Here is a 57,671-nt window from a genome sequence, read left to right as displayed (position 1 = left end):
CAGCTTGTACACGCCCATCAGGCTAATGAGTTTTAGCACCTGTTGTTTGCTTTGAAAATTACGCGCTACATCCAGCATTACGGCTCGGTACGGGAAACGCGGTTCGTCCTTAACATTCACACAAGGCACAGGAATGCTGGCCTGCGCTTTCATCCATGGCGAGGCAGATATAGCGGTTTTAAGCGACTGAATACCGTAGAATAAACCTGCCGTGGTTGATGCCGAGATAGTTATGTCATTGGGCGTAACGCTAAGCGTGTACGCCTCGGCACCTAAGCTTGCGTCCTTTTTAAAGATGATCTTTTTATCTTTTGATGTCCCTTTTAATTTACTGCCTAAAAGCTTTTCGATATCGGCAATAAAATTGCCCTTCTCTTTGGCAAAGAGCGGGTCGCTAACTATAGCGACGCCATTGGTGATGATAAAGCTGCCTGTATTCTCGGTATAACTCACCGGCGTGGGAATAATTTTTTGCAGTTGCGATGCCGGTACATCCTTTACGATCTTGTTTTGGTTGTACAATATCTCCGGTGTAATTAATCCCGGGTAAGTCGGGTCAAATGGTTTAACGGTAAATTCGCCGGGCAGATAGCCTTTGGTTGGTTCGCCATCCCAAACAAAGTACGGGCCTTCAATGGCATCGGTAAAGTTTACCACCACGGCCTCGCAGATATAATCTATCCGGATACTTTCACCGGGCCTTACTTCCTTAAATTTTTCGTTTGGGGTGATGCTGTATAAGTCGCCATTGGCCTGTACTATTTTGGCGTTACCGCTCAACGCATCCGCAATAAAATTACGCGACGAGTTAAAATAGATCTTCCAGCCACCCGCAGGCAGGGTTTGTTTCCCCTTGTTGGTGATAACTAACGACGTAAGCGCCTCGGGTTTGTTCTTATAATTGTTATCTACAACTTCCCAGCTTAGGTGCAGGGCTTTTATATCAAATATTGGCGCACTGGCCATTACGTTCACAGTGCTTACTGCAACAAACAACAATAGGGTCAGGAAACGGCGCATCAGTTTATATTTAGGTTTGTAACCGTAAATATAATGATTTTAAGATGTATAAATACTTTTTAAAATATTTTTTAAAGTGCGAATTTGATCCAACCTTCACCTTCGTATCCAAACGCGAATTGTTTGGGATGGATGATCTCGGCCAGGATCTCTACTGAGTCTACCACCCGTGGGCCGGGCCGGTTAAAGTACTGGTTGCCATCAGCAATATAAACTCGGTTATTTTTCACCGCTTTCAAGTCGGCGAAGCCGGGTTGCTCTAACAGGATATTGATCTCGCGCATGGTGCGCTCGATAGAAAAGCCGCAAGGCATCAGCACGATAATTTCGGGGTCGCTTTCACGTATGTCACCCCAACTTACATAGGGCGAATGCTTGCCGGCTTGCGCCAATATGGGTGTGCCCCCCGCAATTTGCACTAATTCGGGGATCCAGTTACCGGATACCATCATGGGTTCCAGCCATTCCACACAGGCAACGGTTGGCTTGTTTTCCATAAACTTCAGCTTATGGCGGATGATGTCGACACGCTCGGTAAGGTCTTCCAATAACCGTTCGCCGGCTTCTGTTACATTAAGGGCATCGGCTACTGTTTTAATATCTGCAAAAATATCATCCAGGCTGTTGGGTTGCAGGGAAATGATCCGCGCCTGTTTATCTAAATAGTTTTCCAACGCCTGCTCTACTTCGGGCAACGATACCGCGCAAACTTCGCACTGCGCCTGGGTGATTACTACATCAGGCGATAGTTGCTTGATCACCTCGCGCTTAACGGTATAAACCGATAATGCATCAGCTAAGATCTCTTTCACCTTTACATCAATATCGGCACTGCTTAAACCATCGGGAAAGTTTGCTTCAGAGCATACAGGCAGGCTTTTTACACTCTCCGGGTAATCGCACTCATGCGAGCGGCCCACCAGGCTGCTTTCTAATCCTAATGCGCAAATTATCTCGGTAGCGGCGGGTAATAACGAAACTATTTTATGAGCAGACATAATTTTCAGTTTGCAGTGTGTGGTTTGCAGTTTGCATAAACACACAGCTTTATGGTGCAAATATGCAAATTATAGAAACGGATAGAAAATGGATTTCTGGTGTAGCCTGTTACCAACAATCGTTCTGCCCAATTTCGGACAAAGCTATTTTGTCTGACAGGGGAAAGAAAAAAAGAAATCCCACCAATCGAATAGATCGATGTTTAGTCCCGGTTCATCTGAGCCTGACGAACTGAACGTAAGATCTCCTAATGCGGCCTTAGCGCGTTGCGGGTAGCACAGGCTCTGCCTTACTACACCCTTTAATAGCGACGAGGTACAGCCGCGTGTTTTTTCTTTGGTTCCGTTTCTTTTTTGCGACAGAAAAGAAATGAACAATCACAGACCTGGTGATTTGAAACCGCCATTCCTAATGAAGAATTAACCCGCAATTTTATCTAAAAGCGTCGTCGACTGCCTGCTGCAATTATCCTCTTAAATATTATCTTTACCGCAATGATATTCCTAACCTTCTTTATCGGGATAATAGCCAACTTTATTGGCTACATACCCCCCGGTAACATCAACCTTACTTTAATGCAGATCACCATAAACCGCGGCATGAAACAGGCGCTGCAGTTTATTATAGCCTTTAGTTGTATTGAGTTCTTTTTTACCTACGCGGTGATGCAGGGGGCTAAATGGTTATCTGAAGAGGTTAAGCTGGATACCATTATTGACTGGGTAATGGTGGTGCTTTTCGGTACGCTGGGCACCATTACCTGGCTTAACCGTAACAAGCCACCAAAGACTACTTACAGTAACCACGCCAGCATCAAATATGGCATTTTGTTGGGTTTCCTGAACCCCATGCAGATCCCCTTTTGGATGGTGACGGGCACGTACCTGATCACACACCAGTGGATAGAAGATGGCCCCATCGCGTTGGTTATTTTTAGTATCGGATCGGCAGCGGGGGCATTTATCGCGCTGTACCTATATGCCAGGTTTGCTAAATTTTTACAGAAAAAGTTTGAGCTGAGCACTAAAGCCGTGGATATCGCTATCTCGATTTTGTTTTTTTCGTTTGCGGCGTACCATATTTTTAAGCAGATCTACCTGGTTTATTTTAAACACCGTTAAAACTTTTAATGGCCCCGAAGTATGCTTAAATAATCAAACCGAACCTATCGCAGGTCGTTTTCCGGGGTTTTTATTATGAAAAATTTGCAATTATTAGGGTTGTCTCATGGTGTCCCACTCTGTACCGTTTTTTGGTGAATGGGATAGCAGCGCAAAATCGTTTAAGGTATTAATTTACAGAATATTCTTTATTTTATTTAAAGAAATGATTGAGGTAAGATGAAAATGGATAATTTGTTACCTGTTGATTATCAAAGAGTTTCATTTTTAAATTACTGTGTGTAATAAAAAATGGGACACCTTGTTTATTTGGGCGGCTATTCTTCGGCTACCTGCGGTTTGGCGGTGTTGATATTCCAGATCTTTTCTGCCTTGCGGCCGATGAGCCAAAACGACAACGCCAAGATGGAGAAGAACAGCGTTTTGTTCGTACCATCCCAAAAGTATTCGAAGTATTTGGTGTACAGGAATATGATGAGGAAGGTGATGCCAAACTCGCGGGCTATCTCGTCTTTGTATTTTAACCCGTAAAGCAGGAATGCCCCCGCTACTACAGCCGAAATGATGCCCCAGTAGAAAAGGCTGATCTGTTTTATCTGCCACCAAACCTCCATACTGCCGTAATTGCCAAAGATACTCAGCAACCAAAGAGACATAAACAGGTACAGCATGCCCACTACATAGGTGAGTTCCCAGAAGTAAGCAAACCATTTTTTGCCTTTAAGCAGGTGGCATGCGCCTACCGCCAGTAACCCGAATAACACAAAACGCAGCGGGTAGTTCATTCCCAAAAAATACAATGCCCAATTGGTTTGATACCCCGTTTCTGTACCAAACCAGCTGCCCAGAGATACCAACGCGAATAGCCAGATGAGCCTCGAGCGCATCCGGGAGGCCAAAACGCCATATATAAACACTGATACCAGGAATAAAATGGAATAATGCCCAGAGCCGTTATCAAACGTTTTACCGAGGTAGGCTATGCAGCTGGCCGTGAAAAATACGCCTAAAAATATCGTGGCCTCGTTACTGAAAACTTTTTCGGGGTATTGTTTTTCGCGTTTACGGCCTATCAAAAACAAGCCTGCGGCTGCTACTCCGGATAAAACACTGATGACAATATCGGGGGTATCGTATAAGGTTTTGATCCAGACGAGAACGGCATCATCCACAATTAATGACCCGATGGCTATGGCACCACAGAACAGGGCAACCCAAATGCTGTACTTAGCCAAACGCATCCAGTCGAACCCTTTTACCTCGTAAGAGGTGCGGAGTTTTTCGGCCTGGGTGGCGTCTACTAAGTTGTGTTTTTGCCAATGCGTGATGGTATCGTTCAAAAACTCACTTTCCTGCCGGTCGATATTTAGTTTAGCCATAGGTTTACAGATACTAATTTAGGCTAATTACATTAATTAATATGAAGATTTAGTAAAATTGTATATCGCACCAAGAAATACCGGTATGATTTGGCTAAAGCCGGGAAATAATCATTTAAAACCCGCCCCATAAATGGGACGGCAATGAACTAACAATTGGCTATGTATTAAACTGCGGACCGTCGATAATTAAAAGGGCTTGTACATCTTCTTTATCCTTGCCCAACTGCACAACCAATTGATCCAGTGATTCGAACTTTACATCGCCGCGCAAAAAGTGTAAAAACTCCATCCTGATCCGCTGGTTGTAGATCTCTTCTTTAAAATCGAAAATATTTACTTCAATATTCCTCGTCATCCCGTTAACGGTTGGGCGGTGCCCGATATAGGCCATACCCGTATATTCTTTACCTGCCACCTTAACTTTCACGGCAAAAATGCCATCGGCAGGGATCAGTTTATAACTCTCTTCGATAAGCAAGTTGGCTGTAGGGTAACCCAACTCGCGGCCTAACTGGTCGCCACGGATAACCTTGCCTGTGATAAAAAACGGGTAACCAAGGCACTCGTTAGCAATATTTATATCGTTATCCAGCAAGGCCTTACGGATACGGGTAGAACTGATGGCAACATCGTTTATATCCTGCTCGGGAATCTCTACCACCTCAAAATCGTATTGCGGGGCAAGGGTAAGCAGGTCCTGCAAGCCGCCCTGCCTGTCCTTTCCAAATCGGTGGTCGTACCCTATCACGATAGTTTTAGTACCTATTTTGTTCACCAGCACATCACGGATGTAGCCTTCGGCAGTTTGGTTAGAAAAATCTCTGGAGAATGGGGTAATAATTAAATGATCGACGCCTAATTGTTCCAGCAGTTCGGCCTTTTCGTTTATCGTATTGATAAGTTTGATGCTTTCGTCCTCGGGGTGCAGGATCATCCTGGGGTGCGGGAAGAACGTCAGGATAACCGTTTCGCCACCGGTAACGGCAGCCAGTTCTTTTATGCGCGATATAATTTTACGGTGCCCAATGTGCACACCATCAAAAGTACCAATGGTAACCACGGCATTTTTAACAGGCGTAAATTCATCAATATGATTATATATCTTCATCGTGTAGCTGCACAAAGGTAAAAGGACTAAGCAGCTTTTTGCTTGTTGAAGTGTAAAATTTACAAAGCGGGGTTTCCTTGTTCAGACGCTTTCAACTCCCTGATAGTATCTACCAACTCCAATATCTCATGTGCATCTTCAACCTTATAGTTCCCGCTGCGTGTACGCCTTAATGCCGACATGTATGCGCCATTATCAAGCGCCTTACCAAAATCGTTCACCAACGAGCGGATGTAGGTACCTTTGCTGCATACCACACGGAAATCAACCTCGGGTAGTTCGATGCGGGTTATTTCAAATTCGGAGATGGTGACGTTACGAAGTCGCAATTCCACCTCTTCGCCGCGGCGGGCCTTTTCGTACAGACGTTCGCCATCGATCTTTATGGCAGAGTGGGCCGGTGGATATTGCTGGATATCGCCGGTGAATTGAGCGCAAGCGGCTTTTATCTGATTATCGGTAAGGTGACTGGTTTCAAATTTCGCTTCAGGTTCGCTCTCCAGGTCATACGTTGGGGTGGTTGCACCAAGCACCATGGTACCTGTGTATTCTTTCTCCTCGGCCTGGAAGGTGTCTATCTGCTTGGTCATTTTACCGGTGCAGATGATAAGCAACCCGGTAGCCAAAGGGTCAAGTGTGCCGGCGTGGCCTACCTTAAGTTTTAAGGGCTTAAAAGAGTTGCGCAATTTGCCCACCACATCAAAGCTTGTCCATTCTAAGGGTTTATTGATGAGGAGGAGTTGCCCGTCGGCAAAGTCTTGTATGGATTGGAAGGAAGTACTCAATACCTAAAGGTTATATCACCTGTAAATTATGCCCGCTTAGGTATAGGATAATTATTACCCCGCCTACCAAAATACGGTACCATCCAAATAGCTGGAAGCCGCGGCGCTCTAAAAATGTGATGAATGTTTTGATAGCCAACAGGGCTACTATAAATGCGATGACGTTACCTACAGCCAAAAGCTTAATTTCTTCGCCGGTAAATACGTGGCCGTCTTTGTAAAAATCGTACAGCTTTTTCGCCGTTGCGGCAAACATCGTTGGCACTGCTAAAAAGAAAGAGAACTCGGCAGCGGCCTTGCGGCTTAGCTTTTGGCTCATACCACCAACAATGGTAGCAGCAGAGCGCGACGTGCCCGGTATCATCGATAAACACTGGAAGAAACCGATCTTCAACGCGGTTAAATAGCTGATCTCTTTTTCTTCCGTAATAGTTGGCTTGTTAAACCACTTATCTACAAAAAGCAAAATAACGCCACCGATAAATAGGGTTATACCAACTGTTAAAGCGCTTTCCATCAAAGCGTCAATCTTTTTACTGAACAGTAAACCAAAGACAGCAGCAGGTATAAATGCTACAAAAAGCTTATAGTAAAAATTGAGCGATTGAAAGAACCGTTTAAAGTACAACACCACTACCGAAAGGATAGCTCCTAACTGGATAGCAACTGTAAACAACTTAACAAAATCGTCGCTTTGGATTCCCATTACCGATGAGGCAATGATCATATGCCCGGTAGATGAGATAGGTAAAAACTCGGTGATGCCCTCAATAATGGCAAGGACAATTACGTGGATGATATTCATTACTTAATGCTTGGCTTTTTAAGGATAGCGTAAAAACCAAGGCCAAAACCTGCCAGCACTACAATGGGTGCAATTACAATTTTGGTGGTGCTGTAAATATCCGTAGTGCCGCTCATTAACACAAAACCAAAGGCTACCACAGCTACGCTGATGATGAGCCACATGTAGTTGTCTTTGCTAAATATAAATTGAGCAGGCGTAACTTCCGTTACCGGGGCCTGTGTTTTGCTTGCAGCTGTTTTTGTTTGTTGCAGTGCCATATTTTTAATTGATGAATGTTGAATTAGTGTCCTGATAGCTATCAGGATTTGATCGATCTATATTATAAACTACCTGTACAGGTCGTATATTTTTAAGCGTAAAAATTTATTAACCGCCAGGAACGTACTAAAGGCCGATATAAATATGCCGAGTATCACGATACCTAAAAACACCATACCAAACTCGGTAGGGCTTTGCAGGATAACCAGATCGGGGATCTGCTTGTTGGCTACAAATAAAGTCCCTATCAATATCACAATAGATATTAACGCGCCAAGCAAACCATGCCAAACACCGTAAAGCAAAAACGGCTTTCGAATAAACCCTTTTGTAGCCCCTACCAACTGCATAGATTTGATCAGAAAACGTTGCGAATAGATCGCCAGCCTGATGGTGTTGTTTATCAATGCTACCGAAAGGATAATGAAGATGCCCGCGAACGCCAGTATAATTAAGCTGATCGATGTTAAGTTAGCGTTCATCTGGTCTACCAGTGATTGCTGGTATTTCACCTCTTTAACCAGTTTGTTTTTAAGCAGCTCGGCTTTAAATTTTTCTATGCCGGCGTTATTGGCGTAATCGGCCTTCAGGTAAATATCAAGCGATTGCGACAGGGGGTTGTAACCAAGAAATTTTACAAAATCTTCGCCAAGGTCCTTTTGCAGGTTACGCGCGGCAAGTTCTTTACTTACGTACGCGGTTTGCTTTACCATGGGGTTGCCGTCCAGTTGTTTTTGCAGTTGCAGCACATCTGTTTCGTGGGCCGAATCATCCATAAATATATTCAGCACAATGTTCTCCTTAACGTAGCGCGACAGGTTATTGGCGTGTACCAATATTAACCCCAGCAACCCTATCATCAATAAAACCATGGCAATCCCAAAAACGGTAGATATGTATATCGTTTTTGTTTTTTTTGCCGATGCGCTTGCTTCAAATTCTTCCATGCGTTGTTGTAGATAATTTGCGAAATTAACAAACCTGCCCTAAAGGTAAAAGTTTATAGCGGATAATTAACAATAATTAACGGAAGGCAGGTCCTATTGATTATATGATTGCGCTGATTCTTTTTTCATTACTGTCCCATTTATGGGGCGGATCGTAAATAATCAGGGCTTGGCTTTAGCCAAAACTTACGTGATTTTTTTGGCTAAAGCCTGACTTTCATTTGAAGGACCCCTCGGCTAAAGCCGATGGCAATGAATTACAGGTAAAAATCGCCGCAATTATACCAAACAATTAAATCAGCGGTCAACAAATCTAACTTTCACCTGTTATCAACCCATGACAACTCCAGCAAACGACCACGATAAACCGTCACCATCTGACACCCCGACTGAAAGGCCTGCCGATAACGGGCACAAAAGCGTTGTAAAAAACGAGGACAAGCAGTACAATGCCGATGAACCCGCGCAAGAAAATGTGGCTAAAAAATATGAGAAGGAAGAGCAGCCCGTTAACCCGGTAAAAAGTCCTCCCAAAGAAAACCAGCCCGATGCATCTGATGATGATAACCGCCGTTTAGAATCTAAATAAACTATTTCTGTGGTTTGGCTATACCTGCCGAATTAAATTGCAGGTCGTATAGTTTGCGGTAATAACCGTTGTCTATCCGTAGTAATTCCTGGTGGGTACCCATCTCTTTGATCTCGCCATGGTCAAGCACGATGATCTTGTCGGCATTTTGGATGGTTGATAAACGGTGGGCTATAACGATAGCCGTACGGCCCTGCATCAGCTTATTAATGGCACTTTGTATCAGCAATTCCGTTTCGGTATCTACGGATGAGGTGGCCTCATCCAGCACCAAAATAGCCGGGTTATAAACCAGCGCACGGATGAACGAAATCAGTTGTGCCTGCCCTGCGGATAGCGTGGCACCACGTTCCATCACATTATAATCGTAGCCGCCGGGCAGGCGCTCAATAAAATCGTGCGCGCCAACATCTTTTGCCGCCGCGATGATCTCTTCTCTTGTAATGTTGGGATTATTCAGGCTGATATTGTTGCCGATCGTATCTGTAAATAAAAATACATCCTGTATAACCGTGGCGATTTTTGATAGCAGATAATCAACTTTATATTCGCGGATGTCGTGCCCATCTACCTTTACCTCGCCTTTGCCTATATCGTAAAAGCGATTAAGGATGTTAATGGTAGATGATTTACCCGCGCCGGTAGCACCCACTAAAGCCAGCGTTTCGCCGGGCTTTATGTGGAAGTTAATGTCTTTCAACACCCAATTCTCATCGTTATAGGCAAACCAAACGTTATCAAATTCTATCTCGCCATGCAAAATGGCCGGGGCAAGTTTTCCATCATCGGTAGCAACCTCGTCGGTATCTAACACTTTAAAGATCCTGTCGGCACCTACCATTCCCATTTGCAGGGTGTTAAATTTATCGGCCAGCTGGCGTATGGGGCGAAACAGCATGTTTAGCAACACAATAAATCCGGTAATTACACCCGGAGTGATCCCATTTGGCGAAGCTGACAGCGCGTGCATTTGCTGATCGTTCAGGATGCGTTTACAGCCGTACCAAACCAGCAGGGCAATACATATCGCAAACAAGATCTCTACTACAGGAAAAAAGATAGAATAGTACCAGTTAGACCGGATGTTAGCATCGCGGTACTTCTCGTTCACCGAGCGGAATTTGCGCATCTCCTGCTCCTCGCGGGCAAAGTATTGGATGATGCTGATGCCGCTGATGTGCTCTGCCAAAAAGGTATTCAGCTGCGCCACCTGCGTACGCACTTCCTGAAAAGATGATTTGATGGCTTCTTTAAACACATATGTGGATGCAAAAAGTAAAGGCATCGGTATCAGGGTGATCAACGCCAGTTTCCAGTCTTGCCACATCATGTAACCTATAACGGCTATTAACAGCAGCATATCGCCCATAATGGAGATCAACCCCTCAGAAAATATATCTGCGATAGTCTCCAGATCAGATACCGTACGGGTGATAAGCATCCCGATTGGTGTACGGTCGAAATATTTTAGACGCAGGCTGGTGATGTGGTTAAAAACATCCTTCCGCAAGTCGCGAATTACGGATTGGCCGAGCCCGTTAGTTAGATAGGTTTGATAATACTGGGCTACGGTTTGCACAAGCAACTGCGCTATCATCAGCCCGACCATAAAAACCAGCCCGTTGTAATCGTTACCCAATATATTTACATCAAGTGTCCGTTGTATCAATATGGGCTGCACCAAGGCAATAGCGGCCAAAAATATAGTAAGGAAAGTAGCTATTACAAAAGTGCGGTTGTACGGCTTCACATAATGCATAACCCGGCCCAGCAGCTTCCAGTCGAGCGCTTTGCCTGTAACGCTCGCCCCCCCGCCCCCTGAAGGGGGAGCTTTTGAAGTATCTTTTTTATTTTCTTCTTTACTCATAAATTTACATCTCAAATTCGGTTTCCCCTTTAGGGGGTTAGGGGGCTAACGAATAAGGGTATTTTATTTCCGTTAAATATAACCCGCATGCCGGTACACTTGTGCCTGCCTTGCTTCGGTTTTTACTATCGATAACCTTGCGGATCTCTTCGGGCTGCATCTCACCACGGCCAACCTGCAGCAACGTGCCCACAATAGCACGCACCATGTTGCGCAGAAACCTATCGGCAGAGATATGGAAAACGATCCCGTTTTTGGTCTCCGCCCACTCCGCTTTTGCAATTTTACAATTATTGGTTTTAACCTGCGTATTACTTTTACTAAAACAGCTAAAATCTGTGTATTCCATGACTATTGCCGCCGCCCGGTTCATAAGCTCCAGATCAGGTTTATCGCGAATGAGCCACGAGTAACCGTTTAAAAATGGGTTCTTTTCAAAATGGATATGGTACTCGTAAGACCGCAGCTTGGCATCAAACCTGGCATGCGCTTCGGGATGAACGGGGACAATATTTTTTATGGCGATATCGTGCGGAAGCAGGGCGTTTAAACTGCGTTTATCAATCACCAATGATTTATCGTTTATAGACTGAACATCTATATGCGCAAAGTATTCTGTTGCATGCACGCCCGTATCCGTCCTTCCGCAGCCGATGGTTTCTATGGGTTGGCGTAACAAAGTGGTAAGGGCTTTGTCCAACACTTCCTGCACGGTTACGGCATTGGGCTGTACCTGCCAGCCGTGGTAATTTGTACCATCGTAGGCCAGTTCAATAAAGTATCGTTGGGTGTTTGCCACGGCGCAAAGTTAACATCATTTACGATTTTAGATTTACCAAATACCATTCTATATTTGCTTACAACTTATAATCAATATAATGCTACAAAGAATCCAATCAATATACCTACTTTTCGCTTCGTTAGTGATCTTCGCGCTGTTCGTATTCCCGCTTGCCCACAACATTTTTGTGGATGGCAAACTGGTTAATGTAACCGTAACCGGCGTTTATGAAATAGTGAACGGACAAGACAAGCAGACCCACCCCTTTCTTCCGCTTACCATTGCTACAGTACTGGCAGCTATTATCCCACTATTTTTGATCTTTTTATATAAGAACCGCAAGCAGCAGATCACTATAAGCTACGTGGCAATATTGGTATTGATAGGCTATAGTTTTTGGATGGCCCAAACCGTTAAAAACGTAGTTGGCCCTATTACGCTGGAGTATAAAAATATGGGCATCGGCTTGTTCCTAACCTCGCTAAGTATTGTGCTTATCATCTTCGCTATTAAAGCAATCCAAAGGGATGAGAAGCTGGTAAAATCGGCGGATAGGTTGAGGTAAACAACAGACCCGGCTATTTATGAAATCGATTGCGATTATGATATAACAGAATTCACATCTCGGGATAGCATGATGTCGAATTTCCCTTGGGACCAGACACTTACTATCACACTTTTGAACCAATGTTGCCTTAAATTATGAGAATATTAGATCAAATACTGGTTGTTGACATTGAAGCGACCTGCTGGGAAGGAAATCCACCCGATAATATGACAAGTGACATTATAGAGATTGGCATATGTCTGTTAGATAGCCAAGATCATAACGTTACTGCAAAACGGGGAATTATTGTAAAGCCCGAAAGATCGGTGGTAAGCACTTTTTGCACAGAGCTGACAACTATTACCGCCGAGTTTGTTGCCGAACAAGGTATCAATTTTAGTGCAGCGTGTAAGCAATTGGTAAAAGACTACCGTTCAAAGGACAGGCCATGGGCCAGTTACGGCGCTTACGATGAAAAGCAGTTTCGCAAGCAATGCCTGGAAACAGGCGCGAGTTACCCGTTCAGCCCGTTACATATCAACGTAAAAACGCTTTTCGCTCTTAAAAACAAACTTGTAAAAGAAGTCGGCATGGCAGAAGCATTGGATATGCTCGGTTTGCCGCTGGAAGGCACTCACCACCGTGGTATAGATGACGCCGGTAACATTGCAAAGATATTGTCCTGGATTTTAAATAATTAATTATACCAACTTACGCTCCGATAAAACATGGGTGATAACAGCGATTTGGCAAGGCATTTCATGATACTTAGGCATTAATGTGTTTAAAGATAGGTATTATAGCTGATTTTCAGTAGTTTTCATAATAGCATCTAACATTGTTTAACACTTTTAAAAGACGCTAAAAACCGGTAGTATGTACAGCCTACACTAATGTCAAAATCATTAACATAAAAAGCATGTTGATTTTAAGCCTGTTAACCTCAATTTAACCTGTAATTTTACCAGTATCATAAATTTAAAAATCAGTATTTGCAATATCAAATATTAATTGTACTTTTGCACCCGATTTGGCGATGTAGCCAAATACGTTATTTTAATTCATGAACCCATTTATCAATCTGGGAATCCGTCATGATATTGTTAATGCCATCTCTGAGTTAGGGTTTGAAAATCCTACACCAATCCAGGAACAGTCAATTCCGGTATTGTTAACAGGCAGCAACGATTTTGTCGGATTAGCCCAAACAGGGACCGGTAAAACAGCTGCTTTTGGACTGCCGTTATTAGAACTGCTTAATTTCGAAGAAAATCATCCGCAGGCGCTTATTTTATGCCCAACACGTGAACTTTGTTTACAGATCACGAACGACATTAATAACTACGCCAAAAAAATGAACAACGTACATGTGGTTGCAGTTTATGGCGGTGCCAGCATTCAGGATCAGTTACGCCAAATTAAACGTGGTGTACAGATCGTTGTTGCCACACCAGGCCGTATGCTTGACATCATTAACCGTAAGGCGATCAATTTTTCGCAGGTTAAGTTTGTAGTATTGGATGAGGCTGATGAGATGCTCAACATGGGCTTCCAGGAAGACATTGACAGTATTTTATCTACCACTCCGGACGAGAAAAAAACTTGGTTGTTCTCAGCCACTATGCCTTCTGAGGTTAGGAGGATCGCTAAAAAATACATGGATAACCCTTTTGAGTTAACCATGGGCGAAAAAAATACAGGTAATGTAAATATCGAGCATGAGTACTATGTAGTACGTGCCCGTGATAAATACGCTGCCTTTAAACGTATTGTTGACAATAACCCACAGATCTTTGGTATCGTATTTTGCCGTACCAAAATTGAAACTCAGGAAATTGCTGAATCACTAATTAAAGACGGTTACAACGCCGATGCTTTACATGGTGACCTATCACAACAACAACGCGATAAGGTAATGAAACGCTACCGCGAACGCAGCCTGCAATTATTAATTGCTACTGATGTTGCAGCACGTGGTATTGATGTTAATGATGTTACACACGTTATTAACTACAGCTTACCGGATGAGATCGAGAACTATACCCACCGTAGCGGCCGTACAGCCCGTGCAGGTAAAATGGGTGTATCTATTGCTATCATCAACAGTAAAGAGCTTGGTAAAATTCGCCAGATAGAACGTGTAATTGGTAAAAAGTTTGTAAAAGCCGAAATACCTACAGGTTTTGATGTTTGCGAAAAACAGTTATTTGCACTTGTACACAAAGTACATAACGTAACCATAAACGAAGAGCAAATTGAGCAATACATCCCGCGTATTATGGATGAGTTTGCTGAGTTAAGCAAAGAGGATGTTATCAAACGTTTTGCATCGTTAGAGTTTAACCGCTTTTTAGATTATTATCAAAATGCACCAGACCTTAACGCCCCTGCCGATGATCGCAGCAGAGATGGTGAAAGAGGCGAGCGCGGTATGCGCGACGCCGGTGGCAAATCAGAATACACACGTTTGTTTATCAATTTAGGTAGTGTTGATGAGTTTAACCGCGGCGATTTGCTGGGTTACATTTGCAACAACTCTAAAATAAGCGGGCGCACCGTTGGTAAAATTGATGTTAAAGGTGTTTACTCATTCTTTGAAGTAAGCAACGGCGATGTTGACCAGGTAGTAAACAACTTTAAAGGCGTTGAATTTAAGGGCCGCGAAGTTAGGATCGAAATATCTGGCGAAGGTACCAGCAGCCCAAGAAGCGGCGGCGGCGAAAAACGTGAAGGTGGTTACCAAAGACGCGAAGGCGGTGGCGGTTACAATCGTGATAGGAATAGTGCTGGTGGTGGCGGACGCCGCGAAGGTGGTACCAGGGACAGGAACAGTGGCGGCGGCAACGGCGGTGGTGGTTTCCGTGATTTCTCTGGCAAACCCCGCGAAGAGCGCCCTGAACGCCGCAGAAGGTTTTAATATTAGTTAGTTTCATAAGAGCTTTCGGATTAGTTACCCGGAAGCATAGTTTTAGTTTAGTTTTGTTTACAAAGCCTCTCGTTTGTTTATCATCCGGGAGGTTTTTGTTTTAACGGCTAAACGCCACTACCACCGAATCCGGGTATAGCAGATCCATGTGCTGACCGTCAAGCTTTTTGATCACGAATTTAGTGTAGGGTTGGTTACCTTCAAACGAGGTGAATATGGTATCGCCTTTTGTAAAATAATCCTCGGCGTTTTGTACATCACCATCCATAATAAACTTTTTGTCGGTTATTTTAAGTGTAACGTTGGCGTCTTTAGATTTCCAGTCGCCAAGTACTTTTTTGTTGGACTCGTGCTTTTCGCAGGCGGTTAGCAGGGTGGCAGCACCAAATACAGTAACAATTAGTAAAGCTTTTATTTTCATAGCGCGAATAAGGTAATAAAAAAGCACCGGTTGGTAAACCGGTGCTTTAACAAATATTATTTTACAGGTTTATCAACCAGTTTTGCTTTTGGCACGTAAATGTGATGGCCTTTTTTGTTTACGTAGTAATAGTACGAGTTTTTATCGATGTAAATAGTTTGGCCACCAGGTGCTACTTTTTCATCGAATTTTTTATCAGCCACTGCCGATGCACCTTTTGATGCAACCTCTGCGGTTTTATTACCTACAGCGCTACCAGCTTTTTTAGTAGCATGCCAGCCTTTTTTTGCTGTTGTACCAATTTTTTGGCCAAGTGTAGTGTCTTTATGTGTTTGTGCGAAGGCCGATGATGCCGCGAATAACGAAGCAGCGAACAAGGCCGATTTGAATAGATTTTTCATTTGGAATTTTTGTTTAGTAACTGCTGTTACTAGCTCAATTTCTCTGCCAGTTTCCTCATTTCTACCACAGGGGTGCTTTTCTTGTATAAAATAGCGTATACAGCATTACAGATAGGCATATCAACGTTGTATTGCTTATTCACCTGGTGTAGGCAATTTACTGCATAATAGCCCTCGGCAACCATGTTCATCTCCAGCTGGGCCGATTTTACAGTGTAACCTTTTCCTATCATATTACCGAAAGTACGGTTACGGCTAAACTGCGAGTAAGCAGTAACGAGCAGATCGCCTAAGTAGGCCGATTCTTTTATATCGCGGTCTATCGGGTGCACTTTATTCACAAACCTTTCCAGTTCACGAATGGCATTAGATATCAATACCGCCTGAAAGTTATCGCCATACCCTACACCGTGGCAAATACCACTGGCAATGGCGTAAACGTTCTTCAGTACAGCGCCGTACTCGGTGCCATATATATCGTCGGACACGATGGTTTTGATGTATCGGGTGCTTAACATGCCTGCAAATTCGGCAGCCAGTTCCTCATCTTTAGAGGCGATGGTTAAGTACGAAAGCTTTTCCAGCGCAACCTCCTCGGCGTGGCATGGGCCGCTTATCACCAGGATATGGTCAAACTGCACTTCGTAGTTCTCGTTCAAAAACTCGCCAATGATCTTATTTTCATCGGGCACGATACCTTTTATGGCGGATACTATCTTTTTACCCTTCAGATCCGCCGGGGTAATACCCTCAAGTGCCTGTTTAAGAAAAGCAGCCGGTACATTCAGCAGGATATAGTCAACATCCTGTATCAGCGATTTAAGGTCGGTAGAGATGTTTGCGGCAGGTACCTTTATTTCTACCGAACTTAGGTAGTGCAGGTTATGTCCAAATTTACGGATGTGTTCTACAGCTTCACCGTTGCGCATCCACCAAAAAATTTCCTTTTCGGTAGTGTTATCGGTAAGCATTTTAATATTCGCGGTGGCCCAGCTTCCGCCGCCCACAACAGCAATCTTGTTTTTTTGCTTAAGCATTAAGTCAGTAATGTACCAAACGGGCAATTGGTTTTCCCGTTATGCAAATTAATGAAATATTATTGGGACGGGGAATATTTGAGGTAAAAGGTTAAAGTAGATGTTTAGTAACTTCCATTACCAAAACAGGTCGTAAATGTTCACGTTCACAGCCATGAACACACGCGAATGCTTTACAACGCCCTCATTATCAATTACTTAATTTTAGACGCTTCTAAAAATTTAGCAAGTATTTGATAATTAGCTACTTAACAAAAAAGGCGAAAAGTCCTCAAACCTTTCGCCTTTTACCTTTAACCTCAAGAACCTATTTTTTGGGTTCGCCGGTAAATAGTTTAGATTTATCTACTTTTTCTACGATCATACCATCATTTAGTGTTTTTGAGATGGCCGCGAATGGTGCAGATACCACCTCCTCGCCGCCTTTAAGGCCGCTTAATATTTGTATATAGGTATCATCCTGTATGCCTGTTGTTACCGGCACTTGTTTCACCTTGTTGCCTTGTAAAACGTAAACATATTCTTTTGCAGGTGCACCGGTCGTTTTCTTAGTATCATCTTTTTGGCTATCGGCTGGTTTAGCATCGGCTTTCTTCTCGTCGCGGGTGGTTACCGATTGGATAGGCACCGACAATGCTTTTACATGGTTGGTTTGGATATCAACCGTAGCGGTTAACCCCGGGCGGAACGGCGAGTGGTTCTCGGCATTCTTCCTCAACAGATCGATGTATGATTGTGCAGTGATGTGTACTTTAACTGTAAAGTTGGTTACCTGATCAGCATTGGTACCTACCACGTTTGCAGAACTACCTATTTCGATAACCTCACCTGTAAATTTCTTACCTAAAAAAGCGTCTATTTCAATTTGAGATTGGTTGCCAACGGCAATACGGTTAATATCATTCTCGTTCACATCTACATTCACGTCCATTTTGCTCAGGTCAGATATGGTCATGATCTCGGTACCGGCAAACTGCTGGGTACCCAAAACACGCTCGCCCTGCTCAATAGAAAGTTTTGACACCACACCATCAACCGGCGCGTAAATAGTTGTTTTGGCAAGGTTATCCTGTGCTTCTTTAACAGATGCCTGCGATTGTGCCAAACCATAGGTAGAACCTATTACGTTTTGTTTAGATGCCTCTAAAGTTGCACGTGCGCCTTCGTAGTTGGCCTTAGCCTGCTCAAATTCGGCAACGGTTAACACCTTTTTGTCGAAAAGCTCTTTGCTACGTTTGTAGATAGACTCCTGGTTGGCAAAAGTAGCTTGTGATTGTTTCAGCATTTGTGCCGAGTTGCCAACGCTTGCTTTTTGGGTGTTGTATGATGCCACAGCCCTGTCATAACCCGATTTTAAGATATCCGGGCGGATACGGCATAGCAACTGGCCTTTTTTAACCACATCGCCTTCTTTAATGGGCAGCTCAACCACCTCACCGGATACCTCGGGGCTTATTTTTACCTCGATGTGCGGTTTTATTTTACCACTGGCAGATACGGTTTCGTTAATATCGCGGCTATTAGCTTTTTCGACAGCAACCTGCGTTACCTGCGGTTTGCCAATAATACCGGTAGCTTTGCCAACGATCAATAGAACAACCAGTACGCCAAGGCCTATCAGTATATATTTAGTAGTTTTTCCCATGATAATTTTAGGATTGTGTTTGTGTGTTTAATTATAGTGTTATAGGGTTACCCAAGTAGTAATCGATCACTTTGCTCCGGAATACCACTTCATATTGTGCCTGGATCAGGTCAAACTGCGATCTGTTTAAATTTGTTAATGACGTATTGTAATCAAGCGAGTTCACCAAACCTACGTTATAACGTTGTTGTATCACGTTAAAAGCATCCTTATTAGCATTATACGTTTGCTGGGTAGATATGTACTTTTTGTTTGCCGCCTGCACATCCCAAACCGCCTGGTAAATAATTTTGCTTAACGTATTTTTAGCAAGCTGAGCCGTTATAATGGCATTCTCGTTAGTGATCTTTGCCTTACGTACAGATGTACGCGCGCTAAACCTGTTAAATATAGGGATCTGTAAGGTTACACCAACGGCCTGGTTAAAGTTATCACTTAACTGCCTCCCAATGGGGTAGTGCAGTATAGGGAAAGAGTAATTTGGCACTGTAACCGCGTTAGTGGTGTTTTGAACAAACCCTACCGTATCTACCCTTCCGGTTGCAAATGGTGTGCCTTGTAAACGCCGTGCATCAGAATAGTTTGTACCTACCTGGCCAAATAGCACAACACTTGGGTAGTAATTACCCCTTGCAACCTTTATATCCTGTTCAGCAGCTTTCTGTTTTGCTTCGGCTAAAGTTACATCCGGGTTAACGGCTAAAGCAGTTTTTAAAACATCCTCGGGATTGTATGCAATATTTACATTTTTAAACTTGCTAATGTCGGGCTTTTCAAATGCTATAGGGGTTGCCGATGGCATCTCCATATATTGTTTCAGTGTAAGTACCGATGCCTCTAATTGGTTTTCGGCATTGGTGTAGTTCAGGTCTGCAGTAGATTGTGATGCCTTTGCTTGTGATAGATCGGCCTGTGTTTGGTTACCTGCATCAAAGTTTTTTTGTGACCTGTCTAAAGTTATCTTAGCAATATCTATTTGTTGATTTGCAGCTGTCACCAGATCCTGATTAGTTAATATTAACAGGTACTGGGTAACTACATTTAAAATAAGATCGTTCTTTATTTTAGCGGTGTAGCTGCGGTCGGCCCCAAGCAGCAACTTGTTTTCTATAATCTGGTTGCGCAACTGCCCACCCTGGAAAAGCGTTACCTGCGAGCTAAGCGTACCATTTAATGCAAAGATACGCTGGTTGGTAAATTGGTTGGTAGACGGGTCGATATTACGGCCGAAGTTTAATGAAGCCTGTGGGCCCGCGGTTAAATTTGGTAGTTGGTTGTATTTAGATTGCTTAAGGTTTTCTTCGGAGATCGCTTCGCTAAACTGCGCTTGTTTTATGGTTAAATTGCGCTCAAGTGTAAGGTCTATCGCTTTTTGTAAAGTAATAACTTCCTGCGCCTTAACGGTAAAGTTCGCTGTAGAAAGTAATATGAGGCAAGCAATAGTTACTTTTGTGATTGGTAAGTTTAGTTTCATAATAAATTATATACAATTGTAAGTAAAGCTATTTACTTTGCAAGCTCGGATATGGTTGATTAATTAATAAAATACTTAAACGTTTTACGAATGTATTTGGTAAAAACTCCCTGGTGGCTTAAAAAGCTGTATCCTCAATTAATTTGGGATACTAAACCAGGTGCCCGTTGCATTTATTTGACTTTTGACGACGGCCCCATACCCATTGTTACACCATTCGTATTAAATATTTTAAAAAAACATGATGCAAAGGCCACATTCTTTTGTATTGGCGATAACGTACGCAAGCACCCCGATGTATTTGCCGAAGTTAAAAAGGCAGGCCACACCATAGGCAACCATACCTACAACCACCTTAAGGGGTGGGCAACAGACAGCCAAATCTATCTGGAAAACTTCAAAAAAGCTAACGAGGTTTTAGACACGCCGCTTTTTCGCCCCCCATACGGCCGCATTAAACGCCATCAAATAAAATTGCTAAAAGCAGCCCGCCCGGACCTTAAGATAATTATGTGGGATGTGCTTTGCGGCGATTTTGACATGGCGCTAAAAAAAGAAGACGCATTGAAAAACGTGCTTCACAATGTGAAAGACGGTTCTATAGTGTTGTTTCATGATAGTGTAAAAGCCTTTCATAAACTGGAGTATGTTTTGCCTCTGGCGATGGATCACTGGAGTAAAGAGGGGTACACTTTTGCAGGGCTAACCTGATTCCAAAGTCTTGTTAATTCACAATGTATGGGGCGGATAACTGGTTTACTCACCCTCTGCTACGCAAAGAGGGGAGAAGAAATAAAAAAAGATTCCACCATCTTTGCGCAGCAGAGAGGGTCGACCAGCGTAGCGTAGTCGGGGTGAGTAAACTTGGCTCATAACAAATCCCTTCTATCCCTGTTGTTTAATTATCAGCACATTAAACTTAAGGATTATGAGAGCATGGATAACTGTGGCAGCGCTGGCAGGCCTTCTAGTATTAAGCACCTGTAAGAAAAATTCGCCTGATAAAACTACCAACGGCAATACACCAGAAACACCGGGCAGTACCGCAGAACTTACCGATAAAGTTTTAACCGATAAGCTCACCTTTCCCTGGGAGGTTTTGTGGGGGCCCGATAACAAACTATGGATAACCGAACGCGGCGGCAAGATCAGCAGTATTGACCCTTCCAGCGGCGCTATCACCCTCATTAAAAACTTAACAGATGTGGTTTCGCAGGGAGAAGGCGGGCTTTTAGGGATGGTGCTGCATCCGGATTTTGCAACTGTGCCCGAGGTTTTTGTGGCCTACAATTATAACAAGGGCGGCACCTACACCAAAAAAGTGGTAAAATTTACTTACAGTGGCGGCACGCTCATTAACCCGGTTGTATTACTGGACGATATCCCTGCGGCGACTAATCATAATGGTACCCGGCTGGCTATCTCGCCAGATAAAAAACTATTCATCACCAGCGGCGACGCGGCAACATCATCACGGGCCCAGGATAAGAACAACCCGGCAGGCAAAATTCAACGCATAAACCTGGATGGCAGCATCCCCGCAGATAACCCGACTGCCGGCAGTCCCGTTTGGAGCTTCGGTCACCGCAACCCCCAAGGCCTGGTGTTTGTTGGCGACAAGTTATACAGCTCGGAACACGGCAACAATACCGATGACGAGGTGAACATTATTCAAAAAGGCCGCAATTTTGGTTGGCCCAATGTGGAAGGATATTGCAATACCGATGCAGAGAAAGCCTTTTGCACCGCAAATAACGTAGCAGAACCCATCCGAAACTGGACGCCCACCATCGCCCCATCCGGCATCGATTACTATAACAATAACGCCATCCCGCAATGGAAAGGCTCGTTACTTTTGGCCGTATTAAAAGACAGCGAACTGTTACAACTCAAACTCAACGCCGCAGGCACAGGCGTGGAAACCGTTAACACGTTTTACAAAGGCAAGTATGGCCGCATGCGCGATGTTGCCGTATCGCCCGATGGTAAGGTGTATATTATTACGAGCAATGGCGGAAGTGATAAGTTGATAGAGGTGAGTGGGAAGTAGTTTGCAGTTACAAGTTTGCAGTGGCAAAGGTCAGGATTCAACTGCAAACTTGCAACTGCAAACTCACGCGGCGTTATTTAGAACTTATCCAAATAACAATTGTACAAAGGGCTGACTGTGAATAAAGTTTATATTTTGTAAATTCGCCGCAAGTCGGCTATTAGGCAGTCTTATATTCTATTACCTATAAAAAATCAAACATTATGGCTTTTGATTTAGATATGATCAAAAAGGTTTATGATCGCTACAGCACCCGTGTGGATGCTGCCCGTACAGCGACCGGTAAACATTTAACACTAACCGAAAAAATATTATACGCTCACCTTTCTGAAGGCGATGCTAAAAAAGCTTTTGAACGCGGTACCGACTACGTTGATTTTGCACCAGACCGTGTTGCTATGCAGGATGCTACAGCGCAAATGGCGCTATTGCAGTTTATGCAGGCAGGCCGCCCGCAGGTTGCAGTACCATCAACCGTACATTGCGATCACTTGATACAAGCAAAAGTTGGCGCAGTTGCCGATTTAAATACCGCGGTTGATATTAACCGCGAAGTTTACGACTTCCTTTCATCTGTATCTGATAAATACGGTATCGGTTTCTGGAAAGCCGGTGCAGGTATCATCCACCAGGTTGTTTTAGAGAACTATGCGTTCCCCGGTGGTATGATGATAGGTACCGACTCGCACACACCTAATGCAGGTGGTTTAGGTATGGTTGCTATTGGTGTTGGCGGTGCCGATGCCTGTGATGTTATGGCAGGTTTGCCATGGGAGCTAAAATTCCCCAAGCTTATCGGTGTAAAATTAACCGGTAAACTGTCCGGCTGGACATCAGCTAAAGACGTTATTTTGAAAGTAGCAGGTATCTTAACCGTAAAAGGTGGTACCGGTGCTATTGTTGAATATTTTGGTGAAGGTGCACGTTCACTTTCTGCTACGGGTAAAGGTACCATTTGTAATATGGGTGCCGAAATAGGTGCAACCACTTCTATCTTTGGTTACGACGAAAAGATTGCCACTTACCTGCGCGGTACCCAACGTGCCGAAGTTGCCGACCTTGCCGATGCTGTTGCCGCTCACCTAACCGGTGATGACGAAGTTTACGCGAACCCTGCAGCTTACTTTGACCAGGTTATAGAGATCAACCTGTCAGAACTTGAGCCACACGTTAACGGCCCGTTCACACCGGATCTGGCATGGCCTATTTCTAAATTCGCGCAAGCGGTTCGTGAGAACAACTGGCCCGAGAAGTTAGAGGTTGGTTTGATAGGTTCTTGTACCAACTCATCTTACGAAGACATTACCCGTTCTGCATCAATCGCAAAACAGGCTATCGATAAAAACTTAGTTACCAAAGCAGAGTTCACCATTACTCCGGGTTCGGAATTGGTGCGCTACACGGTTGAGCGCGATGGTTACCTAGGTACTTTTGAGAACATGGGCGGTGTTGTATTGGCTAACGCTTGCGGCCCTTGTATTGGCCAGTGGGCACGCCACACAGACGACCCTACCCGTAAAAACTCTATCATCACATCGTTTAACCGTAACTTTGCTAAACGCCAGGATGGTAACCCTAATACGCACGCTTTTGTGGCCTCTCCGGAGATTGTTACCGCGTTTGTTATTGCGGGTGACCTTACTTTTAACCCACTTACCGATACGTTAATAAACAAAAATGGCGAGCAGGTTAAATTTGACGAGCCACAAGGCATTGAAATGCCAATAAGAGGTTACGCTGTTGAAGATGCAGGCTACCAGGCGCCGGCCGAAGATGGCAGCGGTGTTGATGTAATTGTGAGCCCAACATCAGCGCGTTTACAATTATTAGAGCCGTTTACCGCTTGGGAAGGTACCGACATTACAGGTTTAAGACTGTTAATAAAAGCCCGCGGTAAATGTACTACCGATCATATCTCTATGGCAGGCCCTTGGTTGAAGTTCCGTGGCCACTTGGATAACATATCTAACAATATGCTGATCGGTGCTATCAACTATTTCAACAACACGGCAGATAGCGTTAAAAACGAACTGACAGGCGAATACGGTCCGGTTCCGGCTACACAACGCGATTACAAGGCAAACGGAATTGGATCTATAGTTGTTGGTGACGAGAACTACGGTGAAGGTTCATCCCGCGAGCACGCGGCGATGGAGCCACGCCACTTAGGCGTACGTGCCATACTGGTAAAATCATTTGCCCGTATCCACGAAACCAACCTTAAGAAACAAGGTATGTTAGGTATCACATTCGCTGATACCAACGACTACGAAAAAATACAAGAGGACGATGTTATTGACATTACCGGCTTAACCACCTTTGCCCCCGGCAAACAGTTAACCGTAGTGTTACACCATGCAAATGGCACAACAGAAAGCTTCCCGGTAAACCACACCTACAATGCACAGCAAATAGAGTGGTTTAAAGCAGGCGGCGCACTGAACATCATCCGCAGGCAAATGATCTCTTAATTTTAGAATTGAGTCCCGATAGCTATCGGGATCGGAGTTATATTATTCAAAGCCTTCCTGTATGGGGAGGCTTTTTTTTGTTTGAATATATTGTATTTTTAAACATGGGATTACACAGAACTGATAAATGTTTTTTTACTGGATTAGATGTTCAAAATATTGAAGGCGACGATTTTAGAGACGCTTACGAATATCTTGTATCTTTTGAAATATATAGAATCTTGATAAGGTTGCCCTTCGAGGCCAAAAATTGGGCGATAAACAATCTGTTTTTCAAGGAAAATAAATATCTTTTTGAAGGATTGCTTTATAACAATAAATGGTTTGATAATCAGCAACAGCTTATAACTATTGAAAAGCTAAAAGAGCTATTAACCTTACACACTTTTCCCACTACGCCTAAAGATAAGTCAGATTCAGTTTTTCAAGAGTATTTAAAATTACAACGTGAGGACGGTCAATTAGTCCAAATATGCAATAGTATCCCTTGGAAGCGGCTATATTTGAAATCAAACGCCGAAATGATTTACTACACAGAGTATCTTCAACAACAAGGTCTAATAGATGCAAAGATTCGCTCTGTCAGCGATGGATCAAAACTTATAGAACAATTTAATATAACAGTAAAAGGTCTTAACTATGGCATTCTGTTACAGACAGAAGGAGATAAATCAAACTTGTGCTTTATTGCTATGGCTTTCAAAGACGAGACCAAAACTATAAGAATAGCAATCAAAGAAGCATTGAAAGAAACTGGATTTCAACCAATATTAATTGATGAACAGAACATAAACAGTGACAGAACTATTAACGATGAGATTATTGCAAGCCTAAAACGGTGTAAATTTTGCATTGCAGACTTCAGCTATCATAGTAATGGTGTTTACTTTGAAAGTGGCTTTGCTTTAGGACAAGGAAAAAAAGTTATCTATACATGCCAAGCGGAAGAGTTCGCAAAAGCACATTTCGATATAAGACCTTTACAACATATAATATATGACACTCCTGGCAAATTAAAAAAAGATTTAGTTCATAAAATTGAAGCTTGGATTAAATAATTAACCAACTTGATGAAACGCCTCAGCCCTTGTTGGTGTTGTCACCAACAAGTCTTCCATGCGCCAGTTTATTATAGGTGCTTAAGTATGTATGGCATTTACAATGCATCGTGGCAATAAAATCATCAAATCAAGTTAAGCACTCATTATGAACGAGCGCAATTGTTTCGAAAGCAAAAAGGCGATGAGTAAACCTCATCGCCTTTTGTTTTCGAGGACCAATCTCTAATCACCACTCACTATTCTCCGGCCCTAAAACCTCTCCTTTAAAAACTCCCCGGTGTAGCTGTCCTTAACTTTTATCAGATCTTCGGGCAGGCCTTCAAATACTACTTTGCCGCCACGGTCGCCACCTTCGGGGCCGATGTCGATAACCCAGTCGGCGCATTTTATCACGTCCATATTGTGTTCAATTACAATAATAGTGTTGCCATGCTCTAAAAGTGCATCAAAAGATTTTAGTAGCTTTTTAATATCTGCGAAGTGCAGGCCTGTTGTAGGCTCGTCAAATATAAAAAGCGTTTTATTGGTATTGTTACCCTTCACCAGGAACGATGCCAGCTTGATACGTTGTGCCTCTCCGCCTGATAGCGTGTTAGACGATTGACCTAACTGCACATAACCCAAACCAACATCAACCAAAGGTTTTATCTTGGCCAAGATCTTTGGCTCTTTCGCGAAGAACTCAAGGCCTTCGTCGATAGTCATTTCCAACACTTCAGATACGTTCTTTTCGTTGTAAGTAACGTCCAGTATGTGCTGTTTAAAACGTTTACCGTTACAGGCCTCGCAGGTAAGGAAGATATCGGCCATAAACTGCATTTCTATCTTTACTTCGCCTTCGCCCTGGCAAACATCGCAGCGGCCACCCTCAACGTTAAAAGAAAATGCCGATGGTTTTAAGCCCGCGGCCTTAGATACAGGCAATGCGGCATATAGGTTACGGATCTCGTCCCAGGCCTTAACATAAGTAACCGGGTTGGAGCGTGATGAACGGCCTATCGGGTTTTGATCTACGATCTCTACCTGCTCAATTTTATTGTAATCGCCTTCGATGCTATCGAACGATCCGCTTTGGTCGCCATTATAACTGCCAAGCGTTTTTTGCAGGGCAGGCGCGAAGATGCGTTTCACCAGACTGGTTTTACCCGAGCCGGACACGCCTGTTACCACCGTAAGGATCCCCAGCGGGAACTTAGCGTCGGCATTTTTAAGATTATTTTCTCGTGCGCCCTTTATCTCTATAAAGTCGCTCCATTTACGGCGACTTGTTGGTATGGCAATTTGCTCGCGGCCGCTCAGGTATTTACCTGTAAGGCTGTTGTCATCTACAATTATCTGGTCGTACGTACCGGTAAATATCAGGTTACCACCATGCGTACCGGCTTCGGGGCCAATATCAATAACATGGTCGGCTGCTTTCATAATTTCTTCCTCGTGCTCTACCACCAAAACTGTGTTACCCACATCGCGAAGCGATTTAAGTACCGTAATCAACCGCTGCGTATCGCGCGGGTGCAGGCCAATGCTCGGCTCATCCAACACATATATCGACCCCACTAAACTACTCCCTAAAGATGTAGCGAGGTTGATCCGTTGCGATTCGCCGCCCGATAGTGTGTTTGATAAACGGTTAAGCGTTAAATATGCCAAACCTACGTCGTTCAAAAACACCAGGCGGTTCACTATCTCCAACAATAATCGTTTGCCAATTTTGGCATCCGTTTCGTTCAGTTTAAGGGTGCTAAAAAACTCCAGCGCGGTATCTAAAGGCATCAGCACAACATCGGTGATTGATCTGCCGTCTATTTTAACATAGGTTGCATCCTTGCGCAAACGGCTGCCCTTACATTCGGGGCAGGTAGTTTTACCCCGGTAGCGCGATAATAATACACGGTATTGGATCTTGTAGGTCTGCTCCTCCATCTCCTTAAAGAAAGCATTAAGCCCACGGAAATATTGGTTACCCGTCCACAACAATTGCTGTTCCTTTTCGGTAAGCTGGTTGTACTGGCGATGGATAGGGAAATCGAACTTTAGCGAGCTTTTTACCAGCACATCGTTCCACTCTCGCATTTTTTCACCACGCCACGGGGCAATTGCACCCTCGTAAATACTTTTGCTTTTATCGGGAATAACCAGGTCGGCATCAATCCCAATAACCTTACCGTAGCCCTCGCATTTTTTACAGGCACCGTAAGGGTTGTTAAAGCTAAAAAAGTTTGGTGTAGGCTCCTCAAAACGGATATTATCCAGTTCGAAACGATCACAGAAGAAGCGCTCGGCGGCCCCACCCAAACCCTCCCCGAAGGAGAGTGCAGACGACGTATCATACTGCACATAGCAATCGCCCTTACCCTCAAAAAATGCCGTTTGGATACTATCTGCTAAACGGCTGATCGTTTCGTCTTCCTCATTCTTGGTGATACGATCTATAACGATGCGCACAACCGATATCGCGGGTAATGATGATTCAACCACCTCTTCTCCCTTTTTCGCTTTGCTTTTCTTGGCCTTTGCAGGTGTGGCTTCTTCGTCCATCACCATTGATGCCCCGTCTATGGTTTCGTCTTCCAGCAGGCTTTCTATACGCGATACCTGTCCGTTAAATTCCACCCTTACAAAACCTTTTTGCATCAAAACGGCAAGTTCCTCTTTAATGCTGCGGTTGTTATGCGGATGCAGGGGGCAAAGTATGGTCACCTGTGATTCATCCGGCAAGGCCGTAATAAAATTGATCACATCGGTCACCGAATCTCTCTTAACCAACCCACCGGATACAGGCGATATGGTTTTACCAATGCGCGAGAAAAGCAGCTTTAGATAATCGTAGATCTCGGTAGAGGTACCAACGGTAGATCGCGGGTTACTTGTAATAACTTTTTGCTCGATAGCGATGGCGGGGGCTATACCTTTGATATAGTCTACATCGGGCTTGTTCATACGGCCCAAAAACTGGCGCGCGTATGATGACAGGCTCTCCACATAGCGGCGTTGGCCCTCGGCATACAAAGTATCAAACGCCAGGGATGATTTACCCGAGCCCGACATGCCCGTGATAACCACCAGCTTGTTTTTGGGGATGGCAACATCCATGTTTTTAAGGTTGTGTACCCTTGCCCCCTTTATAATAATATGTTTCTTCGGATCTTTTTCTGCTTCCTTGATCATGTTTTTAGCGCGTGGTTGATGGTTCACAGATCATGGCAGAAATTTGCATTATCAATTAAACCTTAAAGGAAACCTGTGGTCTAACCAATAGTTTGCAATGATGTTATGATCTATTGCCTTTGAACTTTTTTGGATGTGCAAAAATCCTAAAATTTTTAGCTTAATCCAAATAGGTTTTGGTAATTGTAAGGGTTAATTGGTTATTAATAAAAGAGTTTGCATTTTAGTGACACACTGGCTTTTGAGAAGAACGCAAAATACCCTGTTAAAAATATTTGTTTTTATTTTTAAGATCATTATATTTGAGGGTAAAATTTTTCTTAACCCTAAAAAGAAACGCTATAGATAGAACTCTACTTTTAATAACGACAAAAACATTAATTTAGTTTATTAGTAGCTTTCTATGGATTTTCAATTGAAAAGTGATCAGGATCTAATCCATCTATATATCGCCGGAGACGAGGCTGGACTTGTTGAACTCATCAGGCGGTACCAATCAAAAATTTACACTTCTATCTATTTGCTTGTTAAGGACGAAGCCCTTGCCGAAGATATCTTTCAGGATACGTTTATAAAGGTTATTAATACGCTAAAAGCCGGTAAGTATAACGAAGAGGGTAAGTTTTTACCGTGGGTAACCCGTATTGGGCACAACCTGGTGATTGACCATTTCCGCCGCGAAAAACGCGCGCCGATGGTGAGTAACGGCGACGACTTTGATATTTTTGAAGTGCTTGGTAATTATGACGAAAGCGCCGAGGACCGCCTGGTGCGCGAGCAAACGCATAAGGACCTTAAATCGCTGATACAGCTTTTACCATCCGAGCAAAAGGAAGTATTGATCATGCGCCACTTTGGTGATATGAGCTTTAAGGAAATTGCAGATGTTACCGATGTAAGCATCAATACCGCCCTTGGCCGTATGCGTTACGCGCTTAACAACCTGCGCAAAATGATGCAGAATAAGGAAATGAGTTTGAAAAATTAGGGCGCGCTTTATTAGTCGCTCGGCAGGCCCCGATCTGCTATAATAATAAAGGCTGCCTGACGGGTAGCCTTTATTATTAAAAAAACGCTCCGTGATTGCGAGGTACGAAGCAATCTCTTTAGGACAATTGTACACCTTAGTTAATGGATTTGCTTAAAGACATTGCTTCGTGCTTTGCAAGGACGCGGGGATTGTAGCACCTAAATTACATATTCAAATTCACCCCAAAAAAGTAATTTCTCAATGGCGCGGGGTTATAATACCGGCTGCCCACCGCATTCAGATCATTCCCTAAACTATACTTTTGATTGAGTAGGTTATCCGCACCAGCATAAAGTTCCAGGCGGGTTTTATGCGCGATGTTATGCTGCCAAGATGCCTTGGCCTGCAGCAGGTGATACTTGGCTGCATAAACGGTGTTGCCATCATTCAGCGGGATGTTTGACGTGTAATTATGCTGCACAAACAAGGCAAAACTTTGCGGGAACAGGGTTTGTAATGATGATACGATAACCTCGCGCGGTACACCTGTTAGGCGGTTGCCCGAGTAATTTGCGCCAGCTACATTATAATCCCTGAATTTGAAACGGCTTACCGTAAGCGAGGTGTTAAATTGTAACCCGCGGATAATGCCGCTGCTGTTCCGTTTGATAAGCCAATCTGTAAAGGCCAGTTCAAAACCGGGTTGGTTGGTGCCACCCGAGTTAATGTAATACTCCGTTTCGTTTGGATTGAGCTGGCGCACGATAGATTTATCCAACCTGTAATAAAAAACCGATGCATCAAGCAGCAAGCTTTCATCTTTGTTACGCAAGCGGAAACCCGTTTCATAGTTCCAGCCGGATTGTGCCTGCAGATTGGTGTTGATGACGTTGTCGGTAGGCCTAACCTCGGCAGTGGTAGGTGTAGAATACCCGCGACTAACAGACGCCCGCCAGATAAAATCATTAGTAACCTGGTAGGATAGGGCCAGCCTTGGCATTACCACGGCATCAAAACTGCGGGTAGTGAAATCGGCCTCGTTCAATGGGGCGATGTTGCGGAACTTGTAGCCGTAATAGTTTAAACTGGCGGCGGCCTCTACATGCAGGCGTTTAAAAAAATCGGCCGCGTAGCGCGCGAAGAAGAAGTGTTGCCCGGTGTTAATCTTATCTATCTTTTGCACTTTGCCCTTTTCGCCGGCGTTGTTATCATAGTTGCTTATTTGCGAGTTAGTTTGTTGCCACTCGGCACCTACATTCAGTTTCCAGTCAAAGTTTTCCTGAGGGATGGCGGCCAGCTCAAAGTAGGTGCGCGCGCCATATGTATTTTCGTTACGTTGCTCGTAATTGGTGATGAAGGGGTTGGCAAAGTCTACATGGTTACTAAATACGGCCAGCACATTGCGGATGCGGTCGGTAAGTTGGGCATCATTAACCAATCCACCCAAAAGCATTTTGGTATTGATGCGAATCTTTTGCTGGATAGCGCCCGGCAGGGTAGCCGTTGGTAACCTCGTACTACGCGGGTCTGCTTGCATTTGCGCAAGGTTAAGGCCGCCGGGTGTCTGGTAATCGAGGTCGGAGTAGAGGATGGTTGCCCTTAACTCACTTTGTGGGGCGTATCGGTAAGCGTCCCCCGCCTGTAAATAAGTGCGGTGCATGCGGCTGTTCTGCCTGTAGCCATCATAAGTTTGATATGAATGATTAAAGTTGAAACGGTTTTTAGCGCCCGTGTTTTGCAGTGAAACTTTCTCATGAAACAAGCCATAGGAGCCGCCATTGATCCCTGCGGATAAATAATTACTGTCCGTACGGTTAACGGGGCTTAGCAAAACCACCCCGCCCGAATTCGCCCCAAAAAGGCTCCCATCCGGCCCCTTCAGGATCTCGATATGGCGAATGTTGCTGATATCGATAGCGTTTAAATACGTATTGCCACCCGCATCGGTAAGCGGGATCTCGTCAAAGTAAACCTTCACATCCCGCACCCCAAACGGCGACCGCAGCAAACTGCCACGGATAGATAAGCGGTAACTCCCCGGCGACCGTTCTTCGGCACGTACCCCGGGTACAGTATTAAGGGCTGTCACGAAAGAATTATCGGGCTGCAACTTTAGCTGCGCCGAACCCAGTACGCTAACAGAAGCAGGTACGCTCAACACAGGTTGCTCGGATAGGTAAGCTTTAATGGTTACAGGTTTCAGCTGCTTTAAACTATCTGCTTTAGTTGCAGGCTTGGTTTGTGCCATAGCCGCAACCGGGAGTATACAAATGGCAAATAAGCTCAGGTAATATTTTATCATAAATGGGAGTGAAGTAAACAAAAATAGCCCTTTACATTGTATTGGGCTATCCTTATAAATAATATTACAAATAGTTTATTTAGCGCTTACACGCCAGATGCGGTTGCTCACATCATCGGCAACTAATAGCGAGCCATCTTTGGCAATAGCCACACTAACCGGGCGGCCATACACTTCTTTTTTATCCAAATCGGCAATAAAGCCCGTTAAAAAATCTTCCATTTTTGGGGCAGGCTTGCCGTTTATAAATGGTACAAAACCAACCTTGTAACCGGATAATACCGACTTGTTCCACGAGCCATGTTGCCCAATGAACGCGCCGTTATCATACTTTGCCGGGAATTTTTTGCCGGTATAAAACACCAATCCTAACGATGCCGTGTGCGGGCCTAACGATAAGTCGGGCGTAATGGTTTTAGCAACCATATCAGGGCGTTTAACTTCGGGCCTTGGGTCTTCATGCTTGCCGAAGTATGCCCATGGCCAACCGTAAAAGCCACCTTCTTTAACGCTGGTAAAGTAATCGGGCACCAAATCATCGCCCAGGTTATCGCGTTCATTAACGGCGGCATAAAGCACACCTGTTCCCGGTTGGAAATCTATTCCGGCAGGGTTGCGCAAGCCGCTGGCATAGATGCGTTCGCCGCTGCCATCGGGGTTTATCTCTAACACATCGGCACGTCGTTTTTCAACGTCCATACCATGCTCGGCGATGTTTGTGCCCGAGCCTACCGCCACATAAATTTTTGTCCCCGCGGCGTTGGCTTTAATGTTACGTGTCCAATGGTTGTTGTACCCCCCGGCAGGTAAAGCCAGGATCATTTTGCCCGGGGTGGTTATCTTGGTTTGGCCGGGTTTGTAATCGTATTTCCAAAGTCCGTCGGTATTGGCAACGTAGAAGGAGTTACCTAATATCAGCATCCCGTAAGGCTGGTTTAGGTGGCTCAAAAACACCTCGCGGGTATCGGGGATACCGTCGCCATTTGTATCGCGCAGTATAGTTACCTGGTTAGCACTTTTACCCAAGTTTTGGGATGCGGCCGCACCAATTACTTTAGCGCCAATTTTTTTGATGCCCTTCACTTCAGTATTGGCTTCGCTTACAAAAATATCCCCGTTAGGGGCAACGTAAATATTGCGGGGATTTTTAAGCGTATCGGCAAAAAGGTTTACCGCGAACCCGGCGGGGGCAACTGGCATTTTACCTGCCGGCCAGGCAATAACTTTACAGTAATTGCTCACGGCTTTAGTTTGGTACGGCGCGGGTAAATTCACCTCTTGCTGGGTGGGAGTGTTCACGTCGGCTGCTTTTGTGGCATCCACCTTTTTTTGTTTACAGCTTGCGGCCAGTAAAGTAATGGCCGCTATATGGGCGATATAAGTTTTCATAGTTAGTGTTTGTAGTTAACTAACCCCGGCGCGTTTGCTTTTGTTTGGTTTGCCCTGTTATGTAAAAGCCTTATTACAAACATTTAAGGCGATTATCTGCCTAAAAGTTATATTTTTGGATAAGCCTGTATATCAGCACTAATGCTAACCTATAAACGCAGATTGTTACTTTTGGCGATAGCCGTTTTGTTTGCCGTAAAGGCACATGGGCAGGTGCAATACAGCCTTGGCGACCCTGTGCTTTCTGAAGACTTTGGCTTTGGCGGCCCGTACTCTCCTGTTGGCCCGCCACTACCCGATGCAAATACAACAATGAAAAGCGGGGGAGATGGCAGGTGCCCCGGCCCGGGGCGCTACCTGGTTTTAAACACTTCGGCAAACTGCTATGGCGATACCTTCTCCACCATCAATTTTGACCATAGCGGCACCAGCCCTTATGGTTATTTAATGATGGTTAATGGGGACGACAAACCTGTAACTTACTACACCAATGTAATAAGCGGCAGCAAGTTTTGCCCCGGGCAAAAGTACAGGTTCGCGGTTTTTCTAAAAAACATCAATACGCAAATGCCCCGCCCCGCAGGTTATGCAGATGCCAATATACTTTTTACGGTTAAAGCGGCCGATGGTACAATATTGACAAGCACACCCACCGGTGCTTTTACAGAGGAAGGTTTTAAAGAATACCATGCCGATTTTGTTGTGCCAAACGATGGCTCTGATGTTACTGTATCACTCAGCAATGCGGCTTTAACGGGCACAATAGGCAATGATTTTGCCATAGATGATATTACGGTTAAGCCCTACGGCCCGGTAATAAATGCCGGGATTGGATCGCCAACGGGGCCTGCATCAGCTACACAGTGTTTGGATAACCACTCCGTTAGGTATATCCTCAAAGCTGAAATACCCGCCTACGCTACGCCACAGTATCAATGGCAACTAAATTATAATAAAAAGGGCTGGGTAAATGTGGCCGGCGAAACCAATGCAGACATTGACCTGCGTTTAGAATTTTTAGCCCCGGCAGCAGGTAAGTATGAGTACCGGGTTGGTGTGATAAGCGCGCCGGGCGCTTCACTAAATTGCCAAACGTTTTCGCTGCCGGTAGTTATTAATGTGGTAAAAAATCCTGAATTTAAGTTGCCGGCTATAACATACGTCTGCAAAGGGGATGCCCTTTCCATACATGCCGATGGCGGGACGGATTACCTTTGGACCTATCCGGACGGCCACACTTCAGACAGTCATTTTTTAGATGTAACAGGTAGTGTAGACGAAAGCTTTGAGGGGATCTACACGGTTGTTATTACTTCGGCAGGGTGTTCGTTAGAATCAAAAACAGAGGTAAGGGTTGTATCTGCTTTAGATGCAAAGATCGAGACGGTAGACCCCAAAGTATGCGCAGGCCAGGGCGTGCAGTTAACGGCTACCGGCGGCCTTAGTTATAGGTGGGAACCAACCACAGGCTTAGATAACCCTAATGTAGCCAACCCAATAGCCAACCCTGCCAGCAGCACCTATTATAGCGTATTTGTAAGTAACGAGGGGTGCACACAGCAACGTACGGTACTGGTTACCGTGTTAGAATTAGCCGGTGCCAATGCCGGTACAGATAGGGGGATGACTGAAGGGGAAACTATATCGTTAGAGGGGAAGGCAGAAGGCGCTAATATCACTCATTACTGGACACCTCCCGATTATATGGACGACCCCACATCCCTCACCCCCAAGGTAAACCCACCCGATAATAAAACTTATACTTTGCACGTAGAATCTGCAGACTGCGGGAGTTTTACCGACGAAATGAATGTGCGCGTATTTAAAAAGCTAATTATCCCATCTTCATTTAGCCCCAATGCCGACGGTATAAACGACACCTGGCATATTGACAAGTTGTACACCTACCCCGAAAGTGTGCTTTCCGTTTACACCCGCGAGGGCGCCGAAGTTTTCAGGACAGTGGGCGATGCCAGGCAATGGAACGGAATATTTAACGGCCAGGCACTGCCACCCGGCACCTACTATTATGTTATCGACCTGAAAAATAATTTGCCTAAAAGATCGGGGTGGGTATTGTTGTTAAAATAGACCTCCACAAGCTTAATTAATTAAATTTGACCAATTGGCGCAACTTTGCTAAAAAGCTATATTTTTGACGCTACCTATTTGTACACCAGTACGCTATGCCAATTAATAAGTTAAAGTTTTTAGTCTTCCTGGTTTTTTTATTGATCAATGTGCGGGCATTTGCGCAGGTAGGTAACGGTAGTTTGGGCGACCCTGTATTTACTTTCGATTTTGGATCGGGCGATGCTCCAAAATTCCCGACTACAGGTTATACATTTGTTGGCGGCTCGTGCCCCGAAGATGGTAAATATGCCCTTTCAAAAACTGAACAAGGTTGCCACCCCGATACGTGGCATGTAGTGCTAAAAGACCATACCGGTAACGATGGTTTTATGATGGTGGTAAACGCGGATGCCGTGGCAGGTAAAGAGTTTTTTAGCAAAGAAACAACTGTAGACGGTACAAATGCCGGGGCATTGTGCGAAAATACTACGTATGAGTTTTCTGCTTACGTATTAAATCTAATAAAAGCAGGGCTGCCTGGGTTTATAGAGCCAAATATCAGTTTCAAGGTAGAAACTTTAACGGGCGATAATATTGGTTTGTACACCGTGGATATCCCCCCAACCAGTAACCCCGACGGTTGGGAAAAATATGGTTTAACTTTTACCACACCGCCTGGTGTCACCACTGTAGTTGTACGCATGGTAAACAATGCACCGGGTGGTGCCGGCAACGATTTTTTGCTGGATGATATAACTTTTAGGGCCTACGGGCCCGTTTTACAAGCCGGTTTTGCAGACGAAATAAATGTAACCCAAAACAACGTGTGCGAAGGGCAGACCGCTAATTATACTATTACTACTACAACCGGGGCAGGGTATAACAACCCAGCCTACCAGTGGCAAAAAAATACCGGAAGCGGATGGGTTAATATTGATGGCGAAGTAAATACATCCTTAAATGTTGTATTCCCAAGTGCGCAGCTTGGTTCGTACCAATACCGTTTACTGGCTGCCGAGGGTGGCAATATAAACTCGCCAAATTGCAGGGTATACTCAAACACGGTCACAATAAACGTTACAGCGTTCCCGGTAGTCGCCAATATACCGCCGCAAGTGGTTTGCGAGGGCGATCCAATCATGCTTACGGCAACAGGTGGGGCAACCTACCAATGGACCTTGCCTGATTTGACAACCAGTACGCAAAACCCTTTAATAATACCGGTATCAAGCGTTGCCCATAGGGGCACTTACCATGTAGATGTCAAATCTGCCGCGGGTTGTGTAACGCCAAAAAGTGTTGAAGTTACTGTTAATACCAAGCCTGTTATTACAGTAAGCCCGCCGCAAAGTACCTGTGCGGGTAGTGGTGTGCCAATTACCGCGTTCGCTGTAGATGGGGTTACCTACAGGTGGTCGCCGGCGGCGGGCCTTTCAGATGTTAACTCGGCTAATCCCGTTGCCAGCCCTACGGTATCCACGCTGTACGCGGTTACGGTTACCAATGCTAAAAATTGCTTTAGCACCAATACGGTGCAGGTTGATGTGTTACCCCTGCCGGTAGCTAATGCTGGTGATGATAAAAAGATATTTGAAGGCCAATCTGTAACGCTGAAAGGCAGCGGAACAGGTGATAATGTAACCTACAGTTGGTCGCCTACCACCTACCTGGATAATCCTGCATCGCCCACACCAACGGCTACGCCGCTAAACGATATTACTTACACATTAACGGTAACATCGGCCAATTGCGGCACCAATGAAAGCAGTATTTTTGTAAGGGTTTATAACAAGTTAGTTATCCCAACCAGCTTTACGCCAAATAGTGATGGCATTAACGATTTATGGAATATAGAAGCACTTGATACCTATGCGCAGGGCGTTATTACCATTTACACCCGCAACGGCAAGCAGGTATTTACAAGTAAAGGCTACAGTAAACCTTGGGACGGTACCTATAATGGGCGCGTATTGCCCGCCGATACCTACTATTACATCATCGACCTTAAAAATAACACACCAAACCTGTCGGGCTGGGTGTTGCTGATAAGATAAATTATTTCAAAAAATAATTAACGCCTAAATGGGCACCGGTTGTGGTGATGCGGAAATAAGGGTCGTGTGAAACATCGGCAACGCTTTGGTAGCCGGCATTTATTTCAATTTGCCTGTTAATGACTACACCAGCTTTAACAATTATTGAATTTGCAGATTTAAGAAATGAATTAAACGGTTGTGTTGCAAGCTGGCTTGGGGACCCATCGGCATTGCGAAATTCTTTACCGCTGTAGCTGATGAGCGAGGCCTGCAAACCTGCGCCCATAAAAAATTTAAAGTCGGGCTTATTATAAAAGTTGTAAAGTATTTGCGGGCTAACAGATATATTTAGCTGATTGAACTTAAATATGGCATCATTATAAGGAGACACCGTACTGGTATATGTTGTTGAATAGCGGCCCAATGCGGCCCCTGCTTCTACCCTTAAAACCAGTTGCTGTACGCGCGGGTTTGCATAAACATTAAAGCCGGCAACTATTTTTGGTAAAACAGACGAAGCATTTGGCGCGCCAGCAAACTTTAAACCGCCATCTGTTTTGTAAAAGCTTAGGTTAGCACCAACGCCGGCATAAAAAACAAGGGTTTTTGCTTTTTGTGCTGATGCCGCCATGGCCTGGTTATCGGTAATGTTGTTTATGCTTTTAACCACTTTCACCAGGTCTTGCTCGTTATAATTAGTCTGCTGTATCAGTTTGTTTAGACCATCATCCAGTTTTTGGTTTTGTGATGCAATAATGCTTAATTGCTTACGATAGGTACGCTCATCTACATTCAAATCATTTTGCTTGTAGGTACGAAAGATAAGTTCGACAGGGGCTGCTTGGCCCGGTTTTATAAAATACCTCATTTTTAGCCGGTCGCGGTAATCATATATTGCTGCTATATCACCATGGGTAAGCAATTTCAGGAAACTGGTACGTTGCTCCACAGAGGTGTCCCTTTCAGTGCTGCCTTCCACATCTGTACTTATAGGGCCGGTATAACTTTCGTAAACATCCATCCCGATTATGTTTACTAACCTGGCGTTTTGCGGGGTTAATTGCCGGCGTTGGTTATCATTAAGGGTGGGCTTAAAATCAATTACATCGGGGTTCTCGCTCCATTCGCGGTAGTTAATATAACCTTTTGTAGTATCGCCACCGGGCGAAATAAAATAGCCGGCTTTGTAATTGCTTTGTGCATTTGCAGCAATAGCGAGCAGCATCATAGCTGCCAGGGAGCATAAATATTTCATGAAACGATGGTGTTAGGTTATTTAGCTTTTAAAAAGTACAAGGTATGCTATTACGCCAAACAGGATTACAGCAAGCGTTAGTTTGGTATAATTTTTCTTCTTTTTAACCAGTAAGGGTTTATCTATCCCATTTATTTGTGCTGCAACTTTTACGAGGGTATGTTCGCGAAATTCAAGATCATCTAAGGTCCGTTGAAGTTTATCGGTAAGGGCGCCATACTTTAAGGCAAGGCTGGCTAATTGTTGCCTGTACTGGTTTTCGGTTTTGCTCACTATTGGGTCCGACAACATATACAACCGATAAACGAGTTCCCGCGGCGTATCATTATCCTTTTCGGTTGTGTAAAAGCGCGTTTTTGTATTGTCGGAGTAGGAATACAGGGAGATGTTTTCGCCCTTTTGCAATTGCTCCAGGAATACTGTATCTACTTTTGAAGTTGTATCCCTGGCGTTTAAATGGTTTTCATCAACAGTACCAAGGCTTATGCTGCACACATAACGTTTATACGTTAGCGCATCGGCAATGGTAAATTGTTTAATATCGGCAACCGTAAATCTTTGGGTGGTGTGGATTGTATCTGGTTTAAAAGAAACCGCCTTCGGGTTAGAATCCCATTCGTGTTCGCTAATGAGGCCTTTTAGAGTATCGCCTTTTAGGGTAATTACATAACCAGGCTTAAAATTGCCCTGGCCGTAAGAAAGTGCCGGGAATATTAGGGCCGCTAACAGCAGCTTATAAATAAGTTTCATTAATTAGTGATAATTGGTGGGATGAATATATCGAAATTCTCCATCAGTAGCACTAAAATTTAGTTATTTAAAATTTGATGAACTTATCCATCTGCTCGTTGGTGAATTTCAAAGTGTCTTCGGGCGTGATGTTGCCCTGTTCATCCATCTCGTTACGAATGGATGCGATGTGGATCTTTAGCGGCATTACATGCAGGTTGAGGTAGTGGCATACGCCCGTAAAATGATCTACCCCGCGGATGTTACCATACTTACCGGATGACAGGCCAACCAGTGCCGCCTTTTTATCATAAAAACTTTCGGGGAAGCTGCAGGCATCCACAAAAACCTTTAAAATGCCGGGGTAGCTGCCGTTGTATTCGGGGATCACGAACAGGAATTTTTCTGTTGCGGTGATGATGTCCTGGATCTTGCCAAAGGCCTCGCTGCGTTTGCCGTAAAGGTCTGTCTCTATCAGGTTTGGCGGCAGTTGTGCCAATGATAGCAGCGTTGTTTCCATACCCTTTGCAGCCAGTTGCTTTTGATAGTATTGGGCAAGCTTTAAGGTTGAGCTGCCGGCGCGGTTTGTAGATGCTATGATGGTGACCATGTTAATTATTGAATTAGTGAGTTGGCGAATTAGTGATTGGCTTTAATGGTAGATAAAGGTTAATTGCTTGACGGTATGCAAGAAAACTTCACTACTTCACTAAATCAATAACTCACTAATTAGCCCCAACAATGTTTGTAAGTTGGCAAAACTGTTAATTTCTCAATTGTTTAAATCCGTATCTTTAGCGGCGGATAAAAAAACAGTACAAACATAGAAATTTATGTGCCTGTTTTTCGTTCGTAATACACCACAGACTTAATTTTTTTAGAGATATATAATGGGTAAAATTATTGCTTTAGCTAACCAGAAAGGTGGCGTTGGTAAAACTACATCATCCATAAACCTTGCCGCAAGCTTAGCCGTGCTGGAATACAGGACCTTACTGTTAGATGCCGACCCGCAGGCAAATTCAACATCGGGCATTGGTTTCGACCCGCGCAATATAAAGAACAGTATTTACGAGTGCATCATTAACGAAGTGGACCCTCGCGAAGCCATCCAAAAAACCGAAACACCAAACCTTGACCTTTTGCCAGCGCATATAGACCTGGTTGGTGCCGAGATAGAAATGATAAACCTGCCAAACCGCGAGTATAAAATGAAAGCGGTTTTAGAAAGCATCCGCGATGATTACGATTTTATCATCATCGACTGCTCTCCGTCGTTAGGTTTAATTACCATAAACGCCCTTACCGCTGCCGATTCGGTTATTATCCCGGTGCAGTGCGAGTACTTCGCGTTAGAGGGTTTGGGCAAGTTATTGAACACCATCAAAATTGTACAATCGCGCCTGAACACTACCTTAGCTATAGAGGGTATTTTATTGACAATGTACGATGTGCGCCTGCGCCTTTCTAACCAAGTGGTAGATGAAGTGCGCACCCACTTTGAGGATATGGTGTTTGATACCATTATACAGCGTAACACCCGCTTAAGCGAGGCGCCAAGCTTTGGTATATCCGTAATTATGCACGATGCAAACTGTAAAGGTGCCGTTAACTACCTTAACCTTGCCCGCGAGATCATCCGCAAGAATGGTTTGGTGAGTAACGAGGAACTGGCAACTACCGTAACAGCTTAACAACAACAATGAGTACAGAAAAAAGAAACGCTTTGGGAAAAGGTTTAAGCGCCTTGCTAAACGATTCCCCAAGTGTAAATCAAAATAAGAACAGTTATTCTAATCCGTCTAACCCGGTATCGGAAACCGATAGCCTGGGGTCGGTGAATGAGATCAGGATAAGCGAGATAGAGGTTAACCCTTTTCAGCCTCGCACCGGCTTTGATGAGCAAGCCCTTGCCGACCTATCCGCCTCAATAAAATTGCAAGGGTTGATACAGCCCATCACCGTACGTAAGGTAAGCGCGCACGCTTACCAGTTAATATCGGGCGAGCGCAGGTTACGCGCGTCAAAAATGGCGGGCCTCACCCAGATCCCGGCATACGTACGCACCGCTAACGACCAGCAGATGCTGGAGATGGCCTTGATAGAGAACATCCAGCGCGAAAACCTGAATGCTATTGAGGTAGCCCTGAGCTTTCAGCGGATGATAGACGAGTGCAGCCTTAAACAGGAAGAACTTGGCGATCGCGTGAGCAAAAACCGCTCTACGGTTACCAATTACTTAAGGCTTTTAAAATTGCCGCCAACCATCCAGGCGTCTATCCGCGATGGCGGCATCAGCATGGGCCATGCCAAGGCTTTATTAGCTGTTGATGACCCCGCTGTTCAGCTCTACATTTTCCAGCAGATCATTAAAAACGAGCTGTCGGTACGTAAGGTAGAGGAGATGGTTCGCGAGATCCAGAAAGCCCCGCAAAAAAAGGAAGGCAAACAGCCCGAAACGCTTACCTATCAGCTACAAAAGGTACAGGATGACCTTGCCTCGAAGTTTAGCACCAGGGTAAAACTTAAAGTTAACGCTCAAGGCAATGGAAGTATCGAAATCCCGTTCTTATCCGAAGACGATCTGGGCCGGATACTTGAAATGCTGGATTGGTAAAACACATGCTGAAAACACTTTTAACTACTGTACTATTTTTAGGGTTTGCCTTTTTCGCGATGGGCCAAACCCCCGATACCGTGGCGGCAAAAGCCAAGGCTGATACCGTTGTTAAAAAAGCAGACCCCATAAAAAGAAATTCTTTTGCACCACCAATAAAAAAAGAAAAAGAATACCACCCGGATAGTACACACAGCCCAAGTTTGGCTGTGAAACGCTCGCTCATCATCCCCGGATGGGGCCAATACTATAACCGCGAACTATGGTATATAAAGGTGCCGGCAATTTATGCGGGCCTGGGCTTACTGGGTAATGCCATTATTGTGAATCAGAAAAATTATAAGGTTTTTGTGGCTCTTGCCAAAATAACCCGTACAGGTAGCGTACCCGTACCGGGCGACAGGATGTATGATTCTTACGTGAAATACAAACGTGAATACGATTTATATGTGGTAAATTACGGCGCGTCAAGCACCGATTTGGAGAGCGCGGCAAACGGGTATCAGCGTAACTTTCAGATTAGTATATTAGGTGTAATAGCCGTTTGGGGCATACAAGCCGTAGAGGCTTACATTACCGGGAAGTTCATTAATGCCTATACAGTAGATAATAATCTCTCTTTTAAAGTTACCCCAACCTTAATGGGGCAGCCTGTTTATGCAGCATCAAATTTTAACAGTACATTTATGCCGGGATTAAAATTAACCCTAACGCTTTAAATAGAACGAAGCATACAGTTTAATAATTTACGGATGAAGATCGCATTGTTAGGTTACGGTAAAATGGGGAAGATAATCGAGAAGATTGCCCATGACCGCAAACACGAAATTGTACTTAAAATAGATAACAATAACCTTGATGACCTAACTACCGAAAACCTCCAAAAGGCCGACGTAGCCATCGAGTTTAGCACTCCCGCAACTGTGCTGGGTAATATAGAAAGCTGTTTTAAGGCAGGTGTACCCATTGTTGTGGGCACCACCGGCTGGCACCACGAAATGGCGCAAATAAAAGAACAATGCGAATACCACAAAGCGTCGTTTATTTACGCCACCAACTTTAGTGTTGGGGTGAATGTGTTTTTCCACGTAAACAAGATCCTGGCTAAACTGATGAATAATTACCCGTACTATGATGTGCAGGTAGAAGAGATCCATCATACCCAAAAGCTGGATTCACCAAGCGGCACAGCCATTACCATTGCCGAAGGCATACTGGAAAACCTCGATGCAAAAAAAGACTGGAAAAATGTATTGATAAGCGATGATAAACCCGATGAAGAGGTTGTTGCCGCCAACGAACTGCTGATAGAATCGTTAAGGATAGAGAATGTGCCCGGTACCCACACCGTTATATACGATTCTGAAATAGATACCATAGAGTTTAAACATACCGCCCATAACCGTAATGGCTTTGCATTAGGTGCCGTGCTGGCTGCCGAATGGGTGCAGGATAAAAAAGGTTTTTATTCTGTTGAGGATATGTTTGATTTTAATAACTAATTTACTGCCCAATATTTAAGTAATGAACTGGAAATTCTGGAATAAAAATAAATCAAAAGAGAAGAAAAAAAAGAGCGCCGGCCGCGAGTGGGCAGACGCTATAATTTTCGCGGTGATTGCCGCTACGCTGATCCGTACGCTGTTTATAGAAGCATATACCATACCTACACCATCAATGGAGCGCTCGCTTTTAGTAGGCGATTTTTTGTTTGTAAGCAAAGTTAACTACGGTGCCCGCACGCCGATGACGCCTATCGCGTTCCCGTTTGCGCATCACACTATGCCAATATTAGGTACCAAAGCATACTGGGATGGCATCAAATTGCCATACTATCGCCTGCCTGGTTTAAGCGAAGTTAAAAAAGGTGATGTAGTGGTATTTAACTTCCCGATGGAAGCCGATTCGCCATACTTTAGGCCGGTGGATAAACGCGAAAACTACATTAAACGTTGCCAGGGTGCGCCCGGCGATACGTTAAGCCTGATAAATGCACAGGTTTATATAAATGGTAAAGCAGCGCCAAACCCACCGGGCGAGCAAACTGATTACAATGTTGTAACCAACGGTATGGATTTAAACCCGCAGGTACTGGCCGACCTGAATGTGTCTTACTACGATTCAAATCAGCCGATCCCTACCATGACAAAGGATGCGGCGACGAAGTTAAAGACATACTCAAACGTAAAATCTATTACGCCAAACTACAAACAGCCCGGTATGTCAGATCCGTTTAATCCGGTGTTCCCGGCGGCGTATCCAAAATATAAGCTGAGCCCGCTTAATAAAGATCCTGACTGGAACGTAGATAATTATGGCCCTATCATTATCCCTAAAAAAGGCTGGACAGTTAAATTAGATAGCTTAACCCTGCCGGTATATGGCCGCGCTATAGAAGTATATGAAGGTAATAAATTAGAGATCGAACACGGTAACGGTAAGATCCTGATAAACGGTAAAGAGGCAACTACCTATACCTTTAAAATGAATTATTACTGGATGATGGGCGATAACCGCCACGACTCGTTAGACTCGCGCTATTGGGGTTTTGTACCCGAAGATCACATTGTAGGTAAAGCCCTGTTTGTATGGATGAGCTGGGATGATAACGCCTCGTTCTTCAGCAAGATCCGCTGGAGCCGGTTGTTCATGGGCATCCACTAAGCCCTGTATGATATTCGATAAAGCCCTGTTCAAAAGAACGGGCTTTATCGAATAGCAATGACGTGTGGTTAAAGAGTAACACTACCCTTCCCAAGGAGGGAATTGCTTAACTGCTCGCAATAACTGATGTAAAGCAACTACTTATTCCCCCTCATACTTTAACCCAACCTGTTTTCTCGCCTCATCTATCATCGCTATCATTTGCCGCGACATATCATAGCTAATGATGGGGCTTTCCACTTTGCCGGCTCGCATCAAGTCAACAAAGTGTCGAATCTCGTAATTTAGACCGCCTGCGGTAAAAGGCTCGTCAATTTCAACGGTGCGGCCATCAAGGTAATTGATAGTGGCCTTTGCAGGGTTCCACCAGTTTTTGTGGATGGTGATGTTGCCGAGCGTACCGCAGATGAGCGCATCGCCTTTGCCATGCAGATCGAAACCGCCATAAAGCTGCGCGTAACCATGCTCATGTTTAGTTTGAAACACGCTGAACATATCTATCTCCATCCCGCTGAAGCGGCCCATAGCTTGTACTTCTTGGGTATTACCAAGCCAGTCTATCGCCAAAAAGGCTTCGTAAATACCAATTTGCATTAATGCGCCACCTGCCAAAAGACGACTAAAATTTGGATGGTCCCGACTGATATCCGCTACCGAAGAACCCGCCCGAACATAACCCACCGGGCCAATGGGGTCTTCAAGTACATAGTCTTTTAGCTTTTGGTAAAGGGGGTAAAAGGGAGGTTTCATCCCTTCCATAAATAAAAGCCCGCTTGCTTTGGCAACGGCCAGCACTTCTTTTAACTGAATTAAGTTTAGCGTTGCCGGTTTTTCACAAAGTACATGTTTGCCGGCTTTTAAAGCTTTAATACTATAGTCCGCGTGGGTATCTGGCAGGGTGGCAATGTAAACGGCATCCACATCACTTGATAAAAGCTCTTCCGCGTTGCTGCAAGCCACGCCGCCATATTGTGCCACAAAGTCGGCCACCGTTTCCGGCCGGCGCGAGTAAGAGGCTGCAAGCACGTTATCGGGCAAGGCGTGTAAGCCCTGTATAAACCTGTGTGCGATGCGCCCGCAACCGATAATACCCCATTTGGTCATATTAATTTAAAAGTTAAAAGTCAAAAATAAAAAAGCCTTAAGCTGAGAACAACTTAAGGCTATGTGTTATGGCGGTAACCAATCTCTATTTATCTCTCCTCGGTCACTAATACCTATTGATACTGTATATACAAAGGGTACGGGCTGTACCTTGATATTACCTCTGCAGGTGATAACATATGGTTAGGTGCTTTCTTGATATCGTTTTTGTAGAACAGTTTAAAGCCCGTGAATTGAACCGGCTCCTGGTTAATAAAGTAGCGGTAGGTGCCTGTTTTTAAGTCAGGTTCGCCCCATCCGTCCATATCCATTACTACCTGTACTTCGGGGCGTAATTTGATGTTTTTGTAGTTGGTAACCATCTTTTTAGTAAAGCGGTGTACAACCAATATTTTTGGAGGCAGGCCATTCTTTTTAACAATGCTGGCTAAGTAACCGGTTACATAGTTAATATCGGCAGCATCGTATGTGCCAATTTTTTTGCCGGGCTTGCTGCCGTCTTTCATAGAAAACTCAGGGTCCATACCAAAATGTACCTGTGGCATTTTTAAGTATTTTTCAAATAAAGGTAACTCGGCCTGTATGTTGCTTAATGCCACCTGCACATCTAAGAAAACAATGGCATGCGCTTTTTTGGCTAATACCAGTATACTATCAATTTGCTTAAATGGCATGCGGTAACGGTATTTACCATCTTTACCGCCATCGCCTTGTGCTACTACAGCAATGTAGTGCAGGGCAGGTTGTACAGGTGTTTTAGGATCGGCTTTTTCCCAGGCTTTTACTTCGCCTTTTAGTTTGGCAAGCATTTCATTTGGCGGCAATTCGCCGAGGATACCCATTTTTTTAGAGTATAGGTTACCGTAAAAAGATACTATACGTTTAAAGGGTAGTATGGCACCACCCAGGGGGTAAGGCTGGTTTTTAACCGGCCACCTGCCGCTGGTATCGGTATGTGCGTTAAATTTCAATAACGAATCGTATTTAGCTTTATCAATTGGCGGGTAGGTCGATTTTACTGTGCCTAAAGTATCGGCCTCTTCGCCCGGTGCTTTCGCGGTGGTATCGCCTGCTTTTTTATCGGCTGTTTTGGTGCCGCTGTTGCTATTACAAGCCGGCAATAATGCTACCGAGCCTAACACGAAAAGTGCTGAAAAAATTACGCTTTTTAATTTCATAGATAGATGGGGTATTGAGTATGTGTGTGGTTAAATATAATGCTTGTAAAGATATAATTTACAAGCCGCTTAGCTTTTATTTTTATAAAATTTACCGAACACGCCTAATGGTAATTTAGGGCCTGCTGTAGCTTGTAAATACAGCTCGCCTATCTCTAAATTGTCCACTTTGGGGTATGCGCTTTTAATAAGGTTTTCGATAATGACAGATGAAAAGCCAAGCGAGTAAGTATTCAGGATCAGGAAGTGTTCTTCGGGATCAAGCAATTGCATCACATCGCTCATCATTTCGTTAATGTTATCTTCCAGTTTCCATTTTTCGCCGTTAGGGCCGTTACCGTAAGCAGGCGGGTCAAGGATGATACCATTGTAGGTTTTGCCGCGCTTTACTTCGCGCTTAACAAATTTAAGTGCATCCTCCACCATCCAGCGGATATCTTTTAATCCCGATAGTTCCTGGTTCTCGTTTGCCCAGGTAACCACTTGTTTTATCGAATCTACGTGCGTGGTATCGGCACCTGCCGCGCGGGCAATTAATGATGCACCCCCGGTATAGGCGAACAGATTAAGCACCTTTGGCGTTGGCGTTTTAAATTTTTTGATATTGTCTGATATATAATCCCAGTTAACGGCCTGCTCCGGGAAAATGCCCAGGTGCTTAAAAGAGGTTAACCCCAGGCGTAACTTGATAGCTACGTCGTTATTTTTGTATTCCACGTGCCAGCGGTCGGCAGTTTTAGGGTCTTTCTTTACCCAGTCGCCGGCGGTTGCGCTACGGCCTTTAAACTTTATGTGGTGCAGGCGCTGCCAGTCGGCAGGGCTAAGGGTTTTGCTCCAAACGGCTTGTGGCTCGGGGCGTATCAGTATGGTATTACCAAACCTTTCCAGTTTTTCAAAGTCGCCGCAATCAATCAGCTCGTAATCTTTCCAGTGGGTTGGTGTAAGGAGTTGGATCATTTTTTTTTGAGTATCAAGTAGCAAATATCAAGTAGTTAGATCTTCTTGCCAACGGCAAAGGTAGGAAAATTGCTAAAGTTGGGTCTTGATACTTGATACTAATTACTTGACAATACTAACAGAACTATAATTTATCCTTAGCCGCCTGCATAAATTTACTGGCGAATACAAAATCGTTAAGTTCTTGATTGTCGGTTTTAGCAATTTCTTTATTAGAACCTTCCCACCATTTTTGGCCCTCGTGTAAAAAAATGATATGATCGCCAATCCCCATTACCGAGTTCATATCGTGGGTCACAATAACCGTTGTCATGTTGTACTCTGTGGTAAGGTCGTTGATCAGGTCATCTATCAGGATAGAAGTTTTTGGGTCGAGGCCGGAGTTTGGCTCATCCACAAATAAAAACTTGGGTTGCATGGATATGGCGCGGGCAATACCCACACGTTTCTTCATACCCCCCGATAGTTCGGCGGGGTAAAGTTTGTTTTTATCTTTAAGGTTTACACGCTCCAGGCAAAAATTGGCTCGCTCCTGTTTTTCGGCAGCCGATTGCTCGGTGAACAGGTTAAGCGGGAACATGATGTTCTCTTCCACCGTCATGCTGTCAAACAAGGCCGAGTTTTGGAAAAGCATCCCAATTTGCGTACGGATGGGCACGCGGGCGGTAAAGTCCATTTCGGTAAAATTATCTTCCTCAAAAAAAACCTGGCCTTTGGTAGGTTCATGTAAGCCTACGATACATTTAAGCAAAGTAGTTTTGCCCGAGCCAGAGCCGCCTATAATAAGGTTGTTTTTTCCGGTTTGGAAAGTAGCACTGATGCCTTTAAGTACATCATTATCGCCAAAGGTTTTATAAATATCTTTGATCTCGATCATAACATTAAACTGGTGATCATAAGGTCGGCAAATAAGATCCACACACAACTAAATACCACGCCCTGTGTAGCCGACTGGCCAACCTCAAGCGCGCCGCCCGATGTGTAAAACCCCTGGTAAGAACATATGGATGCGATAAGGAAGCCAAATACAAATGCTTTCACTAACGCTACGCGGATGGTTAAACCATCAAAACCATCGTTAACACCCATCAGGTAATCTGCAGGGGTAATGCTGCCGGTAACTAAACAAGCGATATAACCACCGGTGATGCCTAATGCAATTGATATGATAACCAATAGCGGTACCATGGTGATAGACGCCAATATTTTAGGGGCTATTAAATAACCCGGTGCGTTTACGCCCATAATCTCCAGCGCGTCTATCTGTTCGGTTACGCGCATGGTGCCAATGTTCGACGCGAAGTTTGACCCTACACGCCCGGCCAATACCAATGATGATATAGTTGGGCTAAACTCCAGAATGTTGGAGTCGCGGGAGATGCTGCCGGCAATACTGCGGGGCACCAACGGGCTGGATAACTGGAAGGCCACCTGGATGGTTGTTGCCGCGCCAATAAATACGGATATAATGCTGATGATACCTAACGAGCCAATGCCCACAGAAACCATCTCGCGCATTACCTCGGCCCAGTAAACTTTAAATTTCTCTGGTTTTTTAAAACTCAAACCCAGTAAGAGGATATATTTTCCTAAGCTTTGAAACATTCGTTGGTCGTAAATAATTCGGTTAAAAATACATTTTTTAATATTAAGCTATATTGCCGCTTCAAATTCAATCAATATTAATTGATATTTAAGTATGAAAAACGCCCTTATCACCGCAGCAACAAAAGGCATTGGACGCGCTGTTTCAATCGCTTTTGCTAAACAAGGAATAAACCTGTCGATTTGTTCTCGAAATGAGGAAGATTTATCAAATTTTAAACAGGAGTTGCAAAGCATCAATCCCCAAATTACGGTAATAACCATGGTTACAGATTGCAGTAAGCGCGATGAACTGATAAATTTTGCCGTATTCACCGAGAAAAAGCTGGGTTTCGTCGACATTATTGTGAATAATGTGGGTATGTATAAGCATGTATCCATACTTAACGACAGCGAAGATTCTTTCCAAAAACAGATAGATACCAACCTGCTTCCGACCTATGAACTGTACCGTTTCTTCGGTAAACGCATGGTTTCTGTCGGTAAAGGGCATATCTTCAATATATGCTCGGTAGCAGCTATAAACCCCATAGCAGAGGCCGGTATGTATAGTGTAACTAAATATGCACTTTTAGGTCTTAATAAGGTAATGAGGCTCGAAACGCAGGGACATGGTGTTAAGGTAACAGCAGTGATCCCGGGGTCAACATTAACAGATTCGTGGAAAGGCGTTGAGGTTGATAAAAACACAATGGTACTCCCCGAGGATGTAGCATCGGCAATAGTAAACATATTAAATATGAGCGCCGGGGCAAGTGTTGATGAAGTGGTTATAAAACCTGCGCCGGGCCAGATATAAGCCTCTCCCCAAACCCCTCTCCGAGGGAGAGGGGCTTTAAAAACAGAAAGTCTCCCCTATCGGGGGAGATTTAGAGGGGGCTAACATTTAAACTAAAAGATAATGGAAAAGAAACTTTACAGAGACGAGCACCGCAAGGTTATAAGCGGTGTATGCGCAGGCTTAGCCGACTACTTTGGCGTGGACGTATCAATAGTACGCGTACTATTTGTAGTATCAATGTGTTTAAAAGGTGTGGGCTTATTGCCGTACATCGTTTTATGGATAGTATTGCCAAAACGCCCGTTTGGGTTTAATGAGCCATTTAAACCGGGTGTAACACCGGGCTACAACCCCAACTACCAACAAACATATGGCGATATAAAGGTAGATTACACGGTGCCTAAGCCACCATTTCCCGGCCAGCCGTTCCCCCCATATCAACCTATTAAGAAAACTTCAAACGTAGGTGTGATATTCGGTGTGATACTAATAGCACTTGGAGCCATATTTTTGGTAGATCAGTTAGACATCATTCCTGATTGGGACTTCGAAAAACTTTGGCCTGCAATATTAGTAGTAGCGGGTGTAGCTATGATTTTTGGCGGCAAAAAACAACCATGGGAAAAAGAAGGCTGGGTTGCCGACAAAAAGGAAGCGGAGTTTACCACTCAACCTAAAACCGAAGCGACAGAAGACAACCAAACCGATAACAATCCAACTGTATAGTTATGAAAAGCGAAAAATTAATACCAGGCCTTATCCTGGTACTGTTAGGAACCGTGTTCCTGTTAGATAATTATCATGTAATAGATTTCCATTGGGGAAACATCTGGCACTTGTGGCCAATATTCCTGATCATGGGTGGTGTAAACCTGGTGTTTGCCAACAATAAAGCCCCATGGGCAACCGCGCTTAAAATAGGCGTGGTGGTATTAGGCTTTGCCCTGTTGGTATTTGGCCATTTTGATAACCGCTGGTTTAGGCCCGGCCACTGGAACTTTAACGACAAGGGATGGTATAAAGATGGTGACGACAATGACAACAACGACGATGATGACGACGACAACGGCAGCGATAGCACCGGCATTGTTAAAGTAGAGGGTAGCAGCACCTACACCGAGCCTTTTGTGGCAACCGCTACATCTGCAAGGTTAGAGATAAGCGGTGGCGGTACTGTATATACATTGAAAGATACAACCAACCAGTTGTTCACCGCAACTACCCGCGAGCGTTACAACAGGTACATCTACACCCATACAATGGATGGCACAACACCTGTTATAGGGTTGCGTATGAAAGAAAAAAAGGGCCATATCAATTGGGATAGCGATAAAGGTAACTCGGCCACTATAAAATTAAATACCCGGCCAGAATGGGATATCAACGTAAAAGCCGGCGCTACCGAACTGGATTTTGACCTGTCGCCCTATAAAATTAAACGCTTTGAGATCAACGGCGGCGCGGCATCGTTCCACATAAAAATGGGCCAGCCATTAGCCGAAACTAATGTAGACGTTAATACCGGGGTATCCGAAGTAGAGATCAGCGTGCCGGCAAACGCGGCTACCCGTATCACGGCAGATACCGGCTTATCATCAAACGAGTTTAACGGCTTCGATAAAAAAAGTGATAACACTTACGAATCTGCAGGGTTTGCTACCGCTAAAAATAAGATCATTATCCACGTAAAAGGCGGCCTGTCTGATGTTAAGGTAGTTAAATATTAATAGTTTTATTGCCGGATGGTTGCCCCTAATGTTTAAATTTGAACGCTATGCAACCATCCGGCAATACTAATTTACAGCCCGCAACCAATGATGAATATACCCTCGTCATCAACGGGAAACCCGATGGCCCATTTACCATAGCGCAATTAAAAGAGCGAAAAATCAAGCCCAGCGACTTTATAAAAACCCCCGCGATGGACGATTATAAAGAAGCACACGAAATAGCTGCGTTAAGGCAGCTATTTGGCTTTGCAAGGCGCCCGCTGCCCATGCAGTACTTCGGTAGTTTTGACCAGCGCGCCATTGCCATGGTGATAGACTGGTTAATTGTACTTAGCGTGTTTGTATTGGCGGCTTTTATAGTGATGCTGGCAATGTTATTGGCCCTCCCCGGGCCGGATAATCAAACACTACGTATGGGTATCACCATAGGCATAGTTGCATTAACCCCCATCGCGAAGATCATCTACAACGTACGGATGGAAAGCGGCCCCAAACGCGGCACATTTGGCAAACAACTGATGAACATCCGTGTATGTGATAATTATGGCGAGCAGATAACCCAAGGCCAGGCCATTGGCCGCAATATGGGTAAGTACCTGTCTGTAGCAACGCTTTTTATAGGCTATATTATATGCTTTTTCACTGCAAAACAACAATGCCTGCACGATATAATGGCTGATACAGTGGTGATAAAGGATAGGCTGGACGGGTAAGGCGGATGTGCAGATATGCAGATAATGCGGACGTGCAAATGTGCGGATATGCAGATGTGCAAATGAAAGATCCGAAGTAAAATAAAACGTTTACGTTTTCTACGCCGCGCAGAGAGAGAACAAAAATAGCGATGGGTTTTATACCCATCGCTATTAAAGCTTGCGAACTGCAAAACTAAAAACTGCCAACTGGCCTACACCGCGTCAGACAGTGAGCTAAACGTAAAGTCGCGGATACGCATTGGGGGTATCAGGGCGCTTTGGCTGCTTTCGCCACTTACGGTGCGCTCTGTTTTGCCAAGGGCATCCAGGTTGTTCAGCATAATAACAGGGCTTTCGTTAAAGCGCATGTTTTTTATCGGGAACTTTATCTGTCCGTTCTCTATGTAAAAAGTACCATCGCGGGTAAGGCCGGTATAAAGCAAGGTTTGCGGGTCAACCGGGCGTATGTACCACAGGCGGGTAACCAATATGCCTTTTTCGGTGCCTTTTATCAGGTCTTCCAAGCTTTGGGTGCCACCTTCCATAATAATGTTTGCAGCGCCGGGCACCGGTTTTACACCTTTCTTTTGCGCCCAGTAGCGCGAGTAACTTAAATTTTTGATCACCCCTTTTTCTATCAGGCTCATCTTATCTAATGGCATGCCCTCGCCGTCGTAAGTGGTGGCAGGCAGCTCGGGGTTGGTAGGGTCGGCGTAAATGTTTACGCGCTCGTCAACCAGTTTTTCGCCAAGGCGGGTTTTGCCGCCCGGTTTACTCAAAAAGCTACGGCCTTCATCGGCACTACGCGCGTCAAGGCTGCCATATAGCTGCTCAAGCAAAACTATACCTGCGGCAGGCTCTAATATCACCGTGTATTTACCCGGCTCAATGGCTTTTGCAGCAACAGATCCGGCGGCTTTTTTAGCGGCGATGGCCGAGAAGGCCTTAACATCCAGCTTGCCTATATCATTATAATCCTTAGTAACATAGCCGGACCCTTGTCCATCTGCCGTACGCATGGTTGCCGAGAAATTGACGTTGGTGCCACGGTTAAATACAAACAGGCCTTTAGAATTCATCATGGCGCTGCTGGCCGAGCTATCCTGCAAAAAGCCGGCTGCTATAAGTTTGTTTTGCTTAGATATATTTAGGCTGTCCTCCACCATTTTGCTACGCTGTGCGGGCGTTATCGCGGCTGTAGCAGCCACAAAGGTTTCGCCGTGGGCAGGGTAGGTTTGCGGGCCAAGCATCGGCATGTACTCCGGGTTTTCGGGTGCAAATTGTGCAAGCTCTTCCGAGCGTTTTACCGCCTTTTGAATCGATTCGTCGCTGTAATCATTTAAGGTGATAACGCCCAGTTTTTTGCCGAAGGCTGATGAGATTGACATGCTGCTGCTGCTGATAGCGCCGCTGGTTGATACGTTGTTGCGGGCAAAACGTACGTTTGCCGAATCTGAACTGTAAATGCTAACCTGGCATTCATCAGCTTTTGAATAGCTCAGCACCTTTTTTAACAGGGTGCGGCATTCGTTTTCAGTTAATATTGCCATGTTATATTTTTCTTGCTGTGTTAATTACGTTAACCCCGTTAAAACGGGCTGTTGATGAACCATGAGATACAGCGCTGGCCTGCATTGGCTGCCCCTTACCATCAAAGAACGAGCCGCCTAAACGGTAATCGTCCTTATCGCATACTGCGGTACACGAGTTCCAAAATTCCTGCGTGTTGGCCTGGTACGCAACATCGTTTAGCATGCCCACTATTTTACCATTCTTGATCTCGTAATAAAGCTGCCCGCTAAACTGAAAGTTGTAACGTTGCTGATCTATAGAGAACGAACTATCACCGATAATGTAGATGCCTTTTTCCACGTTTTTTATCATATCCGCAGGGGCCATTTTCTCTTTACCCGGTTGCAGTGATATGTTTGGCATGCGCTGGAACTGTACGTCGCGCCAGCTTTGCGAGTAGCAGCAGCCTTGCGACTCCTTTAGCCCGATGATGTGCGCCTGGTCGCGGATGGCCTGGTAGTTTACCAACACACCATCCTTTATGATATCCCATTTTTTGGTGCCCACGCCCTCGTCATCGTAACCAACCGCACCAAGCGAACCCGGCTGCAGCTTATCGGCCACAATATTTACGTTTTTACTGCCGAAATTGAACTTGCCCGATTTCCATTTGTCCAGTGTCAGGAAGCTGGTACCGGCAAAGTTGGCCTCGTAACCCAGCACACGGTCAAGCTCCGAAGGGTGGCCTACAGATTCGTGAATGGTCAACCACAGGTGACTTGGATCAAGCACCAAATCATATTTGCCCGGCTCTACTGTTTTCGCTTTCAGCTTTTCGGCAGCTTGTAGTGCCGCCGCGCCTGCGTCTTCCAGCATGTCGTAGCGGTCGCGGTATAGGGTGGTCTGGCTTTTTATTTTGTCGCTTTCGCGTGGTTGCAGGTACTCGTAACCCATGCCGCGCGGTGCGCTAAGCGAACTCCGGGTTTCAAACTTGCCACTCTTCTCGTCAATTTTGGTAACCCCAAATACCGGCCAAATGCGGTGGATATCCTGGTCGATGTAGGAGCCGTCTGTAGATGCAAAATATTTTTGCTCGTTCACCATAAACAGGATCGAGTTAACGTAGTTGGCGCCGTTTTTAAAGGCGGCATCGTTAACAGAAAGCAGCAGGTCGGTTTTTTCCTTCATCGGCACATCAAAGGCGTTGCGCTCGATAGGGGTTTTCCAGGTAACCTCGCCATACCCTTTTTGCGGGGCCAGCTGCACCGGCTCGCTTTGCAGGCGCGAGTTTTCTTTGGCAATGGCCACAGCAGTTTCTGCCGCGCGGGCAATGCTATCGTTATCCAGTTTATCTGTAGCTGCAAAGCCCCAGCAGCCGTTGGCAATAACACGGATGCCCATGCCATAGCTTTCGGTATCAACAATATTTTCAATGTTTTTATCGCGGGTAACCACATACTCGTTGAGGTAGCGGCCAAGGCGCACATCGGTATAGGTAGCGCCTTTGGCGCGTGCAGCGTTAAGGGCTACATCGCTCATGCGTTTTTTAATGGCCATATCAACATCGCGCATGCGCGTGCCCGGCACAATTGGCGAACCGGCGGCCGTAAACTGGCTAAGCATGCCGGCACTTATGCCCATGCCTGTAAGGTAGAGGAAGTCTTTTCTTTTCAAAGTGGGTCAGTATTAAAGCCTAAATATAGCGATTAAAGGATGATGTGCAAATGTGCGGATATGCAAATGTGAAGATGCGGGGATGTGCAGATGTGCAAGTGATTTTGAGTTCCCCTCTTGAGAGGGGTAAGGGGTGTGTTAGTAAAGTGATAAGTAAGTTGTCATGGTGGGCCTGTCGAACCATTAGCCGCGTTTAAAGTCTTCGACAAGCTCAGACTGACAAAGTGAAAAATCAAATTCCCTCTGAAGAAGAGTTAGCGAAGTGTGTTAACGATTAAATATTAAAGCTTTTAGTTATATATTTAAAGCATGATAGTGCATTTTATACAACATAAGGGCAGGGAGGCTGGGTATTAGGCGTTCCGCTTATTTGTGGAGTAGTGTTGTTTACATTATCTGATGCTTTAGGTGTAGATACCCCATATCTGCGCCCTGCATGTTTCTTTATATCTGCCGCAATTGTTTGGTTTGTTGACGACGGGCACCACCTCATTCAATATGGCCATAGTACCAATAAGAGGAAAAATGCTTTTATGTGGATAGAAATGAAATACTGGGCAATACCATTAGCAATTGCCGGTAGCGTTTCGCTCGCTGTAGTAAAATAAAGATCTGAAAGCAAGTGCAGTAGCGTTTTGGTTGCGGTAGTCCCGCTATCTGCTATACGCTGCTATCGGGTTTATGGTGGGTAGGGCTGATGTAATTATGAGTAAGGCGGCCGCGCCTGTAGGTGAGGATGTAAGAATTATTCAAAGTGTTTTTTAATAAATTAATAATTCTTAATATTGGTAAGTTAACAACCAGTTTAATTTTAATATGGCTAATCAAAGGGTACCAGGTTCTAATAGTGATGATGTTTCCAAACTAATAAAAGATAAAGCGTCATTTAAAGAAGAGTTATTAGAAAGAATAAAACTTGGCAGCGATTTATTTAACAAAAGCGTTGATACCACAAGCGTATTGGATTTATTGAATAAAGAATATTATGACTGGAATGACTACAATGCAGAATTAATCAAAACATCTTTCCGTCCTGCGAAAAGCGAATATTTAGGAAGTTATGCGTCTTGTACAGAAATTTTTTTTTATACAAGATTGAATAGTAGGCAAGAAGAACTGGATAGTTTAAAAAAGGATATTGCTACTAAGATTAACAACTTAGAAAGACTCGTTAATAAATTGCCCTTGATAGGATCATTAGTTAATGAATCTAATACAATCAAAGTTGAAATAAGTCAGCAACAGAATGATAATATTTTTATTGTTCATGGGCACGATATTACAGCTGAAACAAAAGCTGCACGATTTATTGAACAAATTGGATTTAAACCTATAATACTCCATGAACAAAGTAGTTCAGGGAAAACAATTATTGAGAAGATAGAAGAATATTCCAATGTAGGGTTTGGCATAGTACTTTATACTCCATGTGATACTGGTGTAACCCTCCCTTAGTTCGGACTGGTATTTTATAGACTTATTTAATTCAAAAATATAATTATTGTTGTTGTAACTGTGGGGATGTTGGAAACTC

General features: G+C 44.4%; 51 protein-coding genes (1 of these 51 running past the window's edge). 23 read left to right on the top strand and 28 right to left on the bottom strand.

Translation table 11 applies throughout. The annotated features are described in order from the left end of the window. On the bottom strand, positions 1–1,020 hold the 5' portion of the coding sequence (locus tag ABIB39_RS21075) for a family 20 glycosylhydrolase (RefSeq protein ID WP_354432161.1). 1,530 nt of this gene lie to the left of the window's left edge; 1,020 of the gene's 2,550 nt are visible here — the first part of the coding sequence; the start codon lies at positions 1,018–1,020; its stop codon lies beyond the left edge, outside the window. A 71-nt stretch (positions 1,021–1,091) separates the two neighbouring features. After that, positions 1,092–2,018, bottom strand: coding sequence for a cobalamin-binding protein (locus tag ABIB39_RS21070; protein ID WP_354432160.1), 927 nt, complete (start codon positions 2,016–2,018; stop codon positions 1,092–1,094). Positions 2,019–2,513: 495 nt separating this feature from the next. Between ABIB39_RS21070 and ABIB39_RS21065 the strand changes: the two genes are divergently transcribed. Continuing rightward, complete coding sequence (locus ABIB39_RS21065) at positions 2,514–3,140, top strand: LysE family translocator (RefSeq protein WP_354432159.1); 627 nt, start codon at positions 2,514–2,516, stop codon at positions 3,138–3,140. A 317-nt stretch (positions 3,141–3,457) separates the two neighbouring features. Here the strand turns inward: ABIB39_RS21065 and ABIB39_RS21060 are convergent, their stop codons facing one another. From ABIB39_RS21060 to ABIB39_RS21035, 6 genes are all read right to left on the bottom strand, one after another. Beyond that, positions 3,458–4,519 (bottom strand): DUF2157 domain-containing protein, encoded by a 1,062-nt coding sequence (locus tag ABIB39_RS21060; protein WP_354432158.1) that lies wholly within the window; start codon positions 4,517–4,519, stop codon positions 3,458–3,460. A gap of 160 nt (positions 4,520–4,679) precedes the next feature. After that, a complete protein-coding gene (locus tag ABIB39_RS21055; protein WP_354432157.1) occupies positions 4,680–5,630 on the bottom strand; it encodes a bifunctional riboflavin kinase/FAD synthetase in 951 nt (316 codons plus the stop codon). A gap of 59 nt (positions 5,631–5,689) precedes the next feature. After that, on the bottom strand, positions 5,690–6,415 hold the full coding sequence (gene truB / locus ABIB39_RS21050) for a tRNA pseudouridine(55) synthase TruB (protein WP_354432156.1): 726 nt from the start codon (positions 6,413–6,415) through the stop codon (positions 5,690–5,692). Positions 6,416–6,425: 10 nt separating this feature from the next. Beyond that, positions 6,426–7,220 carry an undecaprenyl-diphosphate phosphatase gene (locus tag ABIB39_RS21045; RefSeq protein ID WP_354432155.1) on the bottom strand — a complete coding sequence of 265 codons (795 nt, stop codon included), beginning with the start codon at positions 7,218–7,220 and terminating at the stop codon, positions 6,426–6,428. Next, complete coding sequence (locus ABIB39_RS21040) at positions 7,220–7,480, bottom strand: DUF3098 domain-containing protein (protein ID WP_354432154.1); 261 nt, start codon at positions 7,478–7,480, stop codon at positions 7,220–7,222. Before ABIB39_RS21040 ends, ABIB39_RS21045 begins: the two co-directional genes overlap by 1 nt. A gap of 69 nt (positions 7,481–7,549) precedes the next feature. Next, positions 7,550–8,428, bottom strand: a complete 879-nt coding sequence (locus ABIB39_RS21035) for a cell division protein FtsX (RefSeq protein WP_354432153.1) — start codon at positions 8,426–8,428, stop codon at positions 7,550–7,552. Between the two features lie 337 nt (positions 8,429–8,765). On the opposite strand from ABIB39_RS21035, the gene ABIB39_RS21030 reads away from it, so the two are divergent. Beyond that, complete coding sequence (locus ABIB39_RS21030) at positions 8,766–9,017, top strand: hypothetical protein (RefSeq protein ID WP_354432152.1); 252 nt, start codon at positions 8,766–8,768, stop codon at positions 9,015–9,017. Between the two features lies 1 nt (position 9,018). Here ABIB39_RS21030 and ABIB39_RS21025 read toward each other — a convergent pair whose 3' ends face one another. Together ABIB39_RS21025 and truA are read right to left on the bottom strand one after the other, a co-directional pair. Beyond that, complete coding sequence (locus tag ABIB39_RS21025) at positions 9,019–10,884, bottom strand: ABC transporter ATP-binding protein (protein WP_502916212.1); 1,866 nt, start codon at positions 10,882–10,884, stop codon at positions 9,019–9,021. A 37-nt stretch (positions 10,885–10,921) separates the two neighbouring features. Beyond that, positions 10,922–11,683, bottom strand: coding sequence for a tRNA pseudouridine(38-40) synthase TruA (truA, locus tag ABIB39_RS21020; RefSeq protein ID WP_354432151.1), 762 nt, complete (start codon positions 11,681–11,683; stop codon positions 10,922–10,924). A gap of 79 nt (positions 11,684–11,762) precedes the next feature. On the opposite strand from truA, the gene ABIB39_RS21015 reads away from it, so the two are divergent. From ABIB39_RS21015 to ABIB39_RS21005, 3 genes are all read left to right on the top strand, one after another. Continuing rightward, positions 11,763–12,230, top strand: a complete 468-nt coding sequence (locus tag ABIB39_RS21015; protein ID WP_354432150.1) for a DUF4293 domain-containing protein — start codon at positions 11,763–11,765, stop codon at positions 12,228–12,230. A 137-nt stretch (positions 12,231–12,367) separates the two neighbouring features. Then, positions 12,368–12,913, top strand: coding sequence for a 3'-5' exonuclease (locus tag ABIB39_RS21010; protein WP_354432149.1), 546 nt, complete (start codon positions 12,368–12,370; stop codon positions 12,911–12,913). Positions 12,914–13,275: 362 nt separating this feature from the next. Further along, complete coding sequence (locus ABIB39_RS21005) at positions 13,276–15,129, top strand: DEAD/DEAH box helicase (protein ID WP_354432148.1); 1,854 nt, start codon at positions 13,276–13,278, stop codon at positions 15,127–15,129. 109 nt (positions 15,130–15,238) lie between these two features. Here the strand turns inward: ABIB39_RS21005 and ABIB39_RS21000 are convergent, their stop codons facing one another. The 5 genes from ABIB39_RS21000 to ABIB39_RS20980 all read right to left on the bottom strand — a co-directional run bounded on the left by ABIB39_RS21000 (position 15,239) and on the right by ABIB39_RS20980 (position 20,116). Further along, positions 15,239–15,559: a hypothetical protein gene (locus tag ABIB39_RS21000; RefSeq protein ID WP_354432147.1), complete on the bottom strand. Its 321-nt coding sequence runs from the start codon at positions 15,557–15,559 to the stop codon at positions 15,239–15,241. Positions 15,560–15,615: 56 nt separating this feature from the next. Continuing rightward, positions 15,616–15,960: a hypothetical protein gene (locus ABIB39_RS20995; RefSeq protein WP_354432146.1), complete on the bottom strand. Its 345-nt coding sequence runs from the start codon at positions 15,958–15,960 to the stop codon at positions 15,616–15,618. A 29-nt stretch (positions 15,961–15,989) separates the two neighbouring features. Then, positions 15,990–16,997, bottom strand: a complete 1,008-nt coding sequence (locus tag ABIB39_RS20990) for an NAD(P)H-dependent glycerol-3-phosphate dehydrogenase (RefSeq protein ID WP_354432145.1) — start codon at positions 16,995–16,997, stop codon at positions 15,990–15,992. A gap of 307 nt (positions 16,998–17,304) precedes the next feature. Further along, positions 17,305–18,642 (bottom strand): efflux RND transporter periplasmic adaptor subunit, encoded by a 1,338-nt coding sequence (locus tag ABIB39_RS20985; RefSeq protein ID WP_354432143.1) that lies wholly within the window; start codon positions 18,640–18,642, stop codon positions 17,305–17,307. A 31-nt stretch (positions 18,643–18,673) separates the two neighbouring features. Further along, the gene (locus ABIB39_RS20980) at positions 18,674–20,116 is read right to left on the bottom strand and encodes a TolC family protein (protein WP_354432142.1); all 1,443 of its coding nucleotides are present in this window, start codon (positions 20,114–20,116) and stop codon (positions 18,674–18,676) included. Positions 20,117–20,206: 90 nt separating this feature from the next. Here ABIB39_RS20980 and ABIB39_RS20975 point away from each other — a divergent pair, with 90 nt between their 5' ends. The 4 genes from ABIB39_RS20975 (at position 20,207) to ABIB39_RS20960 (ending at position 25,695) form a co-directional block, all read left to right on the top strand. Further along, complete coding sequence (locus tag ABIB39_RS20975) at positions 20,207–20,827, top strand: polysaccharide deacetylase family protein (RefSeq protein ID WP_354432141.1); 621 nt, start codon at positions 20,207–20,209, stop codon at positions 20,825–20,827. A gap of 217 nt (positions 20,828–21,044) precedes the next feature. Continuing rightward, positions 21,045–22,166 (top strand): PQQ-dependent sugar dehydrogenase, encoded by a 1,122-nt coding sequence (locus tag ABIB39_RS20970; RefSeq protein WP_354432140.1) that lies wholly within the window; start codon positions 21,045–21,047, stop codon positions 22,164–22,166. A 203-nt stretch (positions 22,167–22,369) separates the two neighbouring features. After that, positions 22,370–24,637 (top strand): aconitate hydratase, encoded by a 2,268-nt coding sequence (locus ABIB39_RS20965; RefSeq protein ID WP_354432139.1) that lies wholly within the window; start codon positions 22,370–22,372, stop codon positions 24,635–24,637. A 104-nt stretch (positions 24,638–24,741) separates the two neighbouring features. After that, positions 24,742–25,695, top strand: a complete 954-nt coding sequence (locus ABIB39_RS20960; protein ID WP_354432138.1) for a hypothetical protein — start codon at positions 24,742–24,744, stop codon at positions 25,693–25,695. Positions 25,696–25,947: 252 nt separating this feature from the next. Here the strand turns inward: ABIB39_RS20960 and uvrA are convergent, their stop codons facing one another. Next, positions 25,948–28,866, bottom strand: a complete 2,919-nt coding sequence (gene uvrA / locus ABIB39_RS20955; RefSeq protein WP_354432137.1) for an excinuclease ABC subunit UvrA — start codon at positions 28,864–28,866, stop codon at positions 25,948–25,950. 403 nt (positions 28,867–29,269) lie between these two features. Between uvrA and ABIB39_RS20950 the strand changes: the two genes are divergently transcribed. Next, positions 29,270–29,854: an RNA polymerase sigma factor gene (locus ABIB39_RS20950; protein WP_191175799.1), complete on the top strand. Its 585-nt coding sequence runs from the start codon at positions 29,270–29,272 to the stop codon at positions 29,852–29,854. 205 nt (positions 29,855–30,059) lie between these two features. Here the strand turns inward: ABIB39_RS20950 and ABIB39_RS20945 are convergent, their stop codons facing one another. Next, positions 30,060–32,138 (bottom strand): TonB-dependent receptor, encoded by a 2,079-nt coding sequence (locus ABIB39_RS20945; protein ID WP_354432136.1) that lies wholly within the window; start codon positions 32,136–32,138, stop codon positions 30,060–30,062. Between the two features lie 75 nt (positions 32,139–32,213). Continuing rightward, a complete protein-coding gene (locus tag ABIB39_RS20940; RefSeq protein WP_354432135.1) occupies positions 32,214–33,527 on the bottom strand; it encodes a PQQ-dependent sugar dehydrogenase in 1,314 nt (437 codons plus the stop codon). A gap of 141 nt (positions 33,528–33,668) precedes the next feature. Between ABIB39_RS20940 and ABIB39_RS20935 the strand changes: the two genes are divergently transcribed. Together ABIB39_RS20935 and ABIB39_RS20930 are read left to right on the top strand one after the other, a co-directional pair. Continuing rightward, a complete protein-coding gene (locus tag ABIB39_RS20935; RefSeq protein ID WP_354432134.1) occupies positions 33,669–35,618 on the top strand; it encodes a T9SS type B sorting domain-containing protein in 1,950 nt (649 codons plus the stop codon). 95 nt (positions 35,619–35,713) lie between these two features. Further along, positions 35,714–37,654 carry a T9SS type B sorting domain-containing protein gene (locus ABIB39_RS20930; protein WP_354432133.1) on the top strand — a complete coding sequence of 647 codons (1,941 nt, stop codon included), beginning with the start codon at positions 35,714–35,716 and terminating at the stop codon, positions 37,652–37,654. A 1-nt stretch (position 37,655) separates the two neighbouring features. Here ABIB39_RS20930 and ABIB39_RS20925 read toward each other — a convergent pair whose 3' ends face one another. The 3 genes from ABIB39_RS20925 to ABIB39_RS20915 form a co-directional block, all read right to left on the bottom strand. After that, complete coding sequence (locus ABIB39_RS20925) at positions 37,656–38,891, bottom strand: hypothetical protein (RefSeq protein WP_354432132.1); 1,236 nt, start codon at positions 38,889–38,891, stop codon at positions 37,656–37,658. A gap of 21 nt (positions 38,892–38,912) precedes the next feature. Further along, positions 38,913–39,641, bottom strand: a complete 729-nt coding sequence (locus ABIB39_RS20920; RefSeq protein WP_354432131.1) for a hypothetical protein — start codon at positions 39,639–39,641, stop codon at positions 38,913–38,915. A 67-nt stretch (positions 39,642–39,708) separates the two neighbouring features. Further along, the gene (locus ABIB39_RS20915) at positions 39,709–40,230 is read right to left on the bottom strand and encodes an NADPH-dependent FMN reductase (protein WP_354432130.1); all 522 of its coding nucleotides are present in this window, start codon (positions 40,228–40,230) and stop codon (positions 39,709–39,711) included. A 280-nt stretch (positions 40,231–40,510) separates the two neighbouring features. On the opposite strand from ABIB39_RS20915, the gene ABIB39_RS20910 reads away from it, so the two are divergent. Genes ABIB39_RS20910 through lepB form a run of 5 tightly spaced genes read left to right on the top strand, consistent with a single transcriptional unit; the run spans position 40,511 to position 44,901 of the window. Further along, positions 40,511–41,314: a ParA family protein gene (locus ABIB39_RS20910; protein ID WP_354432129.1), complete on the top strand. Its 804-nt coding sequence runs from the start codon at positions 40,511–40,513 to the stop codon at positions 41,312–41,314. An 8-nt stretch (positions 41,315–41,322) separates the two neighbouring features. After that, positions 41,323–42,237, top strand: a complete 915-nt coding sequence (locus ABIB39_RS20905) for a ParB/RepB/Spo0J family partition protein (protein WP_354432128.1) — start codon at positions 41,323–41,325, stop codon at positions 42,235–42,237. A gap of 5 nt (positions 42,238–42,242) precedes the next feature. Further along, complete coding sequence (locus tag ABIB39_RS20900; RefSeq protein WP_354432127.1) at positions 42,243–42,956, top strand: DUF5683 domain-containing protein; 714 nt, start codon at positions 42,243–42,245, stop codon at positions 42,954–42,956. 33 nt (positions 42,957–42,989) lie between these two features. Next, entirely contained in the window at positions 42,990–43,739 is a 750-nt protein-coding gene (gene dapB, locus ABIB39_RS20895) for a 4-hydroxy-tetrahydrodipicolinate reductase (protein ID WP_354432126.1), read from the top strand. A 22-nt stretch (positions 43,740–43,761) separates the two neighbouring features. Then, positions 43,762–44,901 carry a signal peptidase I gene (gene lepB / locus ABIB39_RS20890; protein ID WP_354432125.1) on the top strand — a complete coding sequence of 380 codons (1,140 nt, stop codon included), beginning with the start codon at positions 43,762–43,764 and terminating at the stop codon, positions 44,899–44,901. A 141-nt stretch (positions 44,902–45,042) separates the two neighbouring features. Here the strand turns inward: lepB and ABIB39_RS20885 are convergent, their stop codons facing one another. From ABIB39_RS20885 to ABIB39_RS20865, 5 genes are all read right to left on the bottom strand, one after another. Beyond that, a complete protein-coding gene (locus tag ABIB39_RS20885; RefSeq protein WP_354432124.1) occupies positions 45,043–46,005 on the bottom strand; it encodes a Gfo/Idh/MocA family protein in 963 nt (320 codons plus the stop codon). Between the two features lie 113 nt (positions 46,006–46,118). Continuing rightward, positions 46,119–47,183: a hypothetical protein gene (locus ABIB39_RS20880; protein WP_354432123.1), complete on the bottom strand. Its 1,065-nt coding sequence runs from the start codon at positions 47,181–47,183 to the stop codon at positions 46,119–46,121. A 69-nt stretch (positions 47,184–47,252) separates the two neighbouring features. Continuing rightward, positions 47,253–48,140 (bottom strand): class I SAM-dependent methyltransferase, encoded by an 888-nt coding sequence (locus tag ABIB39_RS20875; protein ID WP_354432122.1) that lies wholly within the window; start codon positions 48,138–48,140, stop codon positions 47,253–47,255. 124 nt (positions 48,141–48,264) lie between these two features. After that, entirely contained in the window at positions 48,265–49,017 is a 753-nt protein-coding gene (locus ABIB39_RS20870; RefSeq protein ID WP_354432121.1) for an ABC transporter ATP-binding protein, read from the bottom strand. Next, entirely contained in the window at positions 49,014–49,745 is a 732-nt protein-coding gene (locus tag ABIB39_RS20865) for an MlaE family ABC transporter permease (RefSeq protein WP_354432120.1), read from the bottom strand. Before ABIB39_RS20865 ends, ABIB39_RS20870 begins: the two co-directional genes overlap by 4 nt. A gap of 94 nt (positions 49,746–49,839) precedes the next feature. Between ABIB39_RS20865 and ABIB39_RS20860 the strand changes: the two genes are divergently transcribed. The 4 genes from ABIB39_RS20860 to ABIB39_RS20845 all read left to right on the top strand — a co-directional run bounded on the left by ABIB39_RS20860 (position 49,840) and on the right by ABIB39_RS20845 (position 52,969). Beyond that, entirely contained in the window at positions 49,840–50,544 is a 705-nt protein-coding gene (locus ABIB39_RS20860; protein ID WP_354432119.1) for an SDR family oxidoreductase, read from the top strand. Positions 50,545–50,646: 102 nt separating this feature from the next. Then, a complete protein-coding gene (locus ABIB39_RS20855; protein WP_354432118.1) occupies positions 50,647–51,252 on the top strand; it encodes a PspC domain-containing protein in 606 nt (201 codons plus the stop codon). 2 nt (positions 51,253–51,254) lie between these two features. Beyond that, positions 51,255–52,253 (top strand): toast rack family protein, encoded by a 999-nt coding sequence (locus ABIB39_RS20850; RefSeq protein WP_354432117.1) that lies wholly within the window; start codon positions 51,255–51,257, stop codon positions 52,251–52,253. A gap of 47 nt (positions 52,254–52,300) precedes the next feature. Continuing rightward, a complete protein-coding gene (locus tag ABIB39_RS20845) occupies positions 52,301–52,969 on the top strand; it encodes an RDD family protein (RefSeq protein ID WP_354432116.1) in 669 nt (222 codons plus the stop codon). 194 nt (positions 52,970–53,163) lie between these two features. Here ABIB39_RS20845 and ABIB39_RS20840 read toward each other — a convergent pair whose 3' ends face one another. After that, positions 53,164–54,501, bottom strand: a complete 1,338-nt coding sequence (locus ABIB39_RS20840) for a TldD/PmbA family protein (RefSeq protein ID WP_354432115.1) — start codon at positions 54,499–54,501, stop codon at positions 53,164–53,166. A gap of 1 nt (position 54,502) precedes the next feature. Beyond that, positions 54,503–56,137: a TldD/PmbA family protein gene (locus tag ABIB39_RS20835; RefSeq protein ID WP_354432114.1), complete on the bottom strand. Its 1,635-nt coding sequence runs from the start codon at positions 56,135–56,137 to the stop codon at positions 54,503–54,505. Between the two features lie 380 nt (positions 56,138–56,517). Between ABIB39_RS20835 and ABIB39_RS20830 the strand changes: the two genes are divergently transcribed. After that, complete coding sequence (locus ABIB39_RS20830) at positions 56,518–56,745, top strand: hypothetical protein (protein ID WP_354432113.1); 228 nt, start codon at positions 56,518–56,520, stop codon at positions 56,743–56,745. Between the two features lie 208 nt (positions 56,746–56,953). Next, positions 56,954–57,592, top strand: a complete 639-nt coding sequence (locus ABIB39_RS20825; RefSeq protein ID WP_354432112.1) for a TIR domain-containing protein — start codon at positions 56,954–56,956, stop codon at positions 57,590–57,592. The last annotated feature ends 79 nt before the right edge of the window (positions 57,593–57,671 follow it).

The organism is Mucilaginibacter sp. UYP27 (assembly GCF_040547175.1).
GTDB lineage: Bacteria > Bacteroidota > Bacteroidia > Sphingobacteriales > Sphingobacteriaceae > Mucilaginibacter.
This window is presented reverse-complemented; position numbering and strand designations above follow the sequence as displayed.

Bases quoted from the DNA above. Each gene is read 5' to 3' on its own strand.
- ABIB39_RS21070 (WP_354432160.1), bottom strand. From the start codon at position 2,018: ATGTCTGCTCATAAAATAGTTTCGTTATTACCCGCCGCTACCGAGATA.
- ABIB39_RS21065 (WP_354432159.1), top strand. From the start codon at position 2,514: ATGATATTCCTAACCTTCTTTATCGGGATAATAGCCAACTTTATTGGC.
- ABIB39_RS21060 (WP_354432158.1), bottom strand. From the start codon at position 4,519: ATGGCTAAACTAAATATCGACCGGCAGGAAAGTGAGTTTTTGAACGAT.
- ABIB39_RS21055 (WP_354432157.1), bottom strand. From the start codon at position 5,630: ATGAAGATATATAATCATATTGATGAATTTACGCCTGTTAAAAATGCC.
- ABIB39_RS21045 (WP_354432155.1), bottom strand. From the start codon at position 7,220: ATGAATATCATCCACGTAATTGTCCTTGCCATTATTGAGGGCATCACC.
- ABIB39_RS21040 (WP_354432154.1), bottom strand. From the start codon at position 7,480: ATGGCACTGCAACAAACAAAAACAGCTGCAAGCAAAACACAGGCCCCG.
- ABIB39_RS21035 (WP_354432153.1), bottom strand. From the start codon at position 8,428: ATGGAAGAATTTGAAGCAAGCGCATCGGCAAAAAAAACAAAAACGATA.
- ABIB39_RS21030 (WP_354432152.1), top strand. From the start codon at position 8,766: ATGACAACTCCAGCAAACGACCACGATAAACCGTCACCATCTGACACC.
- ABIB39_RS21025 (WP_502916212.1), bottom strand. From the start codon at position 10,884: ATGAGTAAAGAAGAAAATAAAAAAGATACTTCAAAAGCTCCCCCTTCA.
- ABIB39_RS21015 (WP_354432150.1), top strand. From the start codon at position 11,763: ATGCTACAAAGAATCCAATCAATATACCTACTTTTCGCTTCGTTAGTG.
- ABIB39_RS21010 (WP_354432149.1), top strand. From the start codon at position 12,368: ATGAGAATATTAGATCAAATACTGGTTGTTGACATTGAAGCGACCTGC.
- ABIB39_RS21005 (WP_354432148.1), top strand. From the start codon at position 13,276: ATGAACCCATTTATCAATCTGGGAATCCGTCATGATATTGTTAATGCC.
- ABIB39_RS21000 (WP_354432147.1), bottom strand. From the start codon at position 15,559: ATGAAAATAAAAGCTTTACTAATTGTTACTGTATTTGGTGCTGCCACC.
- ABIB39_RS20995 (WP_354432146.1), bottom strand. From the start codon at position 15,960: ATGAAAAATCTATTCAAATCGGCCTTGTTCGCTGCTTCGTTATTCGCG.
- ABIB39_RS20990 (WP_354432145.1), bottom strand. From the start codon at position 16,997: ATGCTTAAGCAAAAAAACAAGATTGCTGTTGTGGGCGGCGGAAGCTGG.
- ABIB39_RS20985 (WP_354432143.1), bottom strand. From the start codon at position 18,642: ATGGGAAAAACTACTAAATATATACTGATAGGCCTTGGCGTACTGGTT.
- ABIB39_RS20980 (WP_354432142.1), bottom strand. From the start codon at position 20,116: ATGAAACTAAACTTACCAATCACAAAAGTAACTATTGCTTGCCTCATA.
- ABIB39_RS20975 (WP_354432141.1), top strand. From the start codon at position 20,207: ATGTATTTGGTAAAAACTCCCTGGTGGCTTAAAAAGCTGTATCCTCAA.
- ABIB39_RS20970 (WP_354432140.1), top strand. From the start codon at position 21,045: ATGAGAGCATGGATAACTGTGGCAGCGCTGGCAGGCCTTCTAGTATTA.
- ABIB39_RS20965 (WP_354432139.1), top strand. From the start codon at position 22,370: ATGGCTTTTGATTTAGATATGATCAAAAAGGTTTATGATCGCTACAGC.
- ABIB39_RS20960 (WP_354432138.1), top strand. From the start codon at position 24,742: ATGGGATTACACAGAACTGATAAATGTTTTTTTACTGGATTAGATGTT.
- uvrA (WP_354432137.1), bottom strand. From the start codon at position 28,866: ATGATCAAGGAAGCAGAAAAAGATCCGAAGAAACATATTATTATAAAG.
- ABIB39_RS20950 (WP_191175799.1), top strand. From the start codon at position 29,270: ATGGATTTTCAATTGAAAAGTGATCAGGATCTAATCCATCTATATATC.
- ABIB39_RS20945 (WP_354432136.1), bottom strand. From the start codon at position 32,138: ATGATAAAATATTACCTGAGCTTATTTGCCATTTGTATACTCCCGGTT.
- ABIB39_RS20940 (WP_354432135.1), bottom strand. From the start codon at position 33,527: ATGAAAACTTATATCGCCCATATAGCGGCCATTACTTTACTGGCCGCA.
- ABIB39_RS20935 (WP_354432134.1), top strand. From the start codon at position 33,669: ATGCTAACCTATAAACGCAGATTGTTACTTTTGGCGATAGCCGTTTTG.
- ABIB39_RS20930 (WP_354432133.1), top strand. From the start codon at position 35,714: ATGCCAATTAATAAGTTAAAGTTTTTAGTCTTCCTGGTTTTTTTATTG.
- ABIB39_RS20925 (WP_354432132.1), bottom strand. From the start codon at position 38,891: ATGAAATATTTATGCTCCCTGGCAGCTATGATGCTGCTCGCTATTGCT.
- ABIB39_RS20920 (WP_354432131.1), bottom strand. From the start codon at position 39,641: ATGAAACTTATTTATAAGCTGCTGTTAGCGGCCCTAATATTCCCGGCA.
- ABIB39_RS20915 (WP_354432130.1), bottom strand. From the start codon at position 40,230: ATGGTCACCATCATAGCATCTACAAACCGCGCCGGCAGCTCAACCTTA.
- ABIB39_RS20910 (WP_354432129.1), top strand. From the start codon at position 40,511: ATGGGTAAAATTATTGCTTTAGCTAACCAGAAAGGTGGCGTTGGTAAA.
- ABIB39_RS20905 (WP_354432128.1), top strand. From the start codon at position 41,323: ATGAGTACAGAAAAAAGAAACGCTTTGGGAAAAGGTTTAAGCGCCTTG.
- ABIB39_RS20900 (WP_354432127.1), top strand. From the start codon at position 42,243: ATGCTGAAAACACTTTTAACTACTGTACTATTTTTAGGGTTTGCCTTT.
- dapB (WP_354432126.1), top strand. From the start codon at position 42,990: ATGAAGATCGCATTGTTAGGTTACGGTAAAATGGGGAAGATAATCGAG.
- lepB (WP_354432125.1), top strand. From the start codon at position 43,762: ATGAACTGGAAATTCTGGAATAAAAATAAATCAAAAGAGAAGAAAAAA.
- ABIB39_RS20885 (WP_354432124.1), bottom strand. From the start codon at position 46,005: ATGACCAAATGGGGTATTATCGGTTGCGGGCGCATCGCACACAGGTTT.
- ABIB39_RS20880 (WP_354432123.1), bottom strand. From the start codon at position 47,183: ATGAAATTAAAAAGCGTAATTTTTTCAGCACTTTTCGTGTTAGGCTCG.
- ABIB39_RS20875 (WP_354432122.1), bottom strand. From the start codon at position 48,140: ATGATCCAACTCCTTACACCAACCCACTGGAAAGATTACGAGCTGATT.
- ABIB39_RS20870 (WP_354432121.1), bottom strand. From the start codon at position 49,017: ATGATCGAGATCAAAGATATTTATAAAACCTTTGGCGATAATGATGTA.
- ABIB39_RS20865 (WP_354432120.1), bottom strand. From the start codon at position 49,745: ATGTTTCAAAGCTTAGGAAAATATATCCTCTTACTGGGTTTGAGTTTT.
- ABIB39_RS20860 (WP_354432119.1), top strand. From the start codon at position 49,840: ATGAAAAACGCCCTTATCACCGCAGCAACAAAAGGCATTGGACGCGCT.
- ABIB39_RS20855 (WP_354432118.1), top strand. From the start codon at position 50,647: ATGGAAAAGAAACTTTACAGAGACGAGCACCGCAAGGTTATAAGCGGT.
- ABIB39_RS20850 (WP_354432117.1), top strand. From the start codon at position 51,255: ATGAAAAGCGAAAAATTAATACCAGGCCTTATCCTGGTACTGTTAGGA.
- ABIB39_RS20845 (WP_354432116.1), top strand. From the start codon at position 52,301: ATGCAACCATCCGGCAATACTAATTTACAGCCCGCAACCAATGATGAA.
- ABIB39_RS20840 (WP_354432115.1), bottom strand. From the start codon at position 54,501: ATGGCAATATTAACTGAAAACGAATGCCGCACCCTGTTAAAAAAGGTG.
- ABIB39_RS20825 (WP_354432112.1), top strand. From the start codon at position 56,954: ATGGCTAATCAAAGGGTACCAGGTTCTAATAGTGATGATGTTTCCAAA.